75 protein-coding genes, 2 tRNA genes and 2 other annotated features (2 of these 79 cut by a window edge) are annotated in these 54,965 nt (G+C 45.5%); of the genes, 2 read left to right on the forward strand and 75 right to left on the reverse strand.

The features are described from left to right. From argJ to DSOL_RS08180, 9 genes are all read right to left on the reverse strand, one after another. Positions 1-1,131, reverse strand: partial view of a bifunctional glutamate N-acetyltransferase/amino-acid acetyltransferase ArgJ gene (gene argJ, locus DSOL_RS08140; RefSeq protein ID WP_075364368.1) — the 5' portion only. Its footprint begins 129 nt before the window's first position; the window shows 1,131 of its 1,260 coding nt (coding positions 1-1,131); it begins with the start codon at positions 1,129-1,131; the stop codon falls past the left edge of the window. 122 nt (positions 1,132-1,253) lie between these two features. Then, on the reverse strand, positions 1,254-2,279 hold the full coding sequence (gene argC, locus DSOL_RS08145; RefSeq protein ID WP_075364369.1) for an N-acetyl-gamma-glutamyl-phosphate reductase: 1,026 nt from the start codon (positions 2,277-2,279) through the stop codon (positions 1,254-1,256). 136 nt (positions 2,280-2,415) lie between these two features. Beyond that, positions 2,416-3,582 (reverse strand): M20 family metallopeptidase, encoded by a 1,167-nt coding sequence (locus tag DSOL_RS08150; protein WP_075364370.1) that lies wholly within the window; start codon positions 3,580-3,582, stop codon positions 2,416-2,418. 106 nt (positions 3,583-3,688) lie between these two features. Further along, the gene (locus tag DSOL_RS08155; protein WP_075364371.1) at positions 3,689-4,147 is read right to left on the reverse strand and encodes a hypothetical protein; all 459 of its coding nucleotides are present in this window, start codon (positions 4,145-4,147) and stop codon (positions 3,689-3,691) included. After that, a complete protein-coding gene (locus DSOL_RS08160; RefSeq protein ID WP_075364454.1) occupies positions 4,101-4,679 on the reverse strand; it encodes an RNA polymerase sigma factor in 579 nt (192 codons plus the stop codon). The genes DSOL_RS08155 and DSOL_RS08160 overlap by 47 nt, the downstream gene beginning before the upstream one ends. 109 nt (positions 4,680-4,788) lie before the next feature. Beyond that, entirely contained in the window at positions 4,789-5,253 is a 465-nt protein-coding gene (locus DSOL_RS08165; protein WP_075364372.1) for an endolytic transglycosylase MltG, read from the reverse strand. Continuing rightward, the gene (locus DSOL_RS08170) at positions 5,250-5,744 is read right to left on the reverse strand and encodes a helix-turn-helix domain-containing protein (RefSeq protein WP_075364373.1); all 495 of its coding nucleotides are present in this window, start codon (positions 5,742-5,744) and stop codon (positions 5,250-5,252) included. The genes DSOL_RS08165 and DSOL_RS08170 overlap by 4 nt, the downstream gene beginning before the upstream one ends. A 197-nt stretch (positions 5,745-5,941) precedes the next feature. Next, entirely contained in the window at positions 5,942-6,691 is a 750-nt protein-coding gene (locus DSOL_RS08175) for an N-acetylmuramoyl-L-alanine amidase (protein WP_075364374.1), read from the reverse strand. A gap of 579 nt (positions 6,692-7,270) precedes the next feature. Continuing rightward, the gene (locus DSOL_RS08180) at positions 7,271-7,480 is read right to left on the reverse strand and encodes a DUF1657 domain-containing protein (RefSeq protein ID WP_075364375.1); all 210 of its coding nucleotides are present in this window, start codon (positions 7,478-7,480) and stop codon (positions 7,271-7,273) included. A gap of 551 nt (positions 7,481-8,031) precedes the next feature. Between DSOL_RS08180 and DSOL_RS08185 the strand changes: the two genes are divergently transcribed. Further along, on the forward strand, positions 8,032-8,307 hold the full coding sequence (locus DSOL_RS08185; protein WP_282433535.1) for a YmaF family protein: 276 nt from the start codon (positions 8,032-8,034) through the stop codon (positions 8,305-8,307). 354 nt (positions 8,308-8,661) lie between these two features. On the opposite strand, the gene DSOL_RS08190 is transcribed toward DSOL_RS08185, so the two are convergent. Next, on the reverse strand, positions 8,662-8,898 hold the full coding sequence (locus DSOL_RS08190; RefSeq protein WP_139314412.1) for a hypothetical protein: 237 nt from the start codon (positions 8,896-8,898) through the stop codon (positions 8,662-8,664). Between the two features lie 309 nt (positions 8,899-9,207). Between DSOL_RS08190 and DSOL_RS08195 the strand changes: the two genes are divergently transcribed. After that, positions 9,208-9,414 carry a hypothetical protein gene (locus DSOL_RS08195; protein WP_075364378.1) on the forward strand — a complete coding sequence of 69 codons (207 nt, stop codon included), beginning with the start codon at positions 9,208-9,210 and terminating at the stop codon, positions 9,412-9,414. 136 nt (positions 9,415-9,550) lie between these two features. On the opposite strand, the gene DSOL_RS29485 is transcribed toward DSOL_RS08195, so the two are convergent. The 65 genes from DSOL_RS29485 to ispF form a co-directional block, all read right to left on the reverse strand. Beyond that, positions 9,551-9,688, reverse strand: a complete 138-nt coding sequence (locus tag DSOL_RS29485) for a DUF4367 domain-containing protein (RefSeq protein WP_282433534.1) — start codon at positions 9,686-9,688, stop codon at positions 9,551-9,553. 361 nt (positions 9,689-10,049) lie between these two features. Then, positions 10,050-11,114: an HD-GYP domain-containing protein gene (locus DSOL_RS08200; RefSeq protein WP_075364379.1), complete on the reverse strand. Its 1,065-nt coding sequence runs from the start codon at positions 11,112-11,114 to the stop codon at positions 10,050-10,052. Positions 11,115-11,315: 201 nt separating this feature from the next. Then, positions 11,316-11,510, reverse strand: a complete 195-nt coding sequence (locus DSOL_RS29490) for a transposase (RefSeq protein ID WP_075364380.1) — start codon at positions 11,508-11,510, stop codon at positions 11,316-11,318. A gap of 56 nt (positions 11,511-11,566) precedes the next feature. Then, positions 11,567-11,794 (reverse strand): transposase, encoded by a 228-nt coding sequence (locus tag DSOL_RS29495; protein ID WP_345788372.1) that lies wholly within the window; start codon positions 11,792-11,794, stop codon positions 11,567-11,569. Continuing rightward, positions 11,791-11,973, reverse strand: a complete 183-nt coding sequence (locus DSOL_RS29970) for a transposase zinc-binding domain-containing protein (RefSeq protein WP_075364382.1) — start codon at positions 11,971-11,973, stop codon at positions 11,791-11,793. The genes DSOL_RS29495 and DSOL_RS29970 overlap by 4 nt, the downstream gene beginning before the upstream one ends. A gap of 281 nt (positions 11,974-12,254) precedes the next feature. Further along, a complete protein-coding gene (rpsI, locus tag DSOL_RS08225) occupies positions 12,255-12,650 on the reverse strand; it encodes a 30S ribosomal protein S9 (protein ID WP_075364384.1) in 396 nt (131 codons plus the stop codon). A 23-nt stretch (positions 12,651-12,673) separates the two neighbouring features. Then, positions 12,674-13,105: a 50S ribosomal protein L13 gene (gene rplM / locus DSOL_RS08230; protein ID WP_075364385.1), complete on the reverse strand. Its 432-nt coding sequence runs from the start codon at positions 13,103-13,105 to the stop codon at positions 12,674-12,676. 161 nt (positions 13,106-13,266) lie between these two features. Beyond that, entirely contained in the window at positions 13,267-14,046 is a 780-nt protein-coding gene (truA, locus tag DSOL_RS08235) for a tRNA pseudouridine(38-40) synthase TruA (protein ID WP_075364386.1), read from the reverse strand. A gap of 76 nt (positions 14,047-14,122) precedes the next feature. After that, positions 14,123-14,848: an energy-coupling factor transporter transmembrane component T family protein gene (locus DSOL_RS08240; protein WP_083642374.1), complete on the reverse strand. Its 726-nt coding sequence runs from the start codon at positions 14,846-14,848 to the stop codon at positions 14,123-14,125. Between the two features lie 57 nt (positions 14,849-14,905). Continuing rightward, positions 14,906-16,438 carry an ABC transporter ATP-binding protein gene (locus tag DSOL_RS08245; RefSeq protein ID WP_139314413.1) on the reverse strand — a complete coding sequence of 511 codons (1,533 nt, stop codon included), beginning with the start codon at positions 16,436-16,438 and terminating at the stop codon, positions 14,906-14,908. A gap of 77 nt (positions 16,439-16,515) precedes the next feature. Beyond that, positions 16,516-16,854 carry a 50S ribosomal protein L17 gene (gene rplQ / locus DSOL_RS08250; RefSeq protein WP_075364388.1) on the reverse strand — a complete coding sequence of 113 codons (339 nt, stop codon included), beginning with the start codon at positions 16,852-16,854 and terminating at the stop codon, positions 16,516-16,518. Positions 16,855-16,880: 26 nt separating this feature from the next. After that, positions 16,881-17,828, reverse strand: a complete 948-nt coding sequence (locus tag DSOL_RS08255) for a DNA-directed RNA polymerase subunit alpha (protein WP_075364389.1) — start codon at positions 17,826-17,828, stop codon at positions 16,881-16,883. A gap of 69 nt (positions 17,829-17,897) precedes the next feature. Beyond that, a complete protein-coding gene (rpsD, locus tag DSOL_RS08260; RefSeq protein ID WP_075364390.1) occupies positions 17,898-18,527 on the reverse strand; it encodes a 30S ribosomal protein S4 in 630 nt (209 codons plus the stop codon). Between the two features lie 13 nt (positions 18,528-18,540). Continuing rightward, positions 18,541-18,930 carry a 30S ribosomal protein S11 gene (gene rpsK / locus DSOL_RS08265; protein ID WP_007778485.1) on the reverse strand — a complete coding sequence of 130 codons (390 nt, stop codon included), beginning with the start codon at positions 18,928-18,930 and terminating at the stop codon, positions 18,541-18,543. Between the two features lie 18 nt (positions 18,931-18,948). Further along, complete coding sequence (rpsM, locus tag DSOL_RS08270; RefSeq protein WP_075364391.1) at positions 18,949-19,320, reverse strand: 30S ribosomal protein S13; 372 nt, start codon at positions 19,318-19,320, stop codon at positions 18,949-18,951. 94 nt (positions 19,321-19,414) lie between these two features. Continuing rightward, positions 19,415-19,528, reverse strand: coding sequence for a 50S ribosomal protein L36 (gene rpmJ / locus DSOL_RS08275; RefSeq protein WP_009617550.1), 114 nt, complete (start codon positions 19,526-19,528; stop codon positions 19,415-19,417). 19 nt (positions 19,529-19,547) lie between these two features. Further along, positions 19,548-19,766 (reverse strand): translation initiation factor IF-1, encoded by a 219-nt coding sequence (infA, locus tag DSOL_RS08280; RefSeq protein WP_007778476.1) that lies wholly within the window; start codon positions 19,764-19,766, stop codon positions 19,548-19,550. A gap of 39 nt (positions 19,767-19,805) precedes the next feature. Next, entirely contained in the window at positions 19,806-20,552 is a 747-nt protein-coding gene (map, locus tag DSOL_RS08285; protein ID WP_075364392.1) for a type I methionyl aminopeptidase, read from the reverse strand. Positions 20,553-20,557: 5 nt separating this feature from the next. Further along, positions 20,558-21,199, reverse strand: coding sequence for an adenylate kinase (locus tag DSOL_RS08290; RefSeq protein WP_075364393.1), 642 nt, complete (start codon positions 21,197-21,199; stop codon positions 20,558-20,560). Positions 21,200-21,213: 14 nt separating this feature from the next. Further along, positions 21,214-22,500 carry a preprotein translocase subunit SecY gene (gene secY, locus DSOL_RS08295; protein ID WP_075364394.1) on the reverse strand — a complete coding sequence of 429 codons (1,287 nt, stop codon included), beginning with the start codon at positions 22,498-22,500 and terminating at the stop codon, positions 21,214-21,216. Between the two features lies 1 nt (position 22,501). Beyond that, positions 22,502-22,942, reverse strand: coding sequence for a 50S ribosomal protein L15 (rplO, locus tag DSOL_RS08300; RefSeq protein ID WP_075364395.1), 441 nt, complete (start codon positions 22,940-22,942; stop codon positions 22,502-22,504). A gap of 19 nt (positions 22,943-22,961) precedes the next feature. Beyond that, on the reverse strand, positions 22,962-23,144 hold the full coding sequence (rpmD, locus tag DSOL_RS08305; protein ID WP_075364396.1) for a 50S ribosomal protein L30: 183 nt from the start codon (positions 23,142-23,144) through the stop codon (positions 22,962-22,964). A gap of 12 nt (positions 23,145-23,156) precedes the next feature. Continuing rightward, positions 23,157-23,657 carry a 30S ribosomal protein S5 gene (gene rpsE, locus DSOL_RS08310; RefSeq protein ID WP_075364397.1) on the reverse strand — a complete coding sequence of 167 codons (501 nt, stop codon included), beginning with the start codon at positions 23,655-23,657 and terminating at the stop codon, positions 23,157-23,159. Between the two features lie 27 nt (positions 23,658-23,684). After that, positions 23,685-24,053 carry a 50S ribosomal protein L18 gene (rplR, locus tag DSOL_RS08315; RefSeq protein WP_075364398.1) on the reverse strand — a complete coding sequence of 123 codons (369 nt, stop codon included), beginning with the start codon at positions 24,051-24,053 and terminating at the stop codon, positions 23,685-23,687. A gap of 54 nt (positions 24,054-24,107) precedes the next feature. Beyond that, a complete protein-coding gene (gene rplF, locus DSOL_RS08320) occupies positions 24,108-24,662 on the reverse strand; it encodes a 50S ribosomal protein L6 (protein WP_075364399.1) in 555 nt (184 codons plus the stop codon). A 23-nt stretch (positions 24,663-24,685) separates the two neighbouring features. Next, entirely contained in the window at positions 24,686-25,084 is a 399-nt protein-coding gene (gene rpsH, locus DSOL_RS08325) for a 30S ribosomal protein S8 (RefSeq protein WP_075364400.1), read from the reverse strand. 27 nt (positions 25,085-25,111) lie between these two features. After that, positions 25,112-25,297, reverse strand: a complete 186-nt coding sequence (locus DSOL_RS08330; RefSeq protein WP_045574846.1) for a type Z 30S ribosomal protein S14 — start codon at positions 25,295-25,297, stop codon at positions 25,112-25,114. 20 nt (positions 25,298-25,317) lie between these two features. Beyond that, the gene (gene rplE, locus DSOL_RS08335; RefSeq protein ID WP_075364401.1) at positions 25,318-25,857 is read right to left on the reverse strand and encodes a 50S ribosomal protein L5; all 540 of its coding nucleotides are present in this window, start codon (positions 25,855-25,857) and stop codon (positions 25,318-25,320) included. A 20-nt stretch (positions 25,858-25,877) separates the two neighbouring features. Next, positions 25,878-26,246, reverse strand: coding sequence for a 50S ribosomal protein L24 (gene rplX / locus DSOL_RS08340; protein ID WP_139314414.1), 369 nt, complete (start codon positions 26,244-26,246; stop codon positions 25,878-25,880). A 14-nt stretch (positions 26,247-26,260) separates the two neighbouring features. Then, on the reverse strand, positions 26,261-26,626 hold the full coding sequence (gene rplN, locus DSOL_RS08345; RefSeq protein WP_075364403.1) for a 50S ribosomal protein L14: 366 nt from the start codon (positions 26,624-26,626) through the stop codon (positions 26,261-26,263). A 34-nt stretch (positions 26,627-26,660) separates the two neighbouring features. Beyond that, positions 26,661-26,921 (reverse strand): 30S ribosomal protein S17, encoded by a 261-nt coding sequence (gene rpsQ, locus DSOL_RS08350; RefSeq protein ID WP_075364404.1) that lies wholly within the window; start codon positions 26,919-26,921, stop codon positions 26,661-26,663. Between the two features lie 17 nt (positions 26,922-26,938). After that, positions 26,939-27,142: a 50S ribosomal protein L29 gene (rpmC, locus tag DSOL_RS08355; protein ID WP_075364405.1), complete on the reverse strand. Its 204-nt coding sequence runs from the start codon at positions 27,140-27,142 to the stop codon at positions 26,939-26,941. Continuing rightward, complete coding sequence (gene rplP, locus DSOL_RS08360) at positions 27,132-27,569, reverse strand: 50S ribosomal protein L16 (RefSeq protein ID WP_075364406.1); 438 nt, start codon at positions 27,567-27,569, stop codon at positions 27,132-27,134. The genes rpmC and rplP overlap by 11 nt, the downstream gene beginning before the upstream one ends. Next, positions 27,570-28,232: a 30S ribosomal protein S3 gene (gene rpsC, locus DSOL_RS08365; RefSeq protein ID WP_075364407.1), complete on the reverse strand. Its 663-nt coding sequence runs from the start codon at positions 28,230-28,232 to the stop codon at positions 27,570-27,572. A gap of 3 nt (positions 28,233-28,235) precedes the next feature. Continuing rightward, the gene (gene rplV, locus DSOL_RS08370; protein WP_075364408.1) at positions 28,236-28,577 is read right to left on the reverse strand and encodes a 50S ribosomal protein L22; all 342 of its coding nucleotides are present in this window, start codon (positions 28,575-28,577) and stop codon (positions 28,236-28,238) included. Positions 28,578-28,598: 21 nt separating this feature from the next. Further along, positions 28,599-28,880 carry a 30S ribosomal protein S19 gene (rpsS, locus tag DSOL_RS08375; RefSeq protein ID WP_075364409.1) on the reverse strand — a complete coding sequence of 94 codons (282 nt, stop codon included), beginning with the start codon at positions 28,878-28,880 and terminating at the stop codon, positions 28,599-28,601. An 18-nt stretch (positions 28,881-28,898) separates the two neighbouring features. Next, a complete protein-coding gene (gene rplB / locus DSOL_RS08380) occupies positions 28,899-29,726 on the reverse strand; it encodes a 50S ribosomal protein L2 (protein ID WP_075364410.1) in 828 nt (275 codons plus the stop codon). Between the two features lie 33 nt (positions 29,727-29,759). Then, the gene (locus DSOL_RS08385) at positions 29,760-30,047 is read right to left on the reverse strand and encodes a 50S ribosomal protein L23 (protein ID WP_075364411.1); all 288 of its coding nucleotides are present in this window, start codon (positions 30,045-30,047) and stop codon (positions 29,760-29,762) included. Then, positions 30,047-30,670: a 50S ribosomal protein L4 gene (rplD, locus tag DSOL_RS08390; protein ID WP_075364412.1), complete on the reverse strand. Its 624-nt coding sequence runs from the start codon at positions 30,668-30,670 to the stop codon at positions 30,047-30,049. Before rplD ends, DSOL_RS08385 begins: the two co-directional genes overlap by 1 nt. 23 nt (positions 30,671-30,693) lie before the next feature. Beyond that, complete coding sequence (gene rplC / locus DSOL_RS08395) at positions 30,694-31,323, reverse strand: 50S ribosomal protein L3 (protein ID WP_075364413.1); 630 nt, start codon at positions 31,321-31,323, stop codon at positions 30,694-30,696. A gap of 186 nt (positions 31,324-31,509) precedes the next feature. Continuing rightward, the gene (gene rpsJ, locus DSOL_RS08400) at positions 31,510-31,815 is read right to left on the reverse strand and encodes a 30S ribosomal protein S10 (protein WP_075364414.1); all 306 of its coding nucleotides are present in this window, start codon (positions 31,813-31,815) and stop codon (positions 31,510-31,512) included. A gap of 232 nt (positions 31,816-32,047) precedes the next feature. Then, the gene (gene tuf, locus DSOL_RS08405) at positions 32,048-33,250 is read right to left on the reverse strand and encodes an elongation factor Tu (protein WP_075364415.1); all 1,203 of its coding nucleotides are present in this window, start codon (positions 33,248-33,250) and stop codon (positions 32,048-32,050) included. Between the two features lie 90 nt (positions 33,251-33,340). Beyond that, complete coding sequence (gene fusA / locus DSOL_RS08410) at positions 33,341-35,419, reverse strand: elongation factor G (protein WP_075364416.1); 2,079 nt, start codon at positions 35,417-35,419, stop codon at positions 33,341-33,343. Positions 35,420-35,458: 39 nt separating this feature from the next. Beyond that, positions 35,459-35,929, reverse strand: a complete 471-nt coding sequence (rpsG, locus tag DSOL_RS08415) for a 30S ribosomal protein S7 (RefSeq protein WP_075364417.1) — start codon at positions 35,927-35,929, stop codon at positions 35,459-35,461. Between the two features lie 68 nt (positions 35,930-35,997). Then, on the reverse strand, positions 35,998-36,417 hold the full coding sequence (rpsL, locus tag DSOL_RS08420; RefSeq protein WP_075364418.1) for a 30S ribosomal protein S12: 420 nt from the start codon (positions 36,415-36,417) through the stop codon (positions 35,998-36,000). Positions 36,418-36,526: 109 nt separating this feature from the next. Beyond that, on the reverse strand, positions 36,527-36,778 hold the full coding sequence (locus tag DSOL_RS08425) for a L7Ae/L30e/S12e/Gadd45 family ribosomal protein (protein ID WP_075364419.1): 252 nt from the start codon (positions 36,776-36,778) through the stop codon (positions 36,527-36,529). A gap of 71 nt (positions 36,779-36,849) precedes the next feature. Beyond that, entirely contained in the window at positions 36,850-40,278 is a 3,429-nt protein-coding gene (gene rpoC, locus DSOL_RS08430; protein ID WP_075364420.1) for a DNA-directed RNA polymerase subunit beta', read from the reverse strand. Between the two features lie 27 nt (positions 40,279-40,305). After that, the gene (gene rpoB, locus DSOL_RS08435; protein ID WP_075364421.1) at positions 40,306-43,695 is read right to left on the reverse strand and encodes a DNA-directed RNA polymerase subunit beta; all 3,390 of its coding nucleotides are present in this window, start codon (positions 43,693-43,695) and stop codon (positions 40,306-40,308) included. A 369-nt stretch (positions 43,696-44,064) separates the two neighbouring features. Beyond that, a complete protein-coding gene (gene rplL, locus DSOL_RS08440) occupies positions 44,065-44,439 on the reverse strand; it encodes a 50S ribosomal protein L7/L12 (RefSeq protein ID WP_075364422.1) in 375 nt (124 codons plus the stop codon). Between the two features lie 55 nt (positions 44,440-44,494). Then, entirely contained in the window at positions 44,495-45,022 is a 528-nt protein-coding gene (gene rplJ / locus DSOL_RS08445) for a 50S ribosomal protein L10 (RefSeq protein WP_075364423.1), read from the reverse strand. 26 nt (positions 45,023-45,048) lie between these two features. Then, positions 45,049-45,181 (reverse strand) — a sequence feature (ribosomal protein L10 leader region). A gap of 46 nt (positions 45,182-45,227) precedes the next feature. Then, positions 45,228-45,920: a 50S ribosomal protein L1 gene (gene rplA, locus DSOL_RS08450; protein WP_075364424.1), complete on the reverse strand. Its 693-nt coding sequence runs from the start codon at positions 45,918-45,920 to the stop codon at positions 45,228-45,230. 50 nt (positions 45,921-45,970) lie between these two features. Continuing rightward, positions 45,971-46,399 (reverse strand): 50S ribosomal protein L11, encoded by a 429-nt coding sequence (gene rplK, locus DSOL_RS08455; RefSeq protein WP_075364425.1) that lies wholly within the window; start codon positions 46,397-46,399, stop codon positions 45,971-45,973. A gap of 37 nt (positions 46,400-46,436) precedes the next feature. Then, a complete protein-coding gene (gene nusG, locus DSOL_RS08460; protein WP_075364426.1) occupies positions 46,437-46,964 on the reverse strand; it encodes a transcription termination/antitermination protein NusG in 528 nt (175 codons plus the stop codon). 43 nt (positions 46,965-47,007) lie between these two features. Then, the gene (gene secE / locus DSOL_RS08465) at positions 47,008-47,229 is read right to left on the reverse strand and encodes a preprotein translocase subunit SecE (RefSeq protein ID WP_075364427.1); all 222 of its coding nucleotides are present in this window, start codon (positions 47,227-47,229) and stop codon (positions 47,008-47,010) included. An 81-nt stretch (positions 47,230-47,310) separates the two neighbouring features. Then, on the reverse strand, positions 47,311-47,460 hold the full coding sequence (gene rpmG, locus DSOL_RS08470; RefSeq protein WP_075364428.1) for a 50S ribosomal protein L33: 150 nt from the start codon (positions 47,458-47,460) through the stop codon (positions 47,311-47,313). 133 nt (positions 47,461-47,593) lie between these two features. Next, positions 47,594-47,668 (reverse strand) — tRNA-Met (locus tag DSOL_RS08475). Between the two features lie 18 nt (positions 47,669-47,686). Beyond that, positions 47,687-47,762 (reverse strand) — tRNA-Thr (locus DSOL_RS08480). A gap of 103 nt (positions 47,763-47,865) precedes the next feature. Then, positions 47,866-48,516 carry an RNA polymerase sporulation sigma factor SigH gene (sigH, locus tag DSOL_RS08485; RefSeq protein ID WP_034598253.1) on the reverse strand — a complete coding sequence of 217 codons (651 nt, stop codon included), beginning with the start codon at positions 48,514-48,516 and terminating at the stop codon, positions 47,866-47,868. Positions 48,517-48,704: 188 nt separating this feature from the next. Next, positions 48,705-49,454 (reverse strand): 23S rRNA (guanosine(2251)-2'-O)-methyltransferase RlmB, encoded by a 750-nt coding sequence (rlmB, locus tag DSOL_RS08490; protein WP_170871469.1) that lies wholly within the window; start codon positions 49,452-49,454, stop codon positions 48,705-48,707. Further along, on the reverse strand, positions 49,451-50,131 hold the full coding sequence (thyX, locus tag DSOL_RS08495; RefSeq protein WP_075364429.1) for an FAD-dependent thymidylate synthase: 681 nt from the start codon (positions 50,129-50,131) through the stop codon (positions 49,451-49,453). Before thyX ends, rlmB begins: the two co-directional genes overlap by 4 nt. Before the next feature lie 27 nt (positions 50,132-50,158). After that, complete coding sequence (locus DSOL_RS08500) at positions 50,159-50,563, reverse strand: Mini-ribonuclease 3 (protein ID WP_075364430.1); 405 nt, start codon at positions 50,561-50,563, stop codon at positions 50,159-50,161. Positions 50,564-50,578: 15 nt separating this feature from the next. Then, positions 50,579-52,012: a cysteine--tRNA ligase gene (gene cysS / locus DSOL_RS08505; protein WP_075364431.1), complete on the reverse strand. Its 1,434-nt coding sequence runs from the start codon at positions 52,010-52,012 to the stop codon at positions 50,579-50,581. Next, positions 51,909-52,658 (reverse strand): serine O-acetyltransferase, encoded by a 750-nt coding sequence (gene cysE, locus DSOL_RS08510; RefSeq protein ID WP_075364432.1) that lies wholly within the window; start codon positions 52,656-52,658, stop codon positions 51,909-51,911. The genes cysS and cysE overlap by 104 nt, the downstream gene beginning before the upstream one ends. Before the next feature lie 154 nt (positions 52,659-52,812). Beyond that, positions 52,813-53,026: a binding site (T-box leader), on the reverse strand. A 104-nt stretch (positions 53,027-53,130) separates the two neighbouring features. Then, complete coding sequence (gltX, locus tag DSOL_RS08515; protein WP_075364433.1) at positions 53,131-54,597, reverse strand: glutamate--tRNA ligase; 1,467 nt, start codon at positions 54,595-54,597, stop codon at positions 53,131-53,133. Between the two features lie 3 nt (positions 54,598-54,600). Beyond that, positions 54,601-54,965, reverse strand: partial view of a 2-C-methyl-D-erythritol 2,4-cyclodiphosphate synthase gene (gene ispF / locus DSOL_RS08520; RefSeq protein ID WP_075364458.1) — the 3' portion only. Its footprint extends 118 nt past the window's final position; 365 of the gene's 483 nt are visible here — the last part of the coding sequence; its start codon lies off the right edge, out of view; its stop codon occupies positions 54,601-54,603.

A 54,965-nucleotide genomic window follows, 5' to 3' on the forward strand; every position in this document is an offset into this window, starting at 1 on the left:
AGCCTTTTCTTCCGAAAACATAACCCCTTTTCCCTCTTGAGCGACAATGAGATCCCCCAGCAAGACATCCACTTTGGCGGGATCAAACTCTGCTCCGGCATACCCTGCAGCCGTCAAAATCCGTCCCCAGTTGGCATCCTCCCCGAACAGTGCCGCTTTAACCAAGCTAGAACCACAAATACTGCGCGCAATTTTGCGGGCATCTTCTTTTGTTTGCGCTCCCACAACCAAAACTTCCATAAATTTGCTGGCTCCTTCCCCATCTCGGGCAATATCCTGAGCCAACTGTACGCACATCATCTTGACCATTTTTTCAAAATTAGCCTCGTCTTCCCCGCTCAGAGCCACTCCAGCGGTTCCATTGGCCAGCAAAAGAACCATATCATTGGTACTGGTGTCCCCATCCACGGTAACCATATTGAAACTTTCATCCACCGCTTCGCGCAAAATCCTCTGCAATTCTGCGGCAGGAAGGTTCGCATCTGTCGTCAAGAAACCCAGCATCGTCCCCATATTGGGGTGAATCATTCCCGATCCTTTGGCGATCCCTCCCAGATGGATCACTCCCCCCTGAGAACAGGGAAGCTCATAGGCATATTCTTTAACCATTGTATCCGTCGTCATAATCGCTAAGGCTGCCCGATGCGCTCCATCCGCTGCAGTCTCGTCTTGCCCCCTAATCCCCTTGACTACTTCTCCTAGGAGCTCCGCACTCGCCGTCCGAATTCCATTTAAGACGCGGTCAAGCGGCATCTCAACCCCGATCACGCCAGTTGAGGCCACAAGTACATCTTCAGGAGGAACCGCCAGAAACATAGCTGCAGTTTGAGCCATAGCCAACGCAGCCTGATCCCCGAATTCCCCGACACAAGCATTGGCATTCCCACTATTGATGACAATAGCCTGAGCCAAACCGTCGTGTAAATGGCGCTGGGTTAAATAAAGAGGGTGAGCTTTAACTAAGTTTCGAGTGTATACCCCTGCAGCTTGCGCTTGCACCTGAGAAAAGATCAGTGCAACATCATATTTATCCTTATATTTAATTCCTGCTTGAACACCGACAGCATGAAACCCCTTCGGGGCAGCAACACCGCCTTCAATCGACTTCCAAGCCTTTTCAGCATCATCCACAAATTACACTCTCCTTCATAAAACATCACAACGTCAAAACTCCGAATCGTTCTCATATATGCCCAATATATCCGAGTCGAGTATGCAAGTCCAAGAACCGTCCCTGACTTGCACTGTCTAGCCTAGGGCCAAAGGGCTGTCCCTTGAAGTCCCTGTCCTTCAGGCCATCCCATCGCTAGATTCATATTTTGAATAGCCTGTCCTGCTGCACCTTTGATCAAATTATCAATCGTTGCAATAATAACGGCGTTCCCGGTTCTTTGATCTAGCGTCAATTGCAAAAAAGCATGGTTGCTACCGCTAGAAAATTTGGTCTGGGGCCAAGTTCCCTGAGGCAAAACATGAATGAATTCCTCTTGCTCATACTGTTCCAGCCAGCACCTGCGAAGTTCTTCCTCTTGGATCCCTTCCCCCACCTTAGCATAGATCGTAACCAACATTCCCCGCGTCATGGGAACTAAATGCGGAGTAAAGTTTACATTTAGCAGCTGCCCTGCTGCCCGAGACAGTTCTTGTTCAATTTCAGGAGTATGGCGATGACTAGCCACTCCATAAGCCTTAAAATTCTCATTGACCTCAGCATAATGGTTACCTAACGAAACCCCTCTTCCCGCCCCTGAAACTCCGGATTTAGCATCAATAATTAGATATCCTGTTTGGAGCAACTTTTTGCGCAGTAAGGGAACTAAGGCAAGCAATGTAGCTGTAGGATAACAACCTGGATTAGCGATCAAGGATCTCCCCCGAATTTGCTCTCGATATAGCTCCGGTAAACCGTATACTGCATCTTTAAGCAGCTCGCTTGCCGGATGCTTAATTTTATACCATTCCTCATAGACCTCCGCCGAATTCAGCCGAAAGTCTGCCCCTAAATCAATCACTTTTATCTTGCGCGCCAAGAAAGCGCTCGTTTTTTTCGCCGTCAAACCATGAGGAAGCGCACAAAAAAGCACATCCAGATCGGGTATGTTTTCATCCTGCAAGATCCCCACCTTTTGGTCCAACCAATGTGGATAAACAGATTCGTAATCTTCTCCAGCTACACTGGACGAACCAAGATACAAATCCTTCACTTCCTCATGTCTATGCAACAACCGCACCAATTCCTGCCCCGCATACCCTGTCGCTCCAAGAACACCGACTTTCATATCTTGTCCCCCCACCCTCCGAATTAATTTATTTTATAATTATACATTCCAGCGTATAAAAATTCAATCCTTCGGTATAAAAAAGAGGGGGCTTTCCCCCCAATTAATTGACCACCCAACCGAATTGGCATTAATATTACTTACGCAAACGAAACTCCCTCTTGATTTTCTGCAAGAGTTTCTTATCATTGATCACATCCCAACCCGTTAAAGCGAGGGTTTGCATTGCTAACATAACGAGCTCTTCTCCATCTGGCGAGAGCGTGGCTTGGGCGAAGTCTCTGGTATGTGGTATCTCCGTGCCTGTCCCTAATGTTAAATAAGGATGAATTGCTGGAACAGCCCGGCTGACATTTCCCATGTCCACTGACCCCATGGCAGTTTGTGGAGGAGCAATTTGATTAATACCCATCTCTTGAAGGTTTTTCGTAAAGCACTCTGCTAAGGACAAATTGGTATGCATCTCATCATAAGAAAACTCGAATTTCTGCCAAGTCATCTTCGCCGAAACCATGGAGGCAGCACCTTCAGCACAACGAATCACTTGCTCCCTCAATTCATCCAAATCTTTGCGTCTTCGGGCCCGAACATAAAAACGTGCCACCGCGCGTTCTGGTACAATATTCGGGACTGTCCCTCCCTCTGTAATAATCCCGTTAATTTTCATATCTTGAGGGATCTGCTTCTTCAGGGCATTAATTCCAACAAAAAAGTTGATCATAGCATCCAAAGCATTAACCCCAAAATAAGACGCCGCCACAGCATGGGCAGCTCGACCATGAAATGTAAATTCCAAGGCATCCAGAGCAAGGCTAGAAATGATAGGGACATTTTGGCTGCCTGGATGAAACATAATGGCAGCATCAACATCCTCGAAGATTCCTTTCTCAACCAAGGTCACTTTAGCTCCACTTGTTTCTTCAGCGGGGCTACCAATGACCAAAACCTCACCAGATAGTTCTAAACTTTTACTCAGGATAACCGCCGCGCCCGCGCTAGCCGCCCCAATCAAATTGTGCCCACAGCCATGCCCTACATCCGGCAAGGCATCGTATTCCGCCAAAAATGAAATTTTAGGGCCTGGACGTGTACCCTTGAATCTAGCCAAGAAAGCTGTTTCGACCCCCGCGATACTGCGAATTACTTCAAACCCATGTTTCTGGAGAAAACCGCACAACACGTTCGAGGCAAAGTATTCCTTATACCCAAGTTCCGGATGCTCCCCGATTTGACGTGCAACTTCCCACACCTCCTCACGAAGATGTTGTGCCTGAGCTATAAAAAATCCCTTAATAGCATCCATGGGTATCCCAACTCTCTGCTCCAAATTCTATATAATCTATTTTCTATGTCTAATAACTCAATATCTCTATCGAACATTCGTCATAGTACGAAAGGGGCATGAGTGTTTAGATAGAGTGTTTTCGAACAGGGTTAAAACTCCAAACTATCACGAAAACGGACAGCACTCCAAGTATTGGCCCGGAAACAACTCCCCATAGAAGACCGAGCCCTGTTTTTAGCTCTGAAAAAAGCAACATATTCTTCAAAATCCAGCGCCCGACTTGTTCGAGATCAACAATATGGGGCAAGCCCGATAGCATAATCAGTAAAACATTCAACCCTTGAAAGACTAGTGTACTTTTAAACCACAAAAATGCGCCAAAAGCAATTCCCATGACGAGTAGGCTTATAGCTAACCCCAGTCCCCATTTTCTACGCACAGTTAGGCGAATTTCTTCTCTGAAATTCACAGGATGTGCCACAATTTCAGCCATGAGCTGTGTCTGAAAAGTATCTAAGGATACGCTGGGAATGGGTTTATCCTGAAATAGTTGAGTCCATAGCTCGCTGTCCGACTCCTTCATGGAAGTCCCTCCTCTCTAGATGCTGGCGCAGTTTCTCTTTCCCCCGATGGAGATACGTCTTAACCCGACTCACGGGGATTTGCAATACTAGGGCTATTTCTTCGTACGTCAGTTCTTGGTGATAACGCAAATAAAGTGCCTGTTTGTAATGTTCAGGAAGCTCATTTAACACCTCTGAAAGCATAGAAGCTTGTTCGTTGGCCAAGCTAACCTCCTCCGGCCCCGGTTGATGATCGACGATCGTTTCATCCAAAGGCTGAGATCCCGCTCTACGCCGCTTACGAAGGAGATCAAGTGCCTTATTACGGGCAATGGCATATAACCAGGCTCGAAACGGATGTTCCTCCGTGTATCGAAACAGATTGCGGTAGGCAGCCAAAAATGCATCCTGCGCACAATCTAAAATCTCGTCTTCCGAACCAAGAATTCGACGTAAAAAGTGAATTAAGGGCTCCTGATAACGCTGGACAAGGCCTGCAAATTGTTCATGATGACCTGCCAGTACTTGCCGAATAATTTCGGCATCTTCCATTTTTTTAGGCTCCAATCCCGAGTTCAAACCAACTCGCATAATCTCCTCACTTTTAATACGTACGAAAATTCCAAAAGGTTTCAGGTGACTTAAGTAATTCCTTGCACTTTTAGTTCTTCACTAAGCGATGAATCAATTCCTCAGGAGTGAGACCCAGCGACAAATTGAACGTCCCTGCCCTAAATTTACTTTCCACCCCCATTTGATGAGCCCTCTCTATAAAGGCCACTTTGTCCTTTATCAATCCTTGGGCTACCAACATATCAGCAATCGATTCCGAACTAGCTCCCTTCGGAATCACAAAATTCCGCTCAATTTGGGTAGAATTCTGGGTATCTGAAGGTGGACCTTGAACAGCATGAGTCGACCCCGGATTGGGAACAGCGTCTTGGGGAGTCATGGGTGAGGCAGAAGATAGGTTTTGTTGAGTTTGTGAGTTTTGTGGCGTTGGCACGGTGAGTGAGGTTTGTAACGCTAACGCTTGTCCCTGCAGCGGGGAAATGATCAAGGCCAACATCGCACTCAAAATAAACCCTGAACTCAAACCGAGCCAATAGGAACGAGTTACTTTCATCGAATTACTCCTTTGGGCTGTGTCTTCAAAACCATCTGCACAGCATCCTGGCTTAGAGATAAGTTCTGAGCAATTTCTGGTACTCGTAGCCCTCGCGCAGCCAGTTCCAATACTTCTTGGTATTTCGGTGAGATAAAGCGTGGCGGCTCAACCCCGCGATCACCTTCCCTTTGTTCATTGTCATCCAACCTATAGAGTTTTTTAATATTTTTTCTCTTGCGTTCAATTTCAGTCAGTACATTTTCCTTAGATTTAGCGTCCTTAAATTCAGTTTCCTTAAGTTCGGCTTCCCTAAGTTCCGCTTGTTTTGCTTTTTGTACTTTGTCTTCCAGAACATTGACCTGATCTTGGACCCGAGTGATTTCTCTTTTCAAATACGCTAGTCCCTTTAAAGCTGTCTTGGCCTCTTCGTTAGGTGAATTTTGCCAGCGCCAACCCAAGAACAAAAACACTACTCCTAGAAAAAATAAAATGATCGGTAAAATTCCCACCCATATTCCTCCTTCGTTCCTACAAAACCCGCAATAGCCTTACTACATTCGGCAGATTGGGTGGGTTCATTCTGAAATTTTTGCATAAAAGGATATTCGCGAAAGAGAGTAGTTCTCCTGCAAAAAGTAACTTAATCTACAAATCTTCTTCCCAGGTGCGTCACTTTACTTAGAGAACCTGGCTTCTTCACTATGACTCAGGGTGCTTTGTCTATCACTTTAGACCCTTGGTCTAAACCTTGTTTACTAAAGTAGACACTTAGACCTCGAAAGATGGCAATTGCCAGCTTTTGTTGATAGTCTGGGGTCGTCAATAACTGTTCTTCGCCTAAGTTTGAAAGAAAACCCACTTCGACGGTTACTGCAGCTTGATGCGCTTTTTTCAACACATAGATATCTTGATTTCCTTTGATTACTCTTTTGCCATTAGTCATGATATTGAGCTCCTGTTGAATCGATTGAGCCAATAGCTTTCCTTCTTGAGAATCCGAATGATAAAACGTCTGAGCTCCCGTCAGTTTGGGGTTCGGAAAACTATTAGCATGAATGCTTAGATATACATCGGCCTGGGTATCCATGCCCAGTTGGATTCGTTGTGCCAAATCCTCTCGTTTCCGTTTTAAGAGCCCTTGTGACGTTCCTAGGTCGCGGTCATCCTCACGAACCATAATTGTTTTAGCCCCACTTTGTTGTACCAGAGCTTGTAATCGTTTGGACACGCCCAAGGTAATATCTTTTTCCAAGACCTTGCTTTGGCCAACGGCACCTGGATCCACTCCACCATGACCTGCATCAATCACCACGACTCTATTTCCTAAGGTCCAACTCCAGATTTTCTGATCCTGCCCACTTAAACCCCACCTGAGGAATAAGCTTAACAGAAGCACAACTACAATTCCTAAAACCCCTTTACGACGTTTCAAACTCACAACCCATAAAGGTTTCATTCCCATCCTCCTTCATCCAGTCTACCCCGTCTAACCTTATGGGAGAGACATTCGGAATATACGTAGAGCTTGTCAGAAAAGATGGAGAAACGCCTTAGTTGCACTGCCACCCGAAACATATACTTTCTAACTGGCACCAGAAAAAGGAAGGGATTAATCCCTTCCTTTGATCGTAAACACATGATTCTGTACATGCAATTTTGTACGGAATGTTTTCGCAGTGACGTGCATTGACGCACCCAATCCTTCTACTATACCCCTTTTTTACCTGGAGTAAAACTCGTTAATTAATCCGTCAAGCTTTTTCGCTAACCCCTACCACTCTCGTGTCCGTAAGATCTTTATCCGAAGCTATCTTTTGCATTTTGCAATCTCAATTCTTCTATTCGTTCGAGGACCGTTAATTTCACTCTTAGAACATCTTCTTTCGCAACAATTAGCACACTCGGATATTCTAGTACTATGTAGCGGCAATATCAGCCGTATAAAAGGTAATGTTTTGTCGGAATATGAAAAGAGTAAGGCCCCCATATTACGATGGTCCTTACTCTAGCTTTTGGAGCCCAGTTTTCATGTGTTCTAGCTTAAAGGCTTATTCATAGCGTTATTCTGAGTTACGTAATTCAACCGTCCTCTAAGTTGCCCAACATGACGTTCCATATCACTGGACATATCCTTAAACATTTGTTTAGCGGATTCGTCCAGGGTTGAGACCGAAAAAGTTTCGTAAGTTCCAAGTGCCGATTGTGCAGCGGCTACTGCTTTTTCCAAGTCTGCTTGAATAGTCAAATTAATTCCTCCTAACTCTTTGAGATTTATTATGTACATTGTTCTTTTTTCTATACATCAGCTTATTCGGACCGCTTTAGTCTATTTTTAATCCTGGATTCAATTTGTTATGCGGAAGGTCAATGACAAAACATGCCAGCTTACAGACTTAGTACTTGGTTAATAGAATTAGAATGGTAGATTAGGCTTCTTGAAGAAATACAGCCACTAACTTACAAGAAGTTATCCGTTCCATTTATATAACAAAAAGGGCGAGCTTGACGAGCTCCCCCTTTTCTACATCTTATACCAAAAACCATTTGTACATATCCAGCTTAAACTAATCTCGTAACCTTTTTGGACAAGCAAGCATGAGAAGAGGCTTCCAGAGCGTGCTGATTTGGATAAAATTTCACTCTACTCCACTTGTATGAGGTGCGCTTGATTTGTTACGAGGCTAGCACACTGATTGCTATTAATATCCATATATTGTATTAAGCTTTCATGGAAGCTCTGACTAAATAATGAATATCGGGAGGTGAGCGGGTGAATTGAGAACAGGTCTTAACCATGTGCACGGTTTTTCTTTTGTAACATCAGTCAATGATCAACACTCTCACACTATGGCAGGGGAGACTAGTTTGGGGGTAGCATACGGCGTCTCTCATGTCCACTGTTACAAGGGGACCACTTCGTGGAACAGAGGGCATGTGCATTACTATTCAGGTATTACTGGCCCTGCAGTTTATCTGGCTGATGGTTCTCATGTGCATTGTCACAGAGGCACAACAGCGATGGAGTATAACCATAGTCACTATTATTGTGGCACTGATTATCCGTCTTGTTAATCGCATCTAAATTCTTCAGCTATTGGAAGAAAAAGGTCTTAAAGGGCATAAGCACAAGAAATAAAATATGACCACGAAATGAGTCTACTCATTTTCTAGGCAACCAATCAGAAAAGCCGTCCATATCTTATGGGCGGCTTTCTTAACGGGCTCTCCACTTCTACATCTTATACAAAAACCACTTACAAGCACTCAGCTCAAACTTAACATGAGATGGGATAAAAACTAGATATTACCCATCATCAAACCAACCAAATCCTCAGGAGTTATCTTATTACCATTTATTTATTGCGAATTTCCAGCTCGCTTTCCTTGAATTTTCCATTCCTACATCTTGAATTCCGAGAGGCTATATTAGAATACAATTCCCATAGCGATAAGCAGAAGAATAATTACGACAACTACAGCAATTCCTTCAAAATGAAATTTATCGCGACGACAATCATCTACATCAACACCACCGAATGCCATTTGCATTTCCGCCTTTAACTTACTTGCAAAATAAGGGGAAAGCTGTCTCATAAAAATAAATAGGCCCCTACCATAATAGTAAGGGCCTTGGTGCATTCCGACCAACTCATCTATCGACACTCCAATGCACGCTGCTAACTGAACAAGAGTGGTTAGGCATTGATGAAATTTACATCATAAGGCCAAGGTGCGTGATAACTAATATCCAAGATAACACCATCATCGATATTCTTCGAATAGCCTCAATTTTCTAGGTTCTGATACGCCTTCATTATTGGATGCAAGGAAATATTTAACAGCAAGAAACTCTTTTCCTGACTTAAGTCCATTATCAGGTAAGTATTACTCTTCAAATTTCAACATTAACTTGTAACCTTTTGTATTACGTTTACACTCTATATATCAGAACAATGTGAAAGGGGAATTTTTGTGAAAAAACTAATACCCATACTTCTAACTATCTTTATGCTAATGGGGACCCCAGTAGCTTTAGGAGCTACGTCAACCCAACTTAGCGGGATTGGAGTCGTAAAGCCTAATGCTTACCAAACTATTTCAGGGGGAAAATACTTAGTATTTCAAGAGGATATAACTACAGAGTATTTGCACAACACACATCATTGGATGGTGGTATAAGCGAGAGTGGTCAATCTTATTCGGAAGCGATATATATTCAATAATCTTAAACGTTACTCAGTTGGGAATGTGAGTACACTCTTTAATACTGCGTTATATAACTAATAAGAATACCACGGATCCCGTGGTATTCTTATTAGTTAATAGATTCTGCGATCTTGATGATCTCTTGCTCGGTTATTACTCCTGTGATTTGTAGCAAAAGCCCTCTCAATTGCCAATTCAGAGTATTGGAGGATCGCTCGAGGCTAGTTAGCGCGGTGATGAAATACATGGTGATTATCCTTTCATGAAGAAAATGGTAAAACTGTCGGAATACTATTTTCTTCCTAAATTAGGATTTAATGAACGGGCGTTGGTTTGAGTCTGTATCCAAGATGAACAGGAATGTGAAAAACAGGAACAATAAAAGAGCCACACCGTTTCCGATGGGGTCGAAGCTAAAAGAGAGGTTTCTTATTGCTATTCTACCCTGACTAAGTGACCCCCTTGTTGGTTCCCATTGCCAATGTTCGACCGGGTTTTGACGTTATCCCACTTGGCCGATCCCTTTAGCCATGTTTAGAGACTAACCGCACACATCCCTGCTTGGGAAGCACAAGGGTGCGCCTATTTATTCCGGTAGAACGTATGACCTATACTAAGATACTCTCAATAAAAGTGGTATGATTCTCCACAAGATTATATTCTCTGGCTTTAACAAATGCAGTTAAAGTATCATCACCCGCTAAAACCCTTATAATCGGTCGCATTGGTAGACTTTTATTTTGATCCACAACAATACCAATTTCTCCAGTATTAAGTTTAACTGTACATCCGGTTGGATAGGCAGCCACATGTTTTAAGAACATTACAACAAGATCCTGGGGAAAAAGCGTACCAGCACTCCCCATCACGATTTCGCAAGCCTCATGCGGTAACATTTTTTGATGTCCAGGCGCTCCATTAACCAAGTTATCGTAAAAATCAGCGATACCGACAATTTGAGCCAGGTGATGAATACGTTCTCCGATTAATTGACGGGGATATCCACTGCCGTTCATCCGTTCGTGATGTTGTAAAGCGACATGGGCACTTAAAAGACTTAGTTCGCGTTTAGCTTTTAAAATCTCAAAGCCATTCACAGTGTGCGTTTGATAAAGAGAAGTTTCCTGAGATGTCAACGGAACTCTTTTGTGAATAAGCTGTTTCGGCTGTTTAACTGTGCCAATGTCATGCAGTAAAGCACCGATGGCCAGAGCCTCCAAATTTTCCCTATTTAACCCTAGAGCCTTACCTAAAACAGTAGCAAGCACACACACGCTGACCGCGTGAGAGAACATTTGGTTGTCGAAGCTGCGCATATCCACAAGGCTTAAAAATATTTCCTTCTGGTAAAGAATATCTTCCACAACGTTGTTAATGGCCTTTTTTACTTCAAAGCCACTGAAATCTTTACCCAATCTGACTGCTTCACTCGACTGTTCGAAGGACATGATCGCCTCCCGACGATGTTCCTCTGATACAACATCCTCGATAATAATATCTCGTGTCTCTTCATCATCAATGTAGATAATACTTATTCCTAGCTCTCTTAATCGTGCAATGTAAGGTAAAGTGAGAAGGACTCCCCGCTCCAGCAGGACTCGCCCCTGTCCAGAATAAATCGTCCGACCCATCATATCTCCTACTTTAAGACTGTTTACACTTACTTGGCGCATCAGTAAGACACTCCTTTAAATATGAACCTCAAACCCTATATTAATACATATATACCCTAGCAATTATAAAACAACTAAGCTGCATAATCCACCTTATTAAGGCATTAGGGAAAAAGGTCCCTAACTGACTAGGTCCTATGCCCTAATCGAAATTTGATCAACCTCCCGAGCTCTAATAAGAGCTTCTTTTTCATTAATTTATTACATGAATTGCTCATCCGGTATATGCACGATCAACCGAGCAATAAATTCTTCGACCGTTAGCTTTTCACGCTTTTCTTGTCCGTCCGTTTTGTCATGATACCGAAACGTTACATATTGACCGTCATACTCTTCTATCCGACTCAACGCTATTGCGGGTCGACGAATATACCGACCTATATATCCTATTTGCACCTTTACATTCCCTTTCTGTTTCGGTGCATAAACGTAAAATCCATCGCCATTGGCTTTTAAGCCTTTTGTAATAAGGATTGTACTTCCTTTTTTTCTCTCTCATTTAGAGATCTACGAATCAATTTTAAGACAACCGTTTGCCATTGTTTTCGGAGCATTTCGAATGGAATATAGTCATAGACCTTCCATTCTCCATTCTTCTTCATTCCACCCATGGTTACAAGCATATGAACATGCGGATTAAAATTCATTCGTGCCCCAAATGTATGCAATCCTGCTATTATTCCTGGAAGATAACTCTTAGGCCCTCATCGATCGTAAATATGACATGGCGATGGTTGACTTGAAGTACATCATCAGCTATTAGTCGGCTCCACTCCTCTGTTTCGCCACTGGAACAGGTCGTGCAAAACCTTCCTTTACACCGATAGGGAACTATTTTTATATCGGGGCAGCCTCGCATACTAAAAGTTTGAAACCGTGTTTAGGGTCTCCACACTTACGAAATTTCTCAACTTCTTTGACTACAACAGACTTAATACGTTTACCGTATTTTTGGACGAAAGCGTCCCAGTGTCCGTGTGTATCAAAAAATATCTGCTTTAAAACATTTGCTTCCATAAACTTAGCATACCAAATTCGCAAGTAAAGGGGTACCCTCTGGCACTCCTTTACTTATACTTTCTGATTATATAAGGAAACCCCCAAACCACAAGGTTTGGGGGTTTTGCGTTTTCCTGACAATTAACGTTTAGAGAATTGAGGAGCCTTACGAGCTTTCTTCAAGCCGTATTTGCGACGTTCCTTCATACGTGGATCACGTGTTAAGAAACCAGCCCTCTTCAGACTTGGACGGAGACTAGCATCCGCCTTCAGCAAAGCACGAGCAACGCCTAAGCGTATCGCACCAGCTTGACCCGTGGTACCACCCCCGTGAGCAAGAGCGATAACATCGTACTTAGCAAGGGTATCTGTAATGTTAAAGGGTTGTTGAACAATCATTTCGAGTGTCTTCTTACCGAAGTACTCCGCTAATTCACGTTTGTTAATGATGAACTTTCCTTCACCTGGAATAAGGCGAACGCGAGCGACGGCATTTTTGCGTCGTCCTGTTGCAGCATATTGTAATTGAGTTGCCATGTTTTACTTCCTCCTTCCTTAATCTATTGAATGGTCCAGATTTCAGGTTGTTGAGCTTGATGAGGGTGTGATTCTCCCTTGTACACTTTTAACTTGGTGTACATTTGGGCGCCCAACTTGTTATGAGGAAGCATTCCCTTCACGGCATGTTCCATAGCTCGTTCAGGCATAATTTGCATCAATTTTTTGTAAGGAACTTCTTTCAAACCACCAGGATAACCTGAGTGACGTCGATACATTTTGTCATTTAGTTTGTTACCCGTTAATACTAATTTCTCAGCATTAATAATTATGACATGATCTCCAGTGTCAACGTTAGGGGTAAATGTCGGTTTATGTTTACCTCTCAGGAGACGTGCTGCTTCAGTCGCAATACGACCCAAGGGGATTCCAGCTGCGTCGATGATATACCATTTGCGATCCTGGTCTTGTGCTTTCGCAAAGAACGTGGTCATGACTTTCCCTCCAATTAGCAGTATTCTGTTTTATTCTCACTTGCATGGGGCTCAATCATGCTTGCGGTACTCCTTTGATCATGGGGCTCAATCACAATCAAGGAATAAAAACTCATATTATCATTTTATTTAAATCTTAAACGAATGTCAAGTTTTTTCTACTACAGGAGGCCTGGAAAAACTTCAAACGGACTTTCTTCTGTATAATTCACATGCACTAGGTTTAAACCTTTCGCTGGGGCAATCATACGAGCCCGTTTCCGTTCATGACTGGCTATTATGTCCGGAATCTCTTGCGCGGAAATTCGACCTTTGCCCACGTCCATAAGCGTCCCAACGAGGATACGTACCATATGGTATAGGAACCCATCCCCCACGCAAGAAACTGTTATTAGGCCATCCTCTTCTTTCACCTTACATCGATAGAGTGTCCGTTCGAACGTCTTGCTAGCCCCGCCAGCTGCAGCAAATGTTTTAAAATTATGACGACCCTCCAGAAGACTTGCTGCCACCTGCATCTGAGCCACATTCAACGGAACAGGTACATGATGTGCATAGAGTCGCTTAAACACATCTGGAATAGGATGGTTGTCGATCTGATAATCATAGCGTTTCCACTTTGCCGACCACCGAGCATTAAAATCATCCGGTACGCACTTGGCCCGGAGTATGCGGATATCTCTAGGTAATAAACTATTAAACGCCTTCGGAATTTTTCCTTCCGGAATTCTCGTGAGGGTCATAAAATTGACGACTTGACCGGAGGCATGTACTCCTGTATCCGTCCGGCCTGCCGTGGCTAGAGTTACCTCTTCCTCGACCAACCTCGCCCATACCTCTTCTAAGGTTCCCTGAATCGTGGGGCCATGAGTTTCATGCTGACGCTGGAACCCATGATAGTTCGTTCCGTCATATGCTACGATGAGCTGGATGTTTCGCATAAATATTCTAGCCTCCGCTACTTAAGGATTCGAATTCGAATTAGATTTAGATTTAGATTTAGATTTGGATATAAATCTATCTCAATATCAATAGGATTAATCCCCAAGCTCCTAGGATCACAACTCCCAGACGATCCTTTGAAGTCCTCTCATTCAGCATGAGGGTCCGGTAGTTGCCTGAACCATATCCTCTCAAAATCAGGTTTTCGGCAAGTTCTTCTGCCCGCCTCAGACTCAATAGGATGAGCGGCACAATGAGCTGAATAAACTCCCAAGATCGTTTAAGCCAAGATGATGGCCACTCAAGCTTTAGTGCTCTGACTTTCCAAATTTGGGTTGCCTCTTCAATAATCAGGGGAATAAATCTCAACGTTAAGGTAAGTAAAAGGGCAAAATCAGCGGCTTTAGGGGTAATTCGGATAAGCGGATTCAAGAAGTATGCTATGCCCAATCCTTGCTCAAGGGGCATCGTCACTGCAGTATAAAGGCGTGTTAAGCCAAAGACCAGAACCATCCGCCAAAGCATAAAGGCGGCTTGCACCAACCCCTCGGGTGACCAATGGCCGTACCATACCGCTCTATTTGCTGGCCAAACCCACCCAGCTGCCAGTCCGTAAAACAACCCCATCCAAAGCATTACAACTATGAGTGAACGGTATATCTTTAAAGGGGTGCGACTCAAGAACACAAGCCCCAAGAGAGCAAAGGAGCTAAGTGCGAGACCCTGCCATCCCGTCACGGTCATTAAGAGAGATACAAAGGCTAACCCAGCAACCTTTAACCTCGGATCAAAACGGTGCAACAAACTGTTTCCTGGCGAGTAGAGTTCAAAGCCTTCTATTTCAAAGCACCCCCTCCATTAGCAGCGTACACCAGCCGCTCGAAATTGTTCCTGATGATCTTTCCAACTCTGTTTAGAGCAGTCTAGTACAACCTTTCCGTCTTCCACCAACCAAAGTCGATCAGCATCCTGTATAACCTCTCTTAAGTCATGGGTTACGTAAAGTATAGTTACATCCTTCAATTCGGAAATCATGGTCTGAATGCCGATGCGGCTCCAAGCATCTAGTCCGAGTAAAGGTTCATCCATTAAAAGAATCTCTGGACTTGTTCTCAAGGCCGCGGCTAAGGCAACTCTTTGTCGTTCTCCACCACTCAGGCGCTCAGGCGCAGCCTCCAACAAGCTTGCTGGGAGATTAAACTTCTCTAAATATGATACCCTACTTTGCCTTTTGGTTTCTAGTTCTCGTCTAGTTTCTCCATAATATATCTCGTGATAGACTGTGCGGCCAATCAGGTATTCCCCTGCCTCTTGCAGAACTAAACGGGTTTTTCTACGCCACGCACTCAGGCTATCCTTTGTTATTCGTTCTGCAAATCCAAAAACCTGTCCTTCTGTAGGCAAAATAAGTCCAATCGCACTTTCTAATAGTGTCGTTTTTCCTGAACCCGAAGGACCAACAATTCCAATAAACTCCCCTGCTTTTACAGTATTATTTAATTCTAGACGGGTTGCGTAGTGGGCCTGCCTCCATTCGAGCGCAGGCTGGGTTTGCCGTTCTAATACCCTCCGAACTGTCTCAGTGATCCCAAGGTCAGTTTGATTCTGAATTACCGAGAATCTCTTGTCTACTGCAAATCTCTTTTCTACTGTAGACCCCTTATCTGAAGTTGTCTCATCTAGTAATCCCGAAAAGCCGTAAAGAGTACAAAATTCACTGAAAGTAAAAGCCCCACGTGGGCTGCCCTTGTCCACGAGTTTTCCACGTTCAAGAACCAACAAACGATCAGCTTGCCAGGCTAATTCTGCATCGTGCGTAATCCAAAGTTGACCAGTTTCAGGACGGGCTTGAAATAAAAGTTTGAGGACATTGGCCTGCGCCCGCGCATCAAGCATAGTTAATCCCTCATCTAAAATCAGAAATGAAGGCTTGATGGCTAAAATTGCTGCAGTCACGAGCCTTTGCCGTTCTCCACCTGAAAGCGTCGCCGGAGACTGGTTTTCTTTACCACCTAATCCTACGGAAGATGCCAACTCTTTTACCTTGCTTCGCACGTCATCACTATTATGTCCAAGGCTTAAGAGCCCAAAGGCCAATTCTTCGGCGACAGTAACTCCAATCGTTTGCCGCTTGGGATGTTGCCCAACCAGCCCGATTTCCTGCCAGCGCTTCCCCTTGTTCCATTCAGCAGGAACACCATCAACCTCAAGATGGATCTCTCCTTCATCGGGTTCAGCTAAGCCAACTAAGAGGCGCGCCAAAGTGGATTTTCCAGAACCATTGGTCCCCATCAGCGCAATGATCTCACCCTGGTGCCAATCGAAATTCACACCATTCAATATATCACGATAATGGATGTTCTTCACTTCGAGCACTTTCCTCAGTTGCACGATATCACACTCCTAGCTTAACAGCAAAGGCCGGGCATGCTTAACAACGTAAGCAACCCGGCCTCTAACAACTTGTCTTAGACAAGTTCGATGATTACCATTGTCGCAGCATCTCCCCGACGTAAACCGAGTTTCATAATACGAGTATAGCCGCCCTGACGGTCAGCATATTTCGGCGCAATGGTCTCAAACAATTTTGTAACAACATCTTCATCCATGAGATAAGCCATTGATAAACGACGTGCAGCTAAATCTCCTTGCTTGCCAAGTGAAATCATCTTTTCAGCTATAGCATTCAGTTCCTTAGCGCGTGCTTCTGTCGTTTGAATACGCTCATGTCTTAACAGGGAAGTGACAATGTTACGCAACATTGCCCCGCGATGACCCGTGTTTTTTCCTAACTTGCGGTAAGCCAATTACATTCCCCTCCTTTTGCACCGAATTAATCTTCAGCCGGACGGAACGATAAACCTAAATCTTTAAGTTTAAATTCCACTTCTTCCAAAGACTTGCGACCAAGGTTTCGTACTTTGATCATGTCCTCCTCCGTTTTTTGGGTCAACTCTTCAACCGAGTTAATCCCCGCCCGTTTCAGGCAGTTGTAGGATCGAACAGACAGATCAAGTTCCTCAATCGTCATCTCGAGGATTTTATCTTTGGCTTCCTCTTCTTTTTCCACCATAATCTCAACATTGTTGAGTTTATCCGTGAGTCCCATGAAAAGGCGCAGATGCTCACTCAGAATTCCAGCGGCCGTACTTGTGGCCTCTTCCGGAGAGATACTGCCATTTGACCAAACTTCAAGGGTTAACTTGTCATAATCCGTGATTTGACCAACCCGCGTAGCTTCTACTGTGTAGTTAACCTTATAAATCGGGGCGAAGATCGAGTCAATAGGTATAACGCCGATGACATGATCTGGCTTCTTGTTTTTATCCGCAGAAACATAGCCACGGCCACGTTCTACCGTCATTTCCATAAACAGACGTCCATCATGATCTAACGTGGCAATCTTCAGGTCTTCGTTCAGAATCTCAATGTCAGGGTCAGTAGTAATATCTCTAGCTGTGACAACCCCTTCATTTTGAGACTCTATGCGAATAATCCGAGGTTCATCCGTATAGCCTTTTAAAGCGAGGGACTTCAAATTGAGAATAATGTCCGTAACGTCTTCCAAAACACCCGGAATCGTGGAAAACTCGTGCTGTACCCCTTCAATTTTTACTGATGTCACCGCTGATCCTGGAAGAGAAGATAGTAGGATACGCCTTAGGGAATTTCCCAATGTAATCCCATATCCCCTTTCCAGAGGTTCAACTACGAATTTTGCATAGGAGTCATCTTCAGAACGCTCGACACACTCGATTCTGGGCTTCTCGATTTCTAACATCGGAACGCACCTTCTTTCTCGAGAACTTGATATACGAACCATCCGACCCATACGGGTAGAACGTCAACATTAACGGGAGTATTTCTCCACGATGAGGTGTTCTTGGATGGGCAGTTGAATATCTTCACGAGTAGGTAGTGCAACAACGGTTCCAGCAGCAGTATTGGCATCCAAGCTTAACCATCCGGGTACTGTACGAGAACCCAGATTTTCAAGAAGTTGTTTCACGCGTGGTGAGCTCTTGCTGCCTTCGTGAACAGCAATGACTTCTCCAACGCGCACTGAATAGGAAGGAATGTCAACTTTTTTACCGTTAATGGTAAAGTGACCATGATTGACGAGTTGACGAGCTTCCGGTCGGGATGAAGCGAAACCTAAATGGAAGATAACATTGTCAAGTCGACGCTCTAAAAGGATCAGCAAGTTTTCACCGGCTACCCCTTTGCGACGAACGGCCTCATCAAAATAGTGGCGGAATTGTTTTTCCATAACGCCATACAAGCGGCGTGCTTTTTGTTTTTCTCGTAACTGAAGACCATATTCAGTGGGTTTCTTCGCCCGTGCTTGGCCGTGTTGTCCAGGAGCGTAGGCACGACGATCAATCGCGCACTTTCCGGTATAGCAACGTTCCCCTTTGAGGAATAACTTCATTCCCTCACGACGACATAAGCGACAGACTGGTCCAGTATATCTAGCCATGATTACACACCTCCTATACCCTTCTGCGTTTCGGTGGCCGACAGCCATTGTGTGGAATCGGTGTCACGTCTTTGATTAGATTAACTTCTAAACCTGCAGCTTGCAAAGCACGGATTGCGGCTTCACGTCCCGCTCCAGGTCCCTTTACGTAGCACTCAACATCTTTCAAGCCATGTTCCATCGCAACTTTAGCACAGGTTTCTGCAGCCATTTGTGCTGCAAAGGGTGTGCTTTTGCGAGACCCTTTAAAGCCAAGAGAACCTGCACTAGACCAGGAGAGTGCGTTCCCGCTGGTATCCGTAATGGTCACCATGGTATTGTTGAACGTGGATTTGATATGCGCGATTCCACTTTCAATATTCTTACGTTCCCGGCGTTTTGTCCGGACAACTTTACGTGCCATCTCGGTTATCCCCCCTTATTACTTTTTACGTTTTGCTCCAACAGTCTTAGCCGGACCCTTGCGAGTACGAGCATTGGTTTTCGTACGCTGACCACGAACGGGCAGTCCGCGACGGTGGCGCAGGCCACGATAGGAACCAATTTCCATAAGACGCTTGATATTGAGGGAAACTTCGCGACGCAAGTCGCCTTCAATCTTAAACTCTTTATCAATAACTTCCCGAAGCTTACTGACTTCGTCTTCTGACAAGTCACGCACTCGGACATCCGGGCTTACGCCCGATTTGGCGAGAATCTTATGTGAAGTTGGCAACCCAATTCCAAAAATATAGGTTAGGGCAACCTCTAAGCGTTTCTCGCGCGGTAAGTCAACTCCAGCGATACGTGCCATCTAAAATTTACACCTCCAACTATTTCAGTTCTGCTTAATATAAAATCGGTGCTTTGGAGGACTTACTCCAACCAGCCGCGCAACCGAGACTTTTTTAGCCTTGTCTTTGCTTGTGTTTCGGATTTTCACAAATGACCATGACTTTACCATGGCGACGAATAATTTTGCATTTTTCACAGATCTTTTTGACAGAAGGCTTTACTTTCACCGTAATCCCTCCCTTTGGCTTACTTAAACCTATACGTGATTCGTCCTCTAGACAGGTCATAGGGGGAAAGCTCCACCGTGACCCGATCTCCCGGAAGAATCCGGATAAAATTCATACGTATCTTCCCTGAGACGTGAGCAAGAACCTTGTGCCCATTGGCTAGCTCAACTTGAAACATAGCATTGGGCAACGGCTCCAAGACTTTACCTTCAACTTCAATAACGTCCTCTTTTGACATGGTCATTCACCCCTCCTCTGACAATCCTATAGCACGCACCTAACATCGAGTAAGAATTTCCAAGCCATTTTCCGTAATCGCAACCGTGTGTTCAAAATGGGCCGATGGCCGATTATCTTTCGTGACCACAGTCCAGTGATCTTTTAAGGTCTGCACTTCATACGTACCCATGTTCACCATGGGTTCAATAGCCAAGGCCATACCTACCTCGAGTCGTGGCCCCCGGCCGGGCTTGCCAAAGTTAGGGATCTGCGGATCCTCATGCATCGCGCTACCAATCCCGTGCCCAACATAATCACGCACTACAGAAAACCCATTAGCTTCCACGTGCGTTTGAACCGCATGAGAAACGTCATAAAGCCGATTGCCTACCTTCGCTTGCGCAATTCCTATCATCAGAGACTCTTCAGTCACCCTTAATAGTTTCTGGATATCTTCACCAACTTCTCCAATAGGCAAGGTCACTGCCGCGTCACCGACATACCCATCTAAAGTCGCACCACAATCTATGCTAATAATATCTCCAGATTCTAAGCACCTTAAACTGGGTATCCCATGAACAACTTGTTCATTTACTGAAGTACACAGCGACGCAGGGAATCCATTGTACCCTTTAAACGTTGGTATTGCGCCCTGTGAACGGATATATTTCTCAGCCATGCGATCCAAATCGAGTGTCGTAACGCCAGGCTTCGCATGCTCACGCATCAATTCAAGCGTTTCAGCCACGATTCGACCCGCTTTACGCATCCGTTCAATTTGACTCGCATTTTTAAGCTTAATCATGACAATTAGACCAAGGCTTTCATGATATCCTGAAGGACTTTATCAATCGCTTGGTCCCCATTGATGCGCTTAAGCAATCCCTTTTCAGTGTAGAAAGCGATCAAAGGCTCCGTTTGTTGATTGTAGACATTTAAACGATTTTGAGCAGTTTCTACCGTGTCATCAGAACGTTGGTAGAGCTCTCCTCCACACTGACCACAAACCCCTTCCTGTTGAGGTGCGTTGAAGATCATGTGATAGGACGCTCCGCATTTGCGACAGACGCGACGACCGGTTAAGCGTGGAATTAAAATCTTTTCGTCTACTTCAATGTTTATCACACCGTCAAGCTTCATACCAAGGCGATCTAGGATATCCCCTAAGGCATTGCCTTGCGCCAAGGTACGAGGGAATCCATCAAGAAGAAATCCCTTAGCACAATCCGGTTGCGCTAACCGTTCCGCGACAATCCCAATCGTTACTTCATCAGGTACCAAGCCGCCTGCATCCATATACGACTTAGCCTTTAGGCCTAAAGCAGTCCCGTCTTTAATAGCAGCCCGGAACATGTCTCCTGTGGAAATATGCGGAATGTTGTACTTCTCTACTAGACCAACCGCTTGTGTCCCTTTTCCTGCGCCAGGTCCGCCCATTAAAATTATTTTCATCTCTTCTTCCTCCTTTATTTCATAAACCCTTGATAATGCCTCGACATAAGTTGGGATTCAATCTGTTTCATCGTTTCGAGTGCGACCCCAACTACAATCAGTAGGGATGTTCCTCCAAAATAGATGTTTTTTAATCCAGTGAGTCCGATAACAAGTGTCGGTAAGACTGCGATCAAAGCTAGAAATAAACCACCGGCTAGTGTAATCCGACTCAATATTTTGGACAAATACTCTGCCGTGGGACGCCCGGGACGAAGACCGGGGATAAATCCCCCGTACTTCTTCAAGTTGTCTGCTACATCAACGGGATTGAACGTAACAGCAGTGTAGAAGTAGGTAAAGAACAAAATGAGCGCACCGTAGAGCAGCAGGTAAGGAATGGAGTTTATCGTACCATTCATACTAAACCAAGTATTTACAAATCTTGCAAAACCCGAAGTTGGGACCCAGGTCGCGATCGTCTGAGGGAACGCGAGCAGAGATATTGCAAAAATGACAGGGATAACCCCAGCTTGGTTTACTTTTAAAGGTATATGGCTACTTTGGCCACCATATACCCGACGACCAACAACTCGTTTAGCATATTGAACTGAAACTCGACGTTGCCCTTCCTGCACATAAATGACGCCAGCAGTAATGAAAATCACGATAAGAATCAATCCAATAACGGATAAAGCATTGATTTCTCCAACTCTTAGCATGTTCCACATAGATTTAATGGCATCAGGGACACGCGAAACGATTCCGGCAAAGATGATCAGGGAGATTCCATTTCCAATTCCTTTTTCCGTGATTGCCTCTCCAAGCCACATTAGAAACGCGGTACCAGCAGTTAAAACGACAGCCACTAAGATATAGATGGGCCATTTCAAGCCAGTGCTAGGAATATTTAACGCCCCTCGCACACCATAGGTTAGTCCGAAAGCTTGAATAAATCCTAAAATCACAGTGCCATACCGCGTATACTGCGTGATCTTTTTGCGTCCATAGTCACCCTCTTTAGCAAGCCGTTCAAGGGAGGGAAGCACTATTGTCAGAAGTTGAAGAATGATGGAGGCTGTAATGTAAGGCGTAATACTCAACGCGAAAACTGACAGCCTTTTAAAGGAACCTCCGGACAGAGTGTCCATAAAATCGAACATTCCACCGGAACCAAGCATATTTTTTAGTACATCATGATTAATAAAGGGAATTGGAATATGTGCTCCGATACGAAAAATAAGGAACATTAGAAGGGTGTAACCGATTTTTTTCCTGAGTTCCGCTACATTCCAAGCATTCTTCAGGGAATCGACAATCATCCTATTCCACCTCTACTTTTCCACCCGCTGCAACAATCTTCTCTGCCGCGGCTGGGCTGACTTTGTCAATTTTGACGGTCAGAGCTTTGGTCAAATTCCCGGTTGCCAGAATTTTAACGCCATCTTTAAGAGCCTTGATAAGGCCTATTTCAAAGAGACTTTCCACTGTAACTTCGGCGCCTTCTTCAAAACGCTCCAAATCACGAACATTTAAAGCGACAATCTCTTTCCTCGAGATATTATTGAAGCCGCGCTTAGGCATCCTTCGGAATAACGGATTCTGTCCGCCTTCAAAGCCAGGGCGAACACCGCCGCCTGAGCGCGAGTTTTGACCTTTGTGTCCTTTTCCAGCTGTTTTACCATGACCAGATCCAACGCCACGGCCCAACCGCTTAGGTGCATGTGTTGACCCTTCAGCAGGCTTAAGTTCATGAAGTTTCATGCTTTGCCCACACCTCCTTCTATTGAGCTTGTGATTCTACGGTAACCAAGTGCATGCATTTATGAACCATCCCTAGAATTCCAGGGGTATCCTCATGAACTGCACTTGATCCGACTTTTCCTAAGCCAAGTGCTTGTAACACTCTGTGTTGTGCTTTGGAGTAACCAATGGGACTCTTTGTCAGTGTCACCTTTATTTTCATGACCAACCCTCCTTAACCTAGAATTTCTTCTACGGTCTTACCTCGGAGTTTGGCAATCTCTTCTGGACGCTTGAGAGATTTTAATGCCGCCATCGTCGCATTGACCATATTGTGCGCATTTGCCGAACCCAAAGACTTCGTCAGAATATCATGTACTCCGGCAACTTCAAGGACTGCACGAACGGCGCCGCCAGCGATAACTCCAGTCCCTTTAGAAGCTGGCTTTAAGAGCACTTGTCCAGCGCCGAAAACTCCAATGATGGGGTGAGTAATCGTAGTTCCATGCATGGGAACACTGAAGAGGTTCTTTTTCGCATCTTCGACTCCTTTGCGAATAGCCTCTGGCACTTCGCCAGCCTTACCCAATCCGGCGCCCACACGACCGTGACCATCTCCGACTACAACGAGAGCACTAAAGCTAAAACGCCGTCCGCCCTTTACAACTTTGGCTACACGGGCTATATGAACAACCTTTTCATTCATGTCCGACTTGTTAGCATCGAATTTTGCCAATTTGGTTTTTCCCTCCTTTACCCTAGCTTAGAAGCTGAGTCCAGCTTCGCGTGCTGATTCCGCCAATGCTGAGATTCGTCCGTGATAGACATTTCCTCCACGATCGAAAACAACTTGCGTAATTCCTTTTTCCAGGGCTTTTTTCGCAACAAGCTCGCCGACCTTTTGAGCTCCAGCGGTGTTCCCACCGGAAAGATTAGCAGCCTTGAACTCTGGATCGAGGGAAGAAGCAGCAACAAGCGTCACACCGATCTCATCATTAATAACTTGGGCGTAAATATGATTCAAGCTTCTGAAAACTGCCAAACGCGGGCGCACAGCAGCTCCGGACACATTCTTGCGAATGCTCTTATGCTTTTTAATGCGAATGCTTTTGCGATCAATGCGCTTAATCATAGGGAACTCACTCCTTTCACGATTGGCAAGAGATTTTGCCCTTGCCTAATTCATTTACTTCTTAGCGCCTTTTTTACCACCGGTCTTACCAACTTTACGACGAACGACTTCATTTTCGTAGCGAATTCCCTTGCCCTTGTAAGGCTCAGGCTCACGCTCTGAACGAACGACAGCGGCGAAAGCACCAACAAGTTCTTTATCCATCCCTTTAATCAATATCTTGTTTGCAGCTGGGACTTCAAAGTCAATTCCTTCAAAAGGAGTAAGCTCTACTGGATGAGATTTACCCACTGTTAAGACCAATTTGTTTCCTTGCTTCGCAGCACGGTATCCGACCCCGACCATATCGAGACCCTTCGTAAATCCTGCCGTAACTCCTTCAACCATATTGGCGATCAAGGAGCGGGTTAATCCATGTAAAGAGCGACTCAACGGTTCATCATCAGGTCTAGTGACCAAGATTTGATCGTTCTCAACGACAATGTTCATTAGTGGATGCATCTCTTTAGTCAAAGTTCCTTTCGGACCTTTAACGGTAACAACATTTCCCTCTAGTTTGAAGTCCACTCCACTGGGTATCCCAATGGGGCGCTTGCCAATTCTGGACATTCATTGCACCTCCGTTGTGATAATTACCAAATGTAGGAGATTACTTCTCCGCCGAGGCCCTCTTTCCGAGCCTTTTTATCTGTCATAATTCCTTTGGATGTCGAAATAACAGCAATTCCGAGTCCACCGAGTACTTTAGGAATTTCATCCTTCTTCGCATAAACGCGAAGACCCGGACGGCTAATTCGTTTTAACCCTGTGATAACACGCTCACGATTTGGACCATATTTTAAATACATCCGAATCACGCCTTGTTTGTCGTCCGCAATGTATTCAACGTCTTTGATGTACCCCTCTGCCTTAAGCAACTCCGCAAGCTCTTTTTTAATGCGTGATGCTGGTACTTCAACTTTATCATGGTAAACTATTCCTGCGTTCCGGATGCGTGTTAAAAAGTCTGCTATCGGATCTGACATTGACACTTCAGTCGTCCCCCTTCCTACAATGTTTTACCAACTGGCCTTCGTGATTCCAGGAAGTTCTCCTTTGTGAGCCAGTTCCCGGAAACAAATCCGGCAAATTCCAAATTTCCGCATGTAAGCATGGGGACGTCCACAAAGCTTGCAACGGTTATGCGAACGCACTGCGAATTTTTGTCCACGGTTTTGGCGGACAACCATTGATGTCTTAGCCACGCTCTTGAACCTCCTTTTCTCTAATCACGGTACGGCATACCGAACCCGCGAAGCAACTCTCGCGCTTCTTCGTCCGTTTTAGCCGTTGTTACGAACACAATATCCATTCCACGGAGTTTATCAATCTTGTCATACTCCATTTCAGGGAAGATAAGTTGTTCTTTGATTCCTAAGGTATAATTTCCACGTCCGTCAAACGCCTTCGCCGAAACTCCGCGGAAGTCACGAACACGAGGTAAAGCCACACTTAAGAGTCGATCCATAAATTCATACATCCGTTGGCCACGTAGCGTGACTTTGCACCCGATTGGCATCCCCTCACGCAGTTTGAAGGCCGAAATGGACTTTTTAGCCCGGGTGACAATGGGTTTCTGTCCCGTGATCTTCATTAAATCTCCAACAGCGGAATCTATCGCCTTGGAGTTTTGAACTGCTTCACCGACACCCATATTGATAACAACTTTATTAATTTTGGGTATTTGCATTACATTTGTATAAGCGAACTTCTGCTGTAAGGCAGGAGCAATTTCATTTAGGTATCTGTCTTTCAGACGAGCCACTGGGGTCCCTCCTTTCGCGATTAGTGATTATCCGGTAGATTCACTCCGCAATGTTTGCAAACGCGAGTCTTTCCGTCTTCCGTCACTTTGAAACTAACACGAGTAACGGAATTACACTCTTGGCAATATAACATAACGTTCGAGCTAGCCATAGGAGCTTCTTTAGGAACTATGCCCCCTTGAGGCATGGTTTGAGAAGGTTTCGTGTGACGTTTGACCATATTCGCCTTCTCAACTACCACGCGGCCTTTCTTCATAATCACATCGATAATTTTGCCTTTTTTGCCAGCATCTTTACCGCTGATAACCATGACATAGTCGCCTTTTTTAACGTGTATCTTTTCAGGTTGTACCTTATGCTTAGTAGCAGCCACTTTCTTCACCTCCATCTGTCATGGGGTCTTTAGATAACTTCCGGTGCGAGCGAAATAATTTTCATGAAATTATCGCGCAGTTCACGAGCAACTGGTCCGAAGATACGGGTTCCGCGAGGGCTTTTGTCATCTTTAATTATGACTGCAGCGTTTTCGCTAAACCGAATATAAGAACCGTCCGAACGTTTAATTTCTTTCTTGGTCCGTACAATTACGGCTTTGACTACTTCCCCTTTTTTAACAACGCCCCCTGGCGTTGCTTGTTTCACGGAAGCAACAATAATATCCCCAATCGATGCATACCTGCGCATAGATCCGCCCAACACGTGGATGCACATCAACTCTTTTGCGCCTGAATTGTCACCAACTCTGACTCTAGTTTGTACTTGGATCATTCCCATTGACCCCCTTCCGAACTAAATATGAAACTTACAGCGCTATCGCTTTTTGAGTTATTTCAACTACGCGCCAACATTTATCTTTACTCAAGAGGCGAGTTTCCATGATCGTGACAGTATCACCGACATGAGCATCGTTGTTCTCATCATGAGCTTTATACTTTTTGGTGCGGGTAAATGTTTTCTTGTAAATCGGATGGCGTTCAGTAATCTCAACCAAAACTACGACAGTTTTATCCATCTTATCGCTGACAACCTTACCGCTCCGAACTTTACGTTGAGCTCTTTCCACGTAAAAAGCCTCCTTCCTTAGGCACGTTCAATATTTAACTCACGCTCACGAAGAATCGTCTTGCCGCGGGCAATCCCTTTGCGAACTTCCCTAATTCGCATCGGATTATCAAGTTGTCCCGTAGCTAATTGGAAACGCAAATTAAACAGTTCCGTTTTAAACTCGTCAATTTCCTTTAATACTTCGTCATTCGTCATGTCACGGAAATCTTTAGTTTTCATTTGCGTCACCTCCTACTAGTTCTGCTCGGGAAACGATCTTACACTTGATCGGGAGCTTGTGCATAGCAAGGCGGAGAGCCTCACGAGCTTGCTCTTCCGGCACACCGTCAAGTTCAAACATGACACGATTGGGTTTCACAACTGCAACCCAATATTCTGGTGAGCCTTTACCGCTACCCATACGAGTTTCAGCCGGTTTAGCCGTTACAGGCTTATCCGGGAAAATTTTAATCCAGACTTGACCACCACGTTTTATATAACGGGTCATTGCAATACGAGCGGCTTCTATCTGACGGTTCGTAATCCAGCCACATTCCATAGCCACAAGGCCATATTCACCAAACGTAATCGTGTTCCCTCGTGTGGCTTTACCGTGCATGCGACCCCGATGTTGTTTACGATGTTTCACTCTGGTTGGGACTAGCATTTAAATTCCTCCTTCCACCTGAGCGATGACCTTCTTGGCGGGAAGAACCTCACCTTTATAAATCCAAACCTTGACACCAATTTTACCGTACGTGGTATTAGCTTCGGCAAAGCCGTAGTCAACATCGGCACGTAGAGTGTGTAGGGGCACTTTCCCTTCATGATACCATTCGGTTCGGGCAATTTCGGCTCCAGCCAAACGACCGCTACATTGAATCTTAATGCCCAGTGCGCCCTGTCTCATTGTTCGGCCAACAGTTTGCTTCATGGCCCGACGGAAAGAGACACGTTTCTCCAATTGTTGCGCAATATTTTCTGAAACCAGTTGGGCATCCAGGTCAGGCTTCTTAATTTCAACGATGTTTACCGCTACTTGTTTGCTAGTTATTGCTTCAAGTTGTTTACGTAGGTTTTCAACTTCGGCACCACCACGCCCGATAACAATACCAGGTTTCGCAGCATGAACCGATACTTTAACTCGACTAGCAGCCCGTTCAATCTCAACTTTAGGACATCCTGCCTGCTTGAGTTTGTTTTTTACAAATGCACGGATCTTCAAATCCTCATGAAGAAGTTCCATGTAGTTCTTGTCTGCATACCATCGGCTTTCCCAGTCCCGGATAATTCCGATGCGGAGGCCTTTGGGATTAACCTTTTGACCCACAGTTTAGCCCTCCTTCTTCTCGCCTACTACCACAGTAATGTGACTCGTCCGTTTCCGGATTTGGTCTGCACGTCCCATGGCGCGAGGCTTAATGCGTTTTAAAGTCGGTCCTTGATCCACACAAATTTCAGTAATAATCAGATCATCAACATCCATATCATAGTTGTGTCCTGCATTTGCGACTGCAGACTTCAGCACCTTTGTCACATCATCGGTGGATCCGTTAGGAGTAAACTGAAGAATAGCGAACGCGTCACTGACCTTTTTGCCACGGATCAAATTAACAACCTGCCGCACCTTACGAGGAGAGATACGTACATATTTTGCCACTGCTTTTGCTTGCATGTGCCTTTTGCCTCCTCTCGATTAACGTAAGCCGCTGGATTTTTCGCTGCCAGCATGGCCCTTATAAGTGCGAGTAGGCGAAAACTCGCCAAGTTTGTGTCCAACCATATCTTCTGTAACATAAACAGGTACATGTTTTCGTCCATCGTGAACCGCAATGGTGAGTCCAACCATTTGCGGGAAAATTGTTGAGCGTCTGGACCACGTCTTAATGACTCGTTTTTCACCTGATTCGTTCATTGCTTCGACACGTTCGAGTAAACGAGTTTCGACGAAAGGTCCTTTTTTTAGAGATCTGCTCATTTATGAGCCTCCTTTCGACTACTTACTGCGCCGTTTCACAATAAAGCGATTCGACGTATTTTTCTTTTTCCGAGTTTTTGCCCCTAGTGCTGGTTTTCCCCAAGGAGTGCATGGATTACGACCGATAGAGTTACGTCCTTCACCACCACCATGTGGGTGATCGCAAGGATTCATAACTGAGCCCCGTACTGTTGGGCGAATACCCAGCCAACGTGATCGTCCAGCTTTACCAACGTTAATATTTTCATGGTCTAGATTTCCGATCTGTCCAATCGTGGCACGACACTCAATCCGAATCATGCGCATTTCTCCTGACGGAAGTCTCAAGGTCGCATAAGAACCTTCTTTCGCCATCAGTTGTGCAGATCCTCCAGCTGAGCGAACCATCTGAGCTCCCTTGCCCGGCTTCATCTCAATGTTGTGGAGCAAAGTACCAACAGGGATATTTTGCAGTGGCAACGTGTTTCCGACCTTAATGTCTGCGTCCGGCCCAGAAACAACCATTTGATCCACTTGTAAGCCGTGCGGCGCGATAATATAAGTCTTCAGGCCATCTTGATAGTACAACAGGGCAATATTAGCAGACCGATTGGGGTCATATTCGATGCTCGCTACCCGGGCAGGAATTCCATCCTTATTCCGCTTAAAGTCGATAACACGAAACATCCGCTTATGTCCGCCGCCTTTATGCCGCACGCTTAAACGTCCGTCATTATTACGACCAGCCTTTTTAGGCAACGGTTTCAGCAAAGATCGTTCTGGTTCCGTTCTAGTAATTTCTTCGAATGTCGATACGGTCATATTACGACGACTTGGCGAGGTGGGTTTAAATGTTTTTAATGCCATAGAATTTCATTTTCCTCCTTTGCTTCAAGCTGCTTATAGGCCCGCGAAGTTTTCAATCTTATCTCCAGCTTTTAGCGTAGCAATCGCTTTTTTGCGGTTCGTAGTTTTTCCAGCATATTTGCCAACCCGCTTCATTTTGCCTTTAACATTCATGGTACGGATTTCGACTACTGATACTTTGAACATCTTCTCAACTGCAGCTATAATTTCAATTTTGTTCGCTGCAGGATTCACCCAGAAGGAGTACTTGTTCTCTTCAACAAGTCCTACGGACTTCTCTGAGATCACCGGACTTTTGAGGACATCACGTGCGTCGCGCATTACGCTAACACCTCCTCTGTTTTTGTTACTGCTGCTTTAGTCATCACAAGAACATCATGTTGAAGTAAGTCAACAATATTCATTCCTGCAACATCTGTTGCCTTAACGCCCTCGAGGTTGCGAGCAGAACGAACTACTACTTCGTCCAGATCATCCATTACGATCATAGCCTTCTTGCTAATTTGAAGAGCTTTGAGAACCTTCACCATTTCTCGGGTTTTTGCTTCACCCAAGCTCAAGGTATCAAGGACAATCAACTGTTGCTCCATAACCTTCGAAGAGAGTGCCGAGTGCAAAGCCAATCGGCGAACCTTTTTAGGTAATTTAAAGCCGTATTTGCGAGGTTTGGGTGCGAAAACAACACCGCCGCCTCTCCACACTGGAGAACGACTACTTCCAGAACGCGCACGGCCCGTTCCTTTTTGACGCCATGGTTTGCGTCCCCCTCCGCGCACTTCACCACGCAACAAGGCAGATTGTGTTCCTCGCCTTGTACTAGCAAGTTGGGAAACTACCGCTGAATGAAGCACGTAAGTATTCGGAGTAATTCCAAATACGCTTTCGCTAAGTTCGATTTCTCCAACCGAAGCGCCTTGCATATTAAATAGTTGAACTTTCGGCATTGCTTATTCCTCCTTTCTCAGTGTTACTTCGCCTTGACAGAAGGCTTCAGAACGAGCAATGACTTTTTAGCTCCTGGGACAGCCCCTTTAATCAAGATCAAGTTTTTATCAATATCAACCCGGATAACTTCCAGATTTTGTACTGTTACACGGTCGCCACCCATACGTCCTGGCAGCGCACGACCTTTAAACACACGAGCCGGGCCTTTCGCGCCAAGGGAACCTGAACGACGATGATACTTAGAACCATGTGCCATGGGTCCACGACTAGCGCCATTGCGCTTAATCATTCCTGCAAAGCCCTTCCCCTTAGAAGTGCCCACCACGTCAACCTTGTCACCGACCGTGAATAAGTCCACCATTACTTCTTGTCCGATTTCGTAAGAGTCAACATCATTAACTTTAAACTCACGAACATACCGCATCGGCTTGAGTGATGCCTTTTGGAAATGTCCTTTTCTCGGCTTGTTGCTTAAGCCTTCGCGCAGCATTGAGAAGCCAATCTGAATAGCGTTGTAACCGTCTGTAGCAACAGTTTTCTTCTGTACCACCGGGCATGGACCCGCTTCGACAACAGTGACCGGAATTACTTGGCCTTCTGGTGTGAAAATCTGAGTCATACCAATTTTTTTACCTAAAATTCCTTTTGACACGAATGCCACCTCCTAAACGCTTTGAAGTGCGCCAGTTAAACTGGTGCACGAGAGCGTCCCTTTATTTTTTATTGTCGCGATCCGTTCCGGAGCTACTCCACACTACCGGGCGTTCCTCGCAACAAACATAACGATAGTATATCATAGAATAGATACTTTAGCTACTGATATTTTGATCTAATATAATTATAGCTTGATCTCGATGTCCACCCCAGCAGGCAAGTCTAGTCGCATGAGCGAATCGACTGTCTTGGAGGTAGGCTCTAGAATATCAATTAAACGTTTATGAGTTCTCAACTCAAACTGTTCACGAGAATCCTTGTTGACATGAGGAGAGCGCAAAATAGTGTAGATGCTTTTCTCAGTCGGTAGAGGAATCGGTCCACTAACCTGTGCCCCGGTCCGCTTTGCAGTTTCAACGATACGCTCTGCTGATTGGTCAAGAGTTTTGTGATCAAATGCTTTAAGCCGTATCCTAATCTTTTGGCTCATACGTAACTACCTCCTCATAATTCCCGTTATACGGGTTTCAAGCGTAAAAATTCCCTGGTTCAAGGGGAGTGACCTGCCCAGCAACCTTTTACGCCATTCCAGAAATCAGATACCGGAGGCCGGATGAGTTTAGCACTCAATAATCCAGCACGCCTTTATCCAACCTTTACTACTACTTAGAGAGGAAGAGTCCTCTTCCTCTCTAGCAATTCCATTTAAATCATTTAAAAAATTAACCGATAACCTTAGCAACGATACCTGAACCCACAGTACGACCACCCTCACGAATAGCGAAGCGAAGTCCTTCTTCCATGGCGATTGGAGTGATTAACTCAACCTCAATCGTTACGCGGTCACCAGGCATGACCATTTCAGTACCCTCTGGAAGAGTGATGACACCTGTTACATCGGTTGTTCGGAAGTAAAATTGAGGGCGATAGTTATGAAAGAAAGGAGTGTGACGTCCACCCTCTTCTTTATTCAGGATATAAACCTCTCCCGAGAATTTCGTGTGAGGTTTAATGGATCCTGTCTTTGCTAAAACTTGGCCACGCTCAATGTCTTTACGCTCAACCCCACGAAGGAGAGCACCAATGTTGTCTCCAGCTTGAGCTTGATCTAAGAGTTTACGGAACATTTCTACCCCAGTAACAACAGTTTTGCGTGAAGTAGTGCTCAAGCCGACGATTTCAACTTCGTCCCCAACTTTAACTCTTCCCCGCTCAACACGGCCTGTAGCGACAGTACCTCGTCCAGTAATTGTAAAGACGTCCTCAACAGGCATCAAAAATGGCTTGTCGGTATCACGCTCTGGCGTCGGAATGTAGCTGTCAACTGCATCCATTAGATTCCAGATCTTGCCACACCATTCACATTCGCGTTTTCCACAGCCACATTGGAGGGCTTTGAGACCCGAGCCAGGAATGATAGGAATATTATCGCCATCATATTCGTAGGAGCTTAAGAGTTCACGAATTTCCATTTCGACTAACTCCATAAGTTCGGGATCGTCAACCATATCTGATTTGTTGAGCCAAACAACAATGCTCGGAACACCAACTTGGCGAGCCAAGAGGATGTGCTCACGAGTTTGAGGCATAGGGCCGTCTGCAGCAGAGACGCAGAGAATAGCGCCGTCCATTTGTGCCGCACCAGTGATCATGTTTTTAACATAGTCGGCGTGGCCTGGGCAATCCACGTGGGCATAGTGGCGGGCATCCGTCTCATACTCAACATGGGCAGTTGAAATGGTAATACCACGTTCGCGCTCTTCTGGAGCTTTATCGATTTGGTCAAATGCTGTGGCTACTGCGCCACCATGTTTGGAGAGAACAACGGTAATGGCCGCTGTTGTAGTAGTTTTACCATGGTCAACGTGACCAATGGTCCCGACGTTAACGTGTGGTTTTGTCCGTTCGTATTTCGCTTTTCCCATTTTTCTTTCACTCCTTTAAAATAATTAGTAACTCGATAATTTAGTGAGATGCCGAAGTTCGAGCTTCGAATTTCGCACCTCGAACTTCGCCTATGCCCCTTGGCGCTTGGCAATAATGCCATCTGCAATCCCTTTAGGCACCTCTTCATAGTGGTCAAACTGCATCACATACACCCCACGACCTTGTGTGGCTGAACGTAAATCGGTCGAATAGCCGAACATTTCGGAGAGTGGAACGAATCCGCGCACAACCTGGGTATTACCACGCGCTTCCATTCCCTCAATTCGTCCGCGTCGTGAGCTGATGTCTCCAATGACATCCCCCATATATTCCTCAGGGACAGTCACTTCAACTTTCATAACAGGCTCAATAATTGCAGGATCCGCTTTTAAGGCACCTGCTTTAAAGGCCATCGACCCAGCAATCTTAAAGGCCATTTCTGAAGAGTCGACATCATGATAGGAACCGTCATAGACAGTAGCACGAATATCAAGGACCGGATATCCAGCAAGGATACCATTTTGTAATGCTTCCTCAATACCAGCACCGATTGGGTTAATATATTCCCTAGGAATAACTCCCCCGACGACTTTGTTGACAAATTCGAAACCGCTGCCTGGTTCAAGTGGCTCAAGTTCAATCCAACAATGTCCATATTGCCCACGTCCACCGGATTGACGAACAAATTTTCCTTCGGCTTTAACAGTGCGCCGAATTGTCTCTTTATACGCAACCTGCGGACGACCTACGTCACACTGAACTTTAAACTCCCGCTGTAAGCGGTCAACAATTATCTCTAGATGGAGTTCCCCCATTCCAGCAATAATTGTTTGTCCTGTTTCTGTATCCGTATGCATTTTAAAGGTTGGATCTTCTTCCGCAAGACGAGCCAGAGCACCGCCCATTTTTTCCTGGTCAGCTTTCGTCTTAGGCTCGATCGCTACGTCAATTACCGGCTCAGGGAACACCATTTTTTCTAGGATAATCGGTGTCTTCTCATCACATAAGGTATCTCCTGTTGTCGTGTCTTTTAAACCAACTGCTGCAGCAATATCCCCCGAGCGAACCTCTTGGATATCTTCACGATGGTTAGCGTGCATTTGCAGTATCCTGCCAACGCGCTCGCGCTTACCTTTTGTTGAGTTATAGACATAAGATCCAGCACCCAAGACACCCGAGTAAACCCTGAAAAACGCTAGTTTCCCCACGAATGGGTCGGCCATGATCTTGAAAGCCAACGCAGAGAAAGCCGCGCTGTCAGAAGCCGGTCTGTGATCTTCTTCTCCGGTATCCGGATGTACCCCTTTAATAGGGGGCACGTCTAAAGGAGAAGGCATGTAGTCAACTACTGCATCCAGTAACGGTTGTACACCTTTGTTTTTGAATGCCGACCCGCAAAGAACTGGAATGAACTTGTTCCCAATAACTCCGCGGCGTATGCCAGCGCGAATTTCTTGTTCCGTAAGCTCTTCCCCTTCAAGATACTTCATCATGAGTTCTTCACTAGTTTCGGAGACTGCTTCAACCAATTTATCGCGATACTCATTGGCCAACTCGACCAATTCTTCAGGGATCGCGTTATGCTCTTCAGTCGTACCCAAGTCATCGGTATACACAGTAGCAGTCATAGTCACCAAATCCACAATCCCTTTGAAGCCGTCTTCTATTCCAATCGGCAACTGGATGGGAACAGGATTGGCGCCTAACCGGTCAGCAATCATGGAAACACCGCGGAAGAAATCCGCGCCCATTCGGTCCATTTTATTAATAAAAGCGACCCGTGGAACATTGTATTTATCCGCCTGACGCCAAACAGTCTCGGATTGAGGTTCGACTCCGCCGACTGAACAGAACACCGCTACCGCACCATCAAGCACTCGCAGAGAGCGTTCAACTTCAACCGTGAAGTCCACGTGCCCTGGTGTGTCAATGATGTTAATACGGTTATTTCTCCATTGGCAGGTCGTCGCAGCAGATGTAATCGTGATACCGCGTTCTTGCTCTTGGACCATCCAGTCCATTGTCGCCGCGCCATCATGAACTTCTCCAATTTTATGCACACGTCCTGTGTAAAAGAGTATCCGTTCAGTAGTTGTCGTTTTCCCCGCGTCAATGTGTGCCATGATCCCAATATTACGCGTATTCTCAAGTGAAAATTGCCTAGTCACATAGAATCCCCCTTTCTGTCAAAATAAGTGTGCCTCAAACTACCATTTGTAATGCGCAAAAGCCTTATTGGCCTCAGCCATTTTATGCATATCTTCCTTCTTCTTGACAGAACCACCTGTATTGTTAGAGGCATCAAGTAACTCTCCAGCAATCTTTTCTTGCATTGTTTTTTCGCCGCGCTTACGGGCCTGCGCAACGAGCCAACGAAGAGCAAGTGTTGTACGGCGATCTGCACGTACTTCGATAGGAACTTGATAATTAGCGCCCCCAACACGGCGTGCTTTTACCTCTAAGACCGGCATGACGTTTTTCAACGCAGTGCCAAAAACTTCAATGGGATCTTTACCCACTTTTTCCTGAATCATATTAAATGCGTTATAACAAATTGCCTCTGCCGTTCCCTTTTTACCATCTAACATAATTTGATTAATAAACTTTGTTACAGTTTGGTTCTTGTAAAGTGGATCAGGCAGAACCTCGCGTTTCCCAATATATCCTTTACGTGGCATTAGTTTCCCTCCTTTTTGCCAAATTTAAAAAAGCCATTATTTCACAGTCTATCTAACTTCTTCGTTTGTTAAACCTTTTTAGGACGTTTAGCTCCATATTTAGAGCGTCCTTGCGAGCGTTTTTGTACAGCAGTTGTGTCCAAAGCGCCACGGATTACGTGATAACGTACGCCAGGGAGGTCTTTAATACGACCACCACGGATAAGAACCACGGAGTGTTCTTGTAAATTGTGTCCGATTCCCGGGATATAAGCTGTGACTTCAAGAGAATTACTTAAACGAACACGAGCGACTTTCCGAAGTGCGGAGTTAGGTTTTTTAGGAGTTGTCGTGTAAACCCTTATGCAAACTCCACGTTTTTGTGAGGATCCTCCTGAAGGATATTGCTTACGTTTAAGAGAGTTATAACCCCACTGCAAAGCTGGAGCTGTCGATTTTTTTTCGGCTGAGGCACGTCCTTTACGAATAAGTTGGTTAATCGTCGGCATGTCTCCACCTCCTTTCTAATCAAATCAATATACAAGGAATTGCTTGCCGCAGCATTTGACAAGCAATTCCAAAACCTGCACTATGTGTTCGACATGTTCTAGCGGGACGCTAATCTTCCAAGATGGCTGCTACCGCAGTACCTACTTCGATCCCACAAGCCTTACCAAGTTCCTTCATCGTTGGGACTTCAATTCGCTCAACTTGATGGTTATTGCACCATTCTAGAATAGGACGAAGGACGTGCGCTTCGGCATCTTTGGCCATATACACGCATCGTACAAGCCCCTTTTCCATGGCACGCTGAGTTTGCTTCAGCCCAACTGTTTTCTGTTTGGCATGTTTGAAGGTTTCATCAAGCATCAAAATGCTTTCCTCCCTAATCACACTATTGTAGTTTAGCATTTGAGTTCTAGTGTGTCAATAATCTTAGCTTATTTTGTTTCCAAGGTTTTGATAGTTCGATACCTAGACATGCCTGTTCCTGCGGGAATTAATTTACCGATGATCACATTTTCCTTCAATCCTAGCAACGGATCGACTTTTCCTTTTATGGCCGCCTCTGTAAGCACGCGAGTGGTCTCTTGGAAAGAAGCCGCTGAGAGGAAGGAATCTGTCGCCAGTGAAGCTTTAGTAATCCCTAGCAACACAGGGTGTGCAACGGCGGGTTCCCCACCACCGGCAATAGCTCGTGTATTCTCATCTTGAAAATCAAAGACGTCAATCAAACCGCCTGGAAGCAAAGTTGTGTCGCCGGCATCATCAATTTTTACTTTACGTAACATCTGACGAACCATGACTTCGATGTGTTTGTCGTTGATATCTACCCCTTGAAGGCGGTATACCCGTTGTACTTCCCCTAAAAGATAGACCTGAACCCCACGCTGGCCTTTGACTTTTAACATATCATGCGGATTTATGCTTCCTTCAGTCAACACGTCACCCGCTTCGACAACCTGACCTTCTTTAACGCTGAGACGTGACCCGTAGGGAATACTATAAATGATATGTTCGTCATTTTCAGTCAGAAGATCTACTTCTCTGCGTCCTTTAACTTCACTAATGGAAACTTTCCCGATCGCCTCTGAGATAATGGCTTGGCCTTTTGGTTTGCGGGCTTCAAAAAGCTCTTCTACCCGTGGTAAACCTTGGGTTATATCATCCCCTGCAACACCACCCGTGTGGAATGTGCGCATGGTCAGCTGTGTACCAGGTTCTCCAATAGACTGAGCAGCAATAATCCCGACTGCCTCACCCATTTCTACAGGACGACCAGTCGCTAAATTTCGACCGTAGCACTTCTTACAAACCCCAAAGCGTGATGTACAGGTAAGAACTGAACGAATGATTGCTGTATCAAAAACGTTAGCAATACTGATCGCCTGTTCCTCTGTTATCTCATAATCCGGGGAAGCAAGGAGTTCTCCTGTCTCCGGATGACGTAACTCTTCCAGCACAAATCGTCCGACAAGACGATCTTCCAAAGGTTCAATGATTTCAGGGCCGTCTTTAATATCTTCCACCATAATGCCATGCATGGTTCCGCAGTCTTCTTCCCGAACAATCACATCCTGCGAAACATCCACCAAGCGACGTGTCAGATAACCTGAGTCAGCTGTTCTCAAGGCAGTATCAGCCAGACCCTTTCTCGCGCCGTGCGAGGAGATAAAGTATTCCAAAACGGTGAGGCCTTCTCGGAAATTCGCCTTAATTGGCAACTCGATAGTACGTCCGGATGGGTCTGCCATAAGTCCCCGCATTCCCGCCAATTGCCTCAGTTGTTGAATATTACCCCGGGCACCCGACGTCGCCATCATGTATACCGGGTTAAACTGATTAAGGGAATCCATCAAAGCCTGGGTCACTGTCTTAGTTGCTTTAGCCCAAGTTTCAATGACAAGGTTGTAACGCTCTTCATCCGTAATCAAACCCCGTCTAAATTGTTGCTCAGTTTTAGCAACCGCTGCGTCCGCATCGGTAAGGATCTGGGTTTTCTCCTCCGGAACCGTAATGTCCGTCAGACCGACGGTCATTCCTGCCCGTGTCGAGAATTTAAACCCTTGACTCTTTAGGCCGTCTAACAACTCCGCTGTCGCTTCATAGCCTGAAGTGCGATACGTTTTAGCCACAATATCACCAAGGCCCTTTTTACCAACAACTTCATTGAAATAGCCAATTTCGGGAGGGATAACGGAATTGAAAATTAACCGCCCAACGGTCGTCTCCAAAAGTACGCCGTTACGGCGAACTTTAATACTGGCCTGCAAGTGAACTTCTTTAGAATCATAAGCCAAAACAGCTTCATCATAATCTTTGAATATCTTGCCTTCTCCAAAAGCACCTGGCCGATCCATGGTTAAATAATACGATCCCAAAACCATATCCTGAGTTGGGGTTTGAACTGGCCGCCCGTCTTTGGGGTTTAGAATATTGTGAGATGCCAACATCAATAATCTCGCTTCAGACTGAGCCTCCGCAGATAAAGGCACGTGCACTGCCATTTGGTCTCCATCAAAGTCAGCATTATAAGCGGTACACACTAACGGATGGATCTGCAAAGCGCGACCTTCCACTAAAATTGGCTCAAATGCCTGGATTCCCAGACGGTGGAGGGTTGGGGCCCGATTAAGTAGTACTGGGTGATCCGTGATCACTTCCTCGAGAACATCCCATACTTCAGGACGAACCCGCTCAACCATCCGCTTGGCACTTTTGATATTATGAGCATGCCCCTCATTGACTAGTTTCTTCATCACAAAGGGTTTAAAGAGTTCCAAAGCCATTTCCTTAGGCAAACCGCACTGATGCAGTTTGAGATTTGGCCCAACGACAATAACGGAACGCCCGGAATAATCAACTCGTTTACCCAAGAGATTCTGCCTGAACCGTCCTTGTTTTCCCTTGAGCATATCACTCAGGGATTTCAGTGGACGGTTTCCTGGACCTGTCACGGGACGTCCACGACGACCGTTATCAATCAATGCGTCCACCGCTTCTTGAAGCATCCGCTTCTCATTGCGCACAATAATGTCAGGTGCGCCAAGATCCAAAAGACGCTTCAAACGGTTATTACGATTAATAACCCGTCGATAGAGGTCATTAAGGTCAGAAGTAGCAAAGCGACCGCCATCCAACTGGACCATGGGGCGCAATTCCGGCGGAATCACAGGAACTACATCCATGATCATCCATTCCGGACGGTTGCCCGAGCTTTTAAAAGCCTCAACAACTTCTAAGCGACGAATCGCTCGAATCTTACGCTGTCCTGAGACTTCTTTGAGCTCGACTCGAAGTTCGTCATTGAGTTTGTCTAAGTCCATTTCCTCCAGCAACATCTTCACAGCTTCCGCGCCCATGCTGGCTTGAAAACGATCCCCATACTTCTCACGGTATTCCCGATATTCCGTTTCAGTTAGGAGTTGTTTCTTCATCAATGACGTATCGCCAGAATTTGTAACAATGTAGGAGACAAAATACAACACTTTTTCCAAGGCTCGAGGAGACATGTCCAAAAGCAAGCCCATACGGCTTGGAATTCCTTTAAAATACCATATATGGGATACCGGCGCAGCAAGCACAATATGTCCCATCCGCTCACGCCGGACTTTAGAACGGGTCACTTCTACTCCACATCGGTCGCAGACAATTCCCTTATACCGAACACGTTTATATTTTCCGCAATGGCATTCCCAATCTCGTGTCGGACCAAAAATCTTTTCACAGAATAAACCTTCCCGTTCTGGCTTTAAGGTCCTATAGTTAATAGTTTCAGGTTTCTTGACTTCTCCAAACGACCACTCACGAATCATATCCGGAGAAGCTAATCCAATGCGCATGCGGTCGAAGTTATTGACGTCTAGCAATCCTTATCGCTCCTTTCGTCCGGGGGACTATTTGAGATCGCCAAGATCTATATCTTCTTCCTCAATGACTTCCTCATTTAATTCATCGAGCGGATCCTCTTCGTCGATCATGAGTTCCTCATCATCCTTACCAGTAAGGGCGCGAGTCGTCGGAGGCGGAAGTTCTTCATGCAGATCGATGCCCAGTTCTTTAGCTGTTTCCGTAATATCCTCGTCAGTATCATGAATCTCAATTTCCTGATCATCCGCTGATAAGACTCTAACATCAAGTCCAAGGCTCTGCATTTCTTTGATCAATACCTTAAAAGATTCCGGAATTCCCGGTTCAGGAATGTTCTCGCCTTTAACAATCGCTTCGTAAGTCTTCACTCGGCCCACAACATCGTCCGATTTAACAGTAAGAATTTCTTGCAACGTATAAGCTGCGCCATAAGCTTCTAAGGCCCATACTTCCATTTCCCCAAAACGTTGTCCTCCAAATTGGGCTTTACCACCCAAGGGCTGCTGTGTCACAAGAGAGTACGGTCCCGTCGAACGAGCATGAATCTTATCGTCTACTAAATGGTGAAGTTTAAGCACATACATATATCCAACAGTGATCTTGGCGTCAAACGGGTCTCCAGTACGCCCGTCATAGAGCACGGTCTTCCCATCGCTTGGAAGTCCAGCCTTTTCCAAAGTCTCAAAAATGTCATTTTCGGTAGCACCGTCAAAAACCGGAGTTGCAATGCGAATACCCAAAGACTTTGCGGCCCATCCCAAGTGAGTTTCAAGAACCTGGCCGATATTCATTCGAGAAGGAACGCCTAATGGATTGAGAACAATTTCAATTGGGGTGCCATCAGGCATAAAAGGCATATCTTCTTGACGCATTATGCGTGAGATAACCCCTTTATTTCCATGGCGACCAGCCACCTTGTCTCCCACAGAAATTTTCCGTTTTTGGGCGATGTACACACGAACAAGTTCATTCACCCCGGGAGATAACTCATCCCCGTTTTCTCGGGTAAACACCTTCACATCGACAATTTTCCCCGCTTCGCCGTGAGGCACACGTAAGGAGGTATCCCTCACCTCACGCGCCTTCTCTCCAAAAATAGCGCGTAGCAGGCGTTCTTCTGCCGTAAGCTCCGTCTCACCCTTCGGAGTGACTTTGCCGACCAAGATATCACCAGGGCGGACTTCCGCCCCGATTCGGATGATACCACGCTCATCAAGATCCTTTAACACATCTTCTCCAACGTTAGGAATATCACGGGTTATTTCTTCCGGACCAAGCTTTGTGTCACGGGCATCCGATTCATACTCTTCTATGTGGATGGACGTATAGTAATCCTCTCGGATCAGTTTTTCGTTAATGAGGATAGCATCCTCGTAGTTATACCCTTCCCAGGTCATGAATGCCACTAAAACATTATGTCCCAAGGCAAGCTCCCCATGATCTGTCGACGGTCCATCTGCGACTATCTGGTTGGCTTCGACTCTCTCGCCTTTCATGACAATCGGTTTTTGGTTGATGCACGTTCCTTGGTTAGAACGCAGATACTTAAGCAGCTTATGCCTCTCAGTTGTTCCGTCGTCATGAAGAACTATTATATCGTCGGCAGTTGCCCTTTCTACGACTCCAGCCTGTTTGGTAATGGCGCAGACACCAGAGTCCTTGGCCGTCTTATATTCCATCCCTGTTCCAACATAAGGTGAATCCGTGCGCAAGAGGGGCACAGCTTGTCGTTGCATGTTAGAACCCATCAAAGCCCTGTTCGCATCATCGTGTTCTAAGAACGGAATTAAAGCCGTTGCGATGGATACCATCTGTTTTGGGGATACGTCCATGTAATCGACCTGACTTGGAGAGACGTGTACAAAGTCGGGTCCGTGACGTCCGTCAATCTTTTCCCCTAAGAACTTTCCGTTCTCGTCAAGGGGAGCATTCGCCTGTGCTACAACATATTTTTCTTCTTCGTCAGCGGTTAAGTAATGAATCTCATCCGTAACCCTACCATCCTCTTTATCCGCCATACGGTAAGGAGCTTCAATGAAACCATAAGGATTAATACGTCCAAAAGTCGCTAAAGATCCAATCAAGCCAATGTTCGGGCCTTCTGGAGTCTCTACCGGACACATCCTTCCGTAGTGGGAAAAGTGAACGTCACGCACTTCAAAACCTGCACGCTCCCTGCTCAAGCCCCCCGGTCCTAAAGCACTCAAACGACGCTTATGTGTCAACTCTGCCAACGGATTTGTTTGATCCATGAATTGAGACAACTGGCTGCTACCAAAAAACTCCTTGATTGCAGCTACGACAGGTCGAATATTAATTAATACTTGGGGGGTAATCACTTCAACATCCTGAATGGTCATCCGTTCTCGAACCACGCGTTCCATTCGCGACAAACCTATGCGGAATTGATTCTGGAGAAGTTCTCCCACCGAGCGCAGTCGACGATTTCCTAAATGGTCGATGTCATCTTTATGTCCATCACCATCCATTAGGGCAAGCATCCGTTTAACGCTAGCCACGATATCTCCGCGAGTCAAATGCCGAACCTCCATAGGAGGTATGTCGTCAGGGTCTTGGAAGTCTCCCAGTTTCTTATTCAGTTTATACCTTCCGACCTTAGCTAGATCGTAGCGTTTAGCATCAAAGAAAAGCGCTTCCAGCAATGAACGCGCACTATCAACGGTCGGAGGTTCCCCTGGCCTTAGCCTTTTATAGATTTCAACTAAAGCTTCTTCCGTTGACTCTGAATTGTCTCTTTCTAAGGTAGCACGGATATATTCATTATCGTTAAACAACTCTAAAATCTGTCCGTTGCTTGCATATCCCAAAGCACGAATTAGAACCGTACCTGGCAATTTCCGCGTCCGATCAACCCTGACGAAGATATTATCGTTGATATCTGATTCGAATTCTAACCAAGCTCCACGATTCGGGATAACCGTAGCACCGTAGAGTTTCTTTCCACTGGGATCAATCTGTTCTGCGTAATATACCCCAGGTGAGCGAACAAGTTGGCTGACGATAACACGTTCGGCGCCATTAATAATGAACGTCCCCTTATCAGTCATCAACGGGAAATCCCCCATAAAGACTTCCTGCTCTTTGACTTCGCCTGTTTCCTTGTTTATCAGGCGTACCTTGACGCGCAATGGCGCTGCAAAGGTTACATCTCGTTCTTTGCACTCCTCAACCTGATATTTAGCTTCTCCTAAGCTATAATCAATAAATTCTAGAACAAGATTGCCTGTGAAGTCTTGAATCGGTGAAATATCGCGAAACATATCTCGCAACCCTTCATCAAGAAACCATCGATAGGAGTTTTGCTGAATTTCAATCAAATTTGGCATGTCGAGGACTTCCCGGATTCTGGAGTAACTCCAGCGCTCCCGTCTCCCAACCTTTACAGGATAGAACATTTGCGTTTCACCCCTCAGTGCGGTTTCCTCTACTTGAGGTACAATATATTGACATATACAGCCAAAAGCAAGGCCTTTTAATAGAACCTCGCTTCACTGTCTATGGTGTATCATTGCTGAAAATTCAAAATCGTTTCTCCTTATTATGCAACGGTTACAAGTTATTACCATAGCATGGGCATATTAAGTAATAATTCCAATTATCCATGGTAACATTTTTAAAGTATAACAAAATGGTGGGGCGTTGTCAAGTAATACTTTGCGTATTGGTTGTAGAGAATTCATAGCAACGTTTCTACGTAATATATATCCAGCATAATTAAAGAAGGTACTCTCCACGAGAGAGTACCTTCTTGACTTTTCAGGACATTATTTAACTTCGACGGTTGCTCCAGCCTCAACTAATTTTGCTTTCAAAGCTTCCGCTTCGTCTTTCGAAACTTTCTCTTTCACTGCTTTTGGTGCATTGTCTACGAGATCTTTAGCCTCTTTAAGGCCCAAACCCGTTGCTTCACGAACCACTTTAATAACAGCAATTTTAGTAGCTCCGCAATTCACGAGCATGACATCAAACTCTGTTTTTTCTTCTGCAGCTTCTACAGCAGGAGCTGCAACGGCTCCAGCAACGGCTACAGGAGCAGCTGCACTTACACCAAATTCTACTTCGAACGCCTTAACGAGTTCGGATAGTTCGAGGACAGTTAACCCTTTTACAGATTCAAGAATTTCATTTACTTTAGACATTTTTATTTCCCCCTTAAAAATATGAGAGTTATTAGCTCTTCAATTAATCCACAAATTATTGAGCGGTCTTGAGTTTACGCACCTCTTCCAGGGCATAACCCATTTTGCGAATCGGCCCTTGGAGTACATTGGCCATACCTGTAAGAGGCGCCTGCATACCGCGCAGGACCATAGCCAGAAGAACTTCGCGTGTAGGCAGCTCAGCAAGAGCTTTAACACCCTCAGGTCCAATTACTTTTCCTTCTAAAACACCAGCTTTAATTTTAAACGTTTTGAGTTTATTTGCTTTAGCAAACTCCATCAAAACTTTTGCTGGAGCGACAGGATCTGCACTAAAGGCAAGGGCTGTTGGTCCTTCTAGATAGGTATCAAGCCCTTCTACCCCAACTTCATTGGCAGCGCGACGCACAAGTGTATTTTTCAAAACCCGATATTCCACTCCGGCTTGACGCAGTTGAGCACGTAATTGAGTGACTTGGGCCACGGTCAAACCACGGTAGTCGGCTAAGACGACACCAGAGGCGTTTTGAAATTTTTCCGTGATCTCCGAGACGACTTGACTTTTTTGATCAATATTAAGCATTCTGTGTGCACCTCCTTCCTTCACATAAACCCAGCAAAAAACCTCCGCGTATGCAGAGGTTAAGAATGCCAAATAAAGAGTTATCGGCGTGTCTTCCAACCTCGGCAGGATATTAAGCCTCGCGGCTCCTGCTTTCTACAGCGGTCATTATTCAACTGTCAGTAAGTCTATCTTATCAATGGGATGCTGTCAAGGGCATCCTATGTTAGACAGCTTTGGTTGGGTTAATGCGCACGCCAGGTCCCATGGTTGAGGTCACTGTGACACTCCGCATGTATTGTCCCTTGGCAGCTGCAGGTTTAGCCTTAACTAAGACATCCGCCAACGTACGATAGTTCTCTAACAATTGCTCCACAGTAAATGAAGCTTTTCCGAGTGGCGCATGTATGATACCGGCCTTTTCCCCACGATATTCAATCTTACCAGCTTTGATTTCTTTGATCGCACGTGCTACATCAAGCGTAACTGTTCCAGTTTTCGGGTTAGGCATTAATCCTTTTGGTCCGAGAACACGGCCCAATTTACCCACTAACCCCATCATGTCTGGAGTAGCTACGACAACTTCAAAGTCAAACCATCCCTGTTCAATTTTAGCAATCATATCCTCAGCGCCGACAAAATCAGCTCCAGCTTGTTCGGCTTCTTTGGCCTTATCCCCTTTAGCAAATACCAAAACTGAACGGGTTTTGCCCGTACCATTCGGAAGCACAACGGCGCCACGAATTTGTTGGTCTGCATGACGGGTATCAATACCGAGTTTAAAAGCCACTTCAACTGTCTCGTTGAACTTCGCCTTCGCGTTATTTAATACGATTTCTAGGGCTTCTTTTGGCTCATAGAGTGCATTACGATCAAATGATTTTACAGCCTCTTGATATCTTTTTCCCACTTTGGCCATTCTAATAACCTCCTTGTGGTAATGCGGGCTTAGCCCTCCCACAGCTTAATTTATCCTTCGACAATATTGATTCCCATACTCCGTGCGGTACCTTCAATCATGCGCATTGCCGCTTCGACACTTGCTGCATTCAAGTCCTTCATCTTAATGTCCGCAATCTCGCGCACCTTAGATTTAGGCACAGACGCAACTTTTTTGCGATTCGGTTCCGACGAGCCTGAATTGATGTTAGCTGCCTTCTTAAGCAGCACAGCTGCCGGCGGAGTTTTTGTAATAAAGGTAAAGGAACGATCCTCATAGACAGTAATTTCCACTGGGATAATAAGCCCTGCTTGATCCTTTGTGCGCTCATTGTATTCTTTGCAGAAGGCCATGATGTTGACCCCATGCTGACCAAGAGCTGGACCAACCGGAGGTGCCGGTGTGGCTTTCCCTGCCGTAATCGCTAATTTAACCAACCCAATTACTTTTTTTGCCATTGTTTATACACCCCCTTGTTAGGATAACCTCTCATTGTTAGTCGAGTTTTTGAACTTGTGAAAATTCCAGCTCAACTGGTGTCTCTCTACCAAACATAGACACTTCAACCCGTAACTTACCTTTATCTGCAAGAATTTCTCGAACCACTCCAACAAAGTCCTTAAACGGACCAGCCGTAACCTGAACACTCTGATTAATTTCAAAGTCAATCCGCGCGTGAACCTCATCCATTCCCATTTGCTGTAGAATCTTGACAACCTCGCTATCAAGCAACGGAATGGGTTTCGTTCCAGTGCCAACAAACCCAGTAACACCAGGCGTATTACGCACAACATACCAAGAATCGTCAGTCATTTCCATTTCCACAAGGACATATCCCGGATAGACCTTGCGTTTGGCAATTTTCTGTTTTCCGCCCTTGAACTCAATTTCATCTTCCATGGGAACAAGCACGCGAAAAATCTTTTCTTCCATGTTCATGGATTCTACTCTTTTTTCGAGGTTCATTTTTACTTTGTTTTCATAGCCAGAATAGGTGTGGATAACATACCAGTTTTTTGCCATTTCTCAGGGGACCTCCTCAGGCACTGCCGCGGAAACTCGCAGATTATGGCACTAGCTTGGTCAAGACCCAACTTAAGCCACTATCAACAAACCACATTAGAATGGACACAATCGCCACCGCAAAAAACACAACTCCTGTGTAGGTGAGCAGTTGCCTACGGCTTGGCCAATGAACTTTTTTTAATTCGCTCAAAACCCCCCGGAAATACTCCGCCGCTTTATCCGCCTGTCGCTGAGTATTGGCTGGTTTTTTTAACGCGCCCATCACTTCACATCCTTACGCATCGATGCCATCGACACTGTGAAACGCCTCCTGGCGTTCAGTTTAAACTAGTGCAAAAAAAAATTACTTTGTTTCCTTATGGAGAGTATGGGTTTTGCAAAACTTGCAATACTTTTGAGACTCCAAGCGATCAGGGTTATTTTTCTTATTTTTCATCGTAGCATAGTTACGGTGCTTGCAATCCGTACACGCTAAAATAATGCCAACACGCATTCACGAACACCTCCCGGACAACGGTAGGACGCTGTATTTTTATCCATTACTCAAAATACTTTATCATAAGATAAATTTCCTGTCAAGGAAAATACTTATAATAAAAAAGACAGCTTAGCTGTCTGGTCAATCTTGGTTGCGGGAGCCGGATTTGAACCGACGACCTTCGGGTTATGAGCCCGACGAGCTACCGCTGCTCCATCCCGCGATGTAGCAATTTTTTTTGTGGAGCCAACGATGGGACTCGAACCCGCAACCTGCTGATTACAAATCAGCTGCTCTACCAATTGAGCTACGTCGGCATGTTGTGTTACCAGATCAATCTGCCATCACTTGGCACTTGTAGAGTATACCATTTCTCCATTTACATTGCAAGTCCAATATCTCGCAAAGGTGTATGTAAAATTATCCATCTCTTCGTTCCAAATAACGCTCAAGTTTCCTCTTAACTCTCTGTAGTGCATTATCGATCGATTTTACATGTCTTCTCAAATCAACAGCGATCTCCTGATAGGATTTCCCTTCTAAGTAAGACATCAAGACTTTCCATTCCAAGGAGCTGAGGATCTCGCCCATTTTCTCCTCAATGTCATCAAATTCTTCGCGACTAATAATCAGTTCCTCAGGGTCTGTAATTCGCGTTCCCGAGATTACATCGAGCAATGTTCGATCAGAATCTTCATCGTAAATAGGCTTATTAAGTGAAACATACGAGTTTAGGGGAATGTGTTTCTGTCGAGTTGCGGTTTTGATCGCCGTGATAATCTGCCGGGTAATGCATAATTCGGCAAAGGCTCGAAAAGACGAGAGTTTGTCCCCACGAAAGTCCCGAATGGCCTTATAGAGTCCAATCATACCCTCTTGGATAATATCTTCACGATCCGCCCCAATCAAAAAATACGAACGTGCTTTGGCTCTCACAAAGTTCTTATATTTGTTGATCAAGTACTCTAGTGCTGTAGCGTCGCCTTCCTTGGCAAGCTCAACCACCTCTTCATCTACAATAACGTCGATGATTTCGCACTCAGGTAATTCAGGTTGGGCTTGAAGAGTCAAGTTGATCCCTCCTACAATGTCGTCATGAAGAAGACGCAATCTCGCTCTTGTCCACGAGAACATTCTCATTATACTCGACCCTTGAGAAAAGCGTCAAGGCGAAGTTTTGGTTGTTCTGTCGCTATTCGCGTTCAATTTCCTACTATGTTGACGGATATAGCACTTATCAGCATACTCCTGCGCAATTTTTATTGAGAAACGCCTCTCTGCCTCAGAACTTCATAAAGCAACACTGACCCTGCAACACTAGCATTTAAAGACGTAACTTTCCCTCTCATCGGCAAACTGACGATCTCGTCGCAATTTTCGCGCAGCAAACGACTGATGCCTTTCCCTTCGCTGCCAATGACTATAACTCTGGGACCGGTAAGATCCGCTTCAAAGGCATCCTTTCCTCCTGCTTCAGCCCCGGATACCCAACACCCCTTCTTTTTGAGTTCCTTTATCGTTTGCACTAAATTGCTCACTCTCGCTACCGCCACATGTTCGACTGCCCCAGCAGATGTCTTGGCTACAGTTCCAGTCAAGGCAACGCTGCGCCGTTTGGGAATAATGACCCCATGTGCTCCCACAGCGTCCACGGTCCTGAGCAAGGCACCCAAATTATGAGGGTCTTCAATCTCATCCAGCATCAAGATAAAGGGCTCTTCTTGCCGCTCCTCTGCCACAGTTAGGATGTCCTCTATGCTAGCATACTCCCTCGCTGCAACATAAGCCAGCATCCCCTGGTGCCGCTCTCGATTCGTTAAACGATCGAGGGTCTGACGATCCACAAATTGATAAGGAATAGTTCTCTCCTGCAATAACGGGATTATTTCTTGATTCCGTCCACCCGGTCCCTCCGTTAGTAGAAGGACTTTGTTAATGGGTTTTCCACTTTTCAGAAGCTCTAGGACGGGGTTTTTTCCATAAACCATTTCATCGTTCAAGTTGTTCACGTCTTCTTTCCTTCAAGGGATTTCAATCTCCCGCAACTATACGTACCCTGATGACAGACACCCTGGGTCACGCAGGTCGGCCCTGCTTCGCTAAAAAGATTGGGAGCTACCCCACGCACCAACCCCAACATCGTTTCCGCCAAGTCACGGATCTCCCACTGAGCCCTTGTACAAGTACGATGTTCGAAAAAATTCAATAATGAGCGCGCATTAAACGACGCCATCAAAGAGGTTGTGCAGGCATTGGGTAGGACATAGCGGGCATCCTCAGCAGGCACACAATTCAAGAGTTCCTGATAGTCTTCCTGCAAGCGTGCCATAACCGTTTCAAAGCGCTCTAACGCCTCGGGCTTCCGGCCTATACTTGGCGGAATAACAAACTCAAATCCATTTTCTTTCACATAGCGCTGAGAACGCTGAGAATAACTTGCAATCCGGTGACGCACGAGCTGATGGGATAGGGCCCTTGAAACCCCATCAATGGAAAACTGAAAACTAGCATGTTCAAAAGGGGAAAGATGACCCATCTCACGCAATTTACGGACAAAGCGCGCCACCGTTTCATGATCAAACCGCTCTAAAAGATCTGGTACCGGGTCCGATGAATAACACAAGCGGGCAGCTGCAGCCACTACTTTTTCCGGATCAGGTGTGTGCTGAATTAGAGCCACGCGCATCGTAAATCCCCCTCTCTTTTCCTTGCCTCAATGAGTGTTCGCCTGTTTTAGCGACTCTTCCTGTAGTATACCGTCCACTTGACCGAACGCCCACTGCATGCGACTAGTTTGTCCATTCAAATGCCAATAGCCTACCAAACTTTCAAAGGCTGTGGCATGGCGGTAAGTCACAACATCCACGTTCTTGGGATGCCCACCTTTAGCATTTCGCCCGCGCAAAACAACCTGCTGTTCAACTTCGTCGAGCTCCGGTAAAAGGGCATGTAAAATTTGGGCTTGAGTACCCGCGCGAACATAGCTTATCGCTCGCCTATGAAGTTCCTTGACCTTTTCATGCCCCAACTCCAGCAAATGTGTACGAACCCATAGTTCATAAACTGCATCTCCCAAATAAGCTAGGGCTAAGGCATTCATTTCCTGCCAACTTCGCATGCGTTTTCCTTTCTACTACTTTTTAATTTGCCACCTCGCGCCTTGCGGGGTATCCTCAATGATAATACCTTTATCTTTCAGCGCATCTCGGATAAAATCGGACATTTCCCAATCTTTCTTCAGTCGAGAACGTGAACGGACCTGCAAAACGACCTCCATGACTTGGGAGAGCATTTCCTCGTTTTCGACCTGAACTTGGGCCGGATGCAGCAGATCAAAGCCGAGCACTTCTCCAAGTTTTACTAGGGTTTTTTGGGCTTCTGCCAATCCTTCAGAAGGTACAGGACTTTCCTGGACATACCCATTCATGGTTTTAGCTAATTCGAAGAGCGCTGCAAAAGCCAAGGCTGAATTAAAATCATCATCCATAGCCTTCTCAAAAGCTTCGCGTGCTTCTTTAGCGGCATTCAGCAATTCTGTCCCAATCCTCTGGTTATTCAACGCCCCCTCTCGGCCCAGGGCTTCTTGAGCCAAACGAACACTCGTTTGTAACCTCTCTAACCCTTTTTGGGCCATGATTAGGTTTTGATCATTAAAATCCAACGGACTGCGATAATGCGTTCCCAAGAGATAAAAACGAATCACTTCTCCTGGGGAATTCACCAAGAGCTCCCGAGTTGTAAAGAAATTGCCTAGGGACTTGGACATCTTTTCTTGATTAATGGTCAAAAAGGCGTTGTGCATCCAATAGTGAGCAAACGTCTCCCCTTTCAAATACCCTTCCGTTTGGGCAATCTCGTTTTCATGATGAGGGAAAACGAGATCTCCGCCGCCGCCATGAATATCAAATCCCGCACCCAAATATTTCAGAGACATCGCTGTACATTCAATGTGCCAGCCTGGCCGTCCCATGCCCCATGGACTTTCCCAGGCGGGTTCACCGGGCTTGGCCGTTTTCCACAGTGCAAAATCCATCGGATGATGTTTACGTTCGTCCACCTCGACCCTGGCCCCCGCCTTCATATCGTCTAGTGTTCTGCCGGACAGCTTCCCGTAGTTGGGGAAATGATCCACAGCAAAATAAACATCTCCATCAACTTCGTACCCTAACCCTGTATTTATTAGCCCCTGAATAATCTCAATCATTTCTGGAATATGCTCTGTGGCCTTAGGGTGTATGGTCGCTGGAAGGACATTTAGGGCTTTAGCATCTTTATAATATTCATCAATATATTTTTGACCCAAGGCCAGAGGATCCATCTCCTCTACTTTGCCTCGTTGAATAATCTTGTCATCGATATCCGTGAAATTTTGCACGTAGCGAACATCGTACCCTTTATGCATGAAATAGCGTCGAATCATATCGAAAACGACGAACATCCGAGCATTACCCGCATGAAAATAATTATAGGTCGTCGGGCCGCATACATACATCGCAACCTTCCCGCTCTCCCGGGGCTGGAACTCTTCTTTTTGACGGGTCATTGTGTTGTATAATTTCAAAGACATTGTATCGATTCTCCTCTTCTTTTAGACGTTGTTCCAAATACTCCACCCGCTGCATTAAACACTTTAACATCTCATTGACCGGATCGGGAAGATCATCATGTCTTAAATCAGGGTCTTTAATCGGGACCCCATGGTGAAGAACAATTCGTCCTGGAATCCCCACTACAGTTGTGTCACTAGGAATTGATTTATTGACAACTGACCCTGCACCTATTTTTACATTATCCCCAACTTTAAAAGAACCTAACACCTTAGCGCCTGTGCCTATCACCACATTATTCCCAATGGTTGGATGCCTCTTGCCTTTTTCTTTGCCAGTCCCCCCTAATGTAACCCCCTGGTATAGAGTAACATTGTCGCCAACTTCCGCTGTTTCGCCGATAACCACGCCGCTTCCATGGTCAATAAAGAAACCTTGTCCGATCTTCGCACCAGGATGGATTTCAATTCCCGTAAGGAACCTGGCGAGCTGAGAAATCATCCGTGGCAAGAGTACCAGCTTATGCTGATACAGCCAATGTGCCACTCGATGAAAGAGCACCGCATGAAACCCTGGATAACACAAGATGACCTCTATCATACTTCTTGCTGCAGGATCTCGTTCAAAAATAACCCGAATATCGCGCCTCATCTGTCCAAATAACATCTAAACTTCACCCCATTCCTTTGATTTTAATTTTTCCAGTTCTCCCTAGAGCAATCCATAAATAACTACACTAATATGCACTATGACATTGCCAAGAGAGCACGTTTAAGCACGTAAACGGTTTATGCTGAAATACAAAAAGCGGAACCCTTCGTCCAGAGACGAAAGGTTCCGCGGTCCCACTCTGTTTGAACGAACATGTCCGTTCCAGCTTACAACTTTAACGCAGTCAATACGGATTGGCATACTTTTTGTTCTGCCGATCAGCTCAGAGACGCACTTCCAAAAGTTCCTCGCCGATGGCTTCCACTATCCCATCCTCGCTTGTGGCAATTCCTCTTTGTACTCTTTCTCCTCATCACACAAATCCTTTAGTATTAAATTTTCAAATGGACTTTATTTTGTATCTATTATAGGGTAGTCTCCCACCCCTGTCAATCAAAACGCCCTTCTTAACCCGCTTCAACTACTTCTATAATCCTAAATGACGCTTCTCTGAAACTTCAAGCCGTTTCAAGACATTCTCCCGGCCCAAAAGGGGGATGACATCAAAGAGCTCCGGTCCATGCATCTGCCCAGTCAAAGCCACCCGAACAGGCATATACACCAATTTTCCCCCAAGTTTTAGCTCTTTCGTCATTTGTTTTAAGAGCACTTTCACTGTAGCTTCAGAAAGCTCTTCAACTTCCTGAACCTTTCCCTTGAATAATGCCAAAACTCCCGGCACTTGTTCGCCCTTCAATACCTCCAGGGCTTCTCCTTCTGGTTCTAATGGCACATCGCCGTGAAAATAATGAATAAAGTCTTTCACTTCCGCCAAATAAGATATTTTCTCAGAAATCGCCTTCATAACCCCCATAAACCATCGCTGCTGCTCCGTCGACTGCTCCCCTAGAGGAAGAATGCCCAATTCCTGGGCATAGGGTAGCGCTAGTTCAGCCAAGCGTTCAGGAGCTGTTTGCTTAATGTAATGAGCGTTCATGTAGTTCAGTTTCTGGAGATCAAAAACGGCTGGACTCTTAGAAACACGATCCAACGAAAACGATTCTGCCAACTCATCTAGAGTATAGAACTCTTTTTCTCCAGATGGTGCCCATCCAAGGAGGGCAATGAAGTTGACGATCGCTTCCGGGAGATAACCCTTTTTGCGATAATCGATAACCGCTGTATCTCCGTCCCGTTTGCTCATTTTGCCCCCTTCAGTGTTCAAAATGAGAGAAATATGCGCAAATTCAGGGACGGATAACCCTAACGCTTGATATATTAAAACCTGTCTGGGGGTATTGGATAAATGTTCTTCCCCTCGAATAACCTGCGTTACGTTCATGGTAGAATCATCGACAACCACAGCAAAATTATAGGTGGGTATCCCATCAGATTTTACAATAACATAGTCCCCAATTCCGTCACTGTCAAAAACAACATCCCCACGAACCTGATCTTTAATGTGAATTGCTTGCCCTTCTGGTACACGGAAACGCACAACAGGCTTACGACCTTCCGATTGGAAAGCTGCCCGTTGCTCCGCTGTTAAGTCACGGCACTTGCCACGATAGCGAGGAGTTTCCCCTTGGGCCGCCAAGGCCTTCCTCTCTTGTTCCAGTTCTTCTTCCGAACAATAGCAGAGGTAGGCGTGCCCACTGTCGATCAGTTTCTCTGTATATTCTCTGTAAATTGGCAAGCGATCAGTTTGGCGATATGGGCCATGCTCCCCGCCAACCTCGATCCCCTCACCCCATTGAATACTCAGCCAACGTAAGGCCTCCAAAATATTATGCTCTGATTCTCGGCTGGAACGCTCTAAATCTGTATCCTCACTCCGCACAATAAAGGTTCCGTTGTTTTTGCGAGCCCATAAATAATTAAATAAAGCGGATCTTGCCCCGCCAATATGCAATGGACCAGTCGGGCTGGGTGCAAACCGCACGCGAATTTCCATAAATCATCCTCCAACTTTTTCTAAATTCACAATCGCCTGAGCTCCGATTCCCTCACCCCGGCCTTCAAACCCCAGGCGTTCAGTTGTTGTCGCTTTGACCGACACACACGATTCAACCAGTTTCAAAACCCGTGCAATATTAGAGCGCATCTGCGGAATAAACGGAGCTACTTTAGGCCGCTCGGCCACAATGATACTATCTATATTTCCCACGCGATACCCCTGTCCTTCAATAAGTTCCACGACCTGCCCCAATAATGAGAGGCTTGAAATTCCAGAGTAGCGAGGATCGTGATCGGGAAAATGCGCTCCGATATCTCCTAAGGCCAAGGCCCCTAAAAGTGCATCCATAATCGCATGGATCAGAA

Source organism: Desulfosporosinus metallidurans (assembly GCF_001936615.1).
In the GTDB taxonomy this organism is placed as follows: domain Bacteria; phylum Bacillota; class Desulfitobacteriia; order Desulfitobacteriales; family Desulfitobacteriaceae; genus Desulfosporosinus; species Desulfosporosinus metallidurans.

Bases quoted from the DNA above. Each gene is read 5' to 3' on its own strand.
- argC (WP_075364369.1), bottom strand. From the start codon at position 2,279: ATGAAAGTCGGTGTTCTTGGAGCGACAGGGTATGCGGGGCAGGAATTG.
- DSOL_RS08150 (WP_075364370.1), bottom strand. From the start codon at position 3,582: ATGGATGCTATTAAGGGATTTTTTATAGCTCAGGCACAACATCTTCGT.
- DSOL_RS08155 (WP_075364371.1), bottom strand. From the start codon at position 4,147: ATGAAGGAGTCGGACAGCGAGCTATGGACTCAACTATTTCAGGATAAA.
- DSOL_RS08160 (WP_075364454.1), bottom strand. From the start codon at position 4,679: ATGGAAGATGCCGAAATTATTCGGCAAGTACTGGCAGGTCATCATGAA.
- DSOL_RS08165 (WP_075364372.1), bottom strand. From the start codon at position 5,253: ATGAAAGTAACTCGTTCCTATTGGCTCGGTTTGAGTTCAGGGTTTATT.
- DSOL_RS08175 (WP_075364374.1), bottom strand. From the start codon at position 6,691: ATGAAACCTTTATGGGTTGTGAGTTTGAAACGTCGTAAAGGGGTTTTA.
- DSOL_RS29485 (WP_282433534.1), bottom strand. From the start codon at position 9,688: ATGTATTTCATCACCGCGCTAACTAGCCTCGAGCGATCCTCCAATACT.
- DSOL_RS08200 (WP_075364379.1), bottom strand. From the start codon at position 11,114: ATGCGCCAAGTAAGTGTAAACAGTCTTAAAGTAGGAGATATGATGGGT.
- DSOL_RS29970 (WP_075364382.1), bottom strand. From the start codon at position 11,973: ATGCGAGGCTGCCCCGATATAAAAATAGTTCCCTATCGGTGTAAAGGA.
- rpsI (WP_075364384.1), bottom strand. From the start codon at position 12,650: ATGGCAACTCAATTACAATATGCTGCAACAGGACGACGCAAAAATGCC.
- rplM (WP_075364385.1), bottom strand. From the start codon at position 13,105: ATGACCACGTTCTTTGCGAAAGCACAAGACCAGGATCGCAAATGGTAT.
- truA (WP_075364386.1), bottom strand. From the start codon at position 14,046: ATGCGAAACATCCAGCTCATCGTAGCATATGACGGAACGAACTATCAT.
- DSOL_RS08255 (WP_075364389.1), bottom strand. From the start codon at position 17,828: ATGTTAGAAATCGAGAAGCCCAGAATCGAGTGTGTCGAGCGTTCTGAA.
- rpsD (WP_075364390.1), bottom strand. From the start codon at position 18,527: ATGGCTAGATATACTGGACCAGTCTGTCGCTTATGTCGTCGTGAGGGA.
- rpsK (WP_007778485.1), bottom strand. From the start codon at position 18,930: ATGGCACGTAAAGTTGTCCGGACAAAACGCCGGGAACGTAAGAATATT.
- rpsM (WP_075364391.1), bottom strand. From the start codon at position 19,320: ATGGCACGTATCGCTGGAGTTGACTTACCGCGCGAGAAACGCTTAGAG.
- infA (WP_007778476.1), bottom strand. From the start codon at position 19,766: ATGTCAAAAGAGGACGTTATTGAAGTTGAAGGTAAAGTCTTGGAGCCG.
- map (WP_075364392.1), bottom strand. From the start codon at position 20,552: ATGATTAAGCTTAAAAATGCGAGTCAAATTGAACGGATGCGTAAAGCG.
- DSOL_RS08290 (WP_075364393.1), bottom strand. From the start codon at position 21,199: ATGAAAATAATTTTAATGGGCGGACCTGGCGCAGGAAAAGGGACACAA.
- secY (WP_075364394.1), bottom strand. From the start codon at position 22,500: ATGATTGTCGATTCCCTGAAGAATGCTTGGAATGTAGCGGAACTCAGG.
- rplO (WP_075364395.1), bottom strand. From the start codon at position 22,942: ATGAAACTTCATGAACTTAAGCCTGCTGAAGGGTCAACACATGCACCT.
- rpmD (WP_075364396.1), bottom strand. From the start codon at position 23,144: ATGAAAATAAAGGTGACACTGACAAAGAGTCCCATTGGTTACTCCAAA.
- rplR (WP_075364398.1), bottom strand. From the start codon at position 24,053: ATGATTAAGCGCATTGATCGCAAAAGCATTCGCATTAAAAAGCATAAG.
- rplF (WP_075364399.1), bottom strand. From the start codon at position 24,662: ATGTCCAGAATTGGCAAGCGCCCCATTGGGATACCCAGTGGAGTGGAC.
- rplX (WP_139314414.1), bottom strand. From the start codon at position 26,246: ATGGAGGTGAAGAAAGTGGCTGCTACTAAGCATAAGGTACAACCTGAA.
- rplN (WP_075364403.1), bottom strand. From the start codon at position 26,626: ATGATCCAAGTACAAACTAGAGTCAGAGTTGGTGACAATTCAGGCGCA.
- rpmC (WP_075364405.1), bottom strand. From the start codon at position 27,142: ATGAAAACTAAAGATTTCCGTGACATGACGAATGACGAAGTATTAAAG.
- rplP (WP_075364406.1), bottom strand. From the start codon at position 27,569: ATGCTAGTCCCAACCAGAGTGAAACATCGTAAACAACATCGGGGTCGC.
- rplV (WP_075364408.1), bottom strand. From the start codon at position 28,577: ATGCAAGCAAAAGCAGTGGCAAAATATGTACGTATCTCTCCTCGTAAG.
- rpsS (WP_075364409.1), bottom strand. From the start codon at position 28,880: ATGAGCAGATCTCTAAAAAAAGGACCTTTCGTCGAAACTCGTTTACTC.
- rplB (WP_075364410.1), bottom strand. From the start codon at position 29,726: ATGGCATTAAAAACATTTAAACCCACCTCGCCAAGTCGTCGTAATATG.
- DSOL_RS08385 (WP_075364411.1), bottom strand. From the start codon at position 30,047: ATGCGCGACGCACGTGATGTCCTCAAAAGTCCGGTGATCTCAGAGAAG.
- rplD (WP_075364412.1), bottom strand. From the start codon at position 30,670: ATGCCGAAAGTTCAACTATTTAATATGCAAGGCGCTTCGGTTGGAGAA.
- rpsJ (WP_075364414.1), bottom strand. From the start codon at position 31,815: ATGAGCCAAAAGATTAGGATACGGCTTAAAGCATTTGATCACAAAACT.
- tuf (WP_075364415.1), bottom strand. From the start codon at position 33,250: ATGGGAAAAGCGAAATACGAACGGACAAAACCACACGTTAACGTCGGG.
- rpsG (WP_075364417.1), bottom strand. From the start codon at position 35,929: ATGCCACGTAAAGGATATATTGGGAAACGCGAGGTTCTGCCTGATCCA.
- rpsL (WP_075364418.1), bottom strand. From the start codon at position 36,417: ATGCCGACGATTAACCAACTTATTCGTAAAGGACGTGCCTCAGCCGAA.
- DSOL_RS08425 (WP_075364419.1), bottom strand. From the start codon at position 36,778: ATGCTTGATGAAACCTTCAAACATGCCAAACAGAAAACAGTTGGGCTG.
- rpoB (WP_075364421.1), bottom strand. From the start codon at position 43,695: ATGTTCTATCCTGTAAAGGTTGGGAGACGGGAGCGCTGGAGTTACTCC.
- rplL (WP_075364422.1), bottom strand. From the start codon at position 44,439: ATGTCTAAAGTAAATGAAATTCTTGAATCTGTAAAAGGGTTAACTGTC.
- rplJ (WP_075364423.1), bottom strand. From the start codon at position 45,022: ATGCTTAATATTGATCAAAAAAGTCAAGTCGTCTCGGAGATCACGGAA.
- rplA (WP_075364424.1), bottom strand. From the start codon at position 45,920: ATGGCCAAAGTGGGAAAAAGATATCAAGAGGCTGTAAAATCATTTGAT.
- rplK (WP_075364425.1), bottom strand. From the start codon at position 46,399: ATGGCAAAAAAAGTAATTGGGTTGGTTAAATTAGCGATTACGGCAGGG.
- nusG (WP_075364426.1), bottom strand. From the start codon at position 46,964: ATGGCAAAAAACTGGTATGTTATCCACACCTATTCTGGCTATGAAAAC.
- secE (WP_075364427.1), bottom strand. From the start codon at position 47,229: ATGGGCGCGTTAAAAAAACCAGCCAATACTCAGCGACAGGCGGATAAA.
- rpmG (WP_075364428.1), bottom strand. From the start codon at position 47,460: ATGCGTGTTGGCATTATTTTAGCGTGTACGGATTGCAAGCACCGTAAC.
- thyX (WP_075364429.1), bottom strand. From the start codon at position 50,131: ATGCGCGTGGCTCTAATTCAGCACACACCTGATCCGGAAAAAGTAGTG.
- DSOL_RS08500 (WP_075364430.1), bottom strand. From the start codon at position 50,563: ATGCGAAGTTGGCAGGAAATGAATGCCTTAGCCCTAGCTTATTTGGGA.
- cysS (WP_075364431.1), bottom strand. From the start codon at position 52,012: ATGTCTTTGAAATTATACAACACAATGACCCGTCAAAAAGAAGAGTTC.
- cysE (WP_075364432.1), bottom strand. From the start codon at position 52,658: ATGTTATTTGGACAGATGAGGCGCGATATTCGGGTTATTTTTGAACGA.
- gltX (WP_075364433.1), bottom strand. From the start codon at position 54,597: ATGGAAATTCGCGTGCGGTTTGCACCCAGCCCGACTGGTCCATTGCAT.